The organism is Clostridium sp. UBA2485, assembly GCF_002341865.1.
Taxonomy (GTDB): Bacteria; Bacillota; Clostridia; order Clostridiales; family Clostridiaceae; genus Clostridium_J.
In genome coordinates this window covers 1-57,671 of record NZ_DDOV01000016.1, presented here as the reverse complement: position 1 = coordinate 57,671, position 57,671 = coordinate 1, and the positions used below count along the sequence as shown (strand labels likewise).

Genomic DNA, 57,671 nt, shown 5'->3' with positions numbered 1-57,671 from the left:
AATAATCTTCTGCTATGCTTTCACCATAAGATCCAATACTTTTATTTAAAGACTTCATTTAAACATCCTTTCTATAGTTTTAAGTATCTTAATAATTAGTATAATTATTTCCCTTTATAGTATTTCAATTCACAATTCACAATGGAAAATTTACAATTATGGTTAAAATTAATTCTTTATAAATAATTTTTTTATTAGTAATGTATTACTAGTTCTTTATAAGAAGTGATTATATTACTTTAAAAATAAATAATTTTAAATTTCTCAGCTTTTACTGAGAAATGCCTATAATTGTAAATTGCGAGCTGTACATGGTGAATTCAATAGTTCTAATTATAATACTAAAAAGCACCAATTATTTTTATGTATATTAATTTTAAAATTGGTATATCTATATAGTTAATATGTGTTAATTTATTGTCGAATTCAGAATATTACTGAATAATATGGTAATTTAATACAATTAGGATTTAAGCAAAATAATGAATTTAATGAAATAAAATTTATTTATAAATAAAATTTCTAAAGATAATGTTTATATGAATTTATATTGTCAATAATTACTATATAAAATTATAATAAAGGGTGATTATATGGCAACGCAAATATTATGTGCAACCTTTTTGGGAGTAGAAGGTGTACTTATATCTGTTGAGATTGATATATGTAATGGATTACCTTGCTTTAATATAGTTGGACTAGCAGACACTTCTGTTAAAGAAGCTAAAGATAGGGTAAGAGCAGCTATTGTAAACTCAGGTTATGAATTTCCTGTTAATAAAATTACTATAAATCTAGCTCCAGCAGATATTAAAAAAGAAGGAGCACTATTTGATTTACCTATAGCTATAGGTATATTAATAGGAAGTAATCAAATAAATATACAGGATATGCATAAGTATATTCTAATGGGTGAATTATCACTATCCGGAAATTTAAAAAGCGTAAAAGGGGCACTTCCTATAGTAATAGAAGGTGTGAATAGTGGTATTAAAAAATTTATTATGCCCTATAAAAATGCAAAGGAATGCAGCATGATAAAAGATGCAGAAGTTTATCCTATGGATAGCTTAAAACAGGTAGTAGATTTTTTAATATACAAAGATATGTGTCCTTATATTTATAAGAAAGAGGAAAAATCTATTAAAAATGATGTTTTAGATTTTGAAGATGTTATGGGGCAAGAAGCTGCTAAAAGAGCTATAGAAGTAGCTTCATCAGGTGGACATAATTTATTGATGCATGGAGCCCCAGGCTCAGGAAAAACTATGCTAGCTCAAAGGATAAGTTCTATCTTGCCTAAGTTAAATTATGAAGAAGCCTTAGAAGTAACGAAAATTTATAGTGTTTATGGAAGTACAGCATATAAAGGAGGATTAATAGAGGATAGACCCTTTAGAAATCCACATCATACTACTACAGAGGTTGCTCTTGTAGGTGGAGGAAAGTATTTAATGCCAGGTGAAATTTCATTAGCTCATAATGGCGTTTTATTTTTAGATGAAATACTAGAATTTAAAAAGAATTTACTACAGGTTTTAAGGCAACCTTTGGAAGATAGAAAAATTAAAATAACAAGGAATGCAGGAACTGTAATATATCCATCTAGTTTTATGCTTATAGCAGCTTTAAATCCATGTCCTTGTGGATTCTTTGGTACTAATATAAAACCCTGTAAATGCAGTGATTACGAGATTAAGAGGTATTTAGGAAAGCTTTCAGCACCATTATTAGATAGGATAGATATATTCACTTCAGTAAACCCTCTATCATATAAACAGATTAGAAGTACAACGAAAAATGAAAGTTCAGAGGAAATTAGAGAAAGAGTAGAAGCTTGTAGAGAAATTCAAAGAAAAAGGTTTAATAAAGATAATATAAATTGTAATTCAGAGATGAAAGAAAAACACATAAAAAAATACTGTAAAATTGATGAAAATTGTAGTGAAGTCTTAGAAATAGCTTTTAATAAATTTCACATAAGTACTAGGGTTTATAGTAGAATTTTAAAAGTTTCTAGAACTATTGCGGATTTAGATAATAGTGAAAATATAGAAGAAAAACATGTTATGGAAGCGCTTCAATACAGAAAATTTATAAATAATGAAATAATTTAAGGTATATATAGGTGTAAAAATGGATAAGTATAAGTTATGGTTTGCCTCAGTAGAATTGAGTGATCATATAAAAATAAAACTTTTAGAAGAATTAGAAAATGAAAAAAATATATATGATTATGCATTTTCTATGAAAGGGAGCAATAATAAAATTATAGATAGATTATTACATGGTTTTGATCAGAATAAAATAAATTCAATTTATAAAACAATGGAAAGAGATAAGATTAATGCTGTCACTTTTAATGAATCTAAATATCCCCAAAAGCTAATAAATATTGATAATCCACCTTATATACTATTTTATAAAGGAGATATTGAAAGGTTAGAAGATAATAGTAAGAAACTTTCTATAGTAGGATCAAGAAAAGCCACTCACTATGGGAAAAACATAGTTGATATTATTTGTAAAGAACTAAAAAAATATGATGTTCAAATAATAAGTGGCATGGCGAAAGGCATAGATGGTATAGCACATAGGTCATCTTTAGATAATGACATTTATACCTGTGCAATATTAGGAAGTGGCGTAAATGTAATATATCCTAAAGAAAATTTAAAACTATACGAGGACATATTAAATAGGGGAGGATGCATTGTATCAGAGTTTTTACCAGGCAAATCACCAGAAAAACATAATTTTCCTCAAAGAAATAGAATAATTAGTGGTATGAGTGATTTAGTTCTAGTAATAGAAGCTGGAGAAAAAAGTGGATCCCTTATTACTGCTTCTACGGCATTAGAACAGGGAAGAGATGTAATGGCAGTACCAGGTTCGATTTTTTCTATGGAAAGCAAAGGATGTAATAAATTAATTAAAGAAGGAGCATTTGTTTTTACATCTGCAGAAGATATAATAAATATACTAAAATTAAATATAATTCGACAAGAAAATGATAAAAAAATTCCTAAGAGTAGTGAAAAAAATGACAAAATATATAATTTATTAGGAGAAAATCCTATACATATTGATGATATTGTAAGAGCTACTAATATTGACATAAAACAATTATATGGGTTATTATTTGAAATGCAACTAAAAGATGAAATATACTGTTTACATGGTAATTATTATGCTAAAGTAAATAAAAGTATATAGATATCTTATATTAACTTGATTTTAAAATTTAATCTGTGTAGTTAACGTAATAATTAATGACAAGATTACTGGAGGGGATAAGATGGGTCAAAAACTAGTTATAGTTGAGTCACCTGCTAAAGCAAAGACAATAAGAAAATATTTAGGAAAAAATTATATAGTGGAAGCTTCAATGGGACATGTGAGAGATTTGCCAAAAAGCCAATTAGGCGTAGATATAGATAATAATTATGAACCGAAGTATATAACTATTAGGGGAAAAGGAGAGCTTTTAGAAAAACTTAAAAAAGAGGCAAAAAAAAGTGAGAAAGTTTATTTAGCAACGGACCCTGATAGAGAAGGCGAAGCTATATCATGGCATTTAGCTAAAGCACTTAAAATTTCTGAAGATGAGAAATGTAGAATTGAGTTTAATGAAGTTACAAAAACTGCAGTAAAAGCAGCAATTAAAAACCCAAGACAAATTAATGAAAATGTATTTGATGCTCAACAAGCAAGAAGAGTATTGGATAGACTAGTAGGATATGAAATAAGTCCTATACTATGGAGAAAAATTAAATGGGGATTAAGTGCTGGTAGAGTGCAATCTGTAGCTTTAAAAATAATATGTGATAGAGAAAAAGAAATATCTGAATTTATACCTAAGGAATATTGGACTGTTGAATGTGATGTCTTTAAAGATAGTCAAAAGGAAAGCTTTGTAATAAAATTGCATAGCAAGGATGGAGAGAAGATTGAAATATCTTCAAAAGAAGAAAGTGACAAAATAATTAGTGATTTGCAAAATGGAACTTTTATTGTTAAAAGCATAAAAAATAGTGAAAAAAATAAAAATCCGCTTCCGCCTTTTACTACAAGTACTCTTCAACAGGATGCTTATAGAAAATTAAATTTTCCGACTAAAAAAACTATGTCAATAGCACAACAGCTTTACGAAGGTATTGAAATTAAAGGACATGGATCTATAGGATTAATCACTTATATGAGAACAGATTCTGTTAGAATTTCAGATGAAGCTCAAGAAAATACAAAAAACTTTATCACAGGTAATTTTGGAGAGAAATATTTACCTCAAAGTAAGAGAGTATATAAAGGAAAGAAAAATACTCAGGATGCTCATGAGGCTATTAGACCTACTAATATTGATATAACTCCTGAAATAGCCAAAGAAAATTTAAAAGAACCTCAATATAAATTATATACATTAATTTGGAATAGATTTATGGCAAGTCAAATGGCTTCCTGTATATTAGATAGTACTTCTATAGAAATTAATAATAGAGACTATTCTTTAAAAGCAACTGGCTCTACTGTTAAATTTGATGGATTTACAAAAATTTATAGTAATGAAAACGAGGAAGAAGAAAAGGCTATAAAAATGCCTAAGCTAAATGAAGGTGATGAAATTACACCTAAGAATATAGAAGGTAAGCAGCACTTTACTCAACCTCATGCTAAATTTTCAGAAGCATCTTTAGTTAAGACTTTAGAAGAAAATGGAATAGGCAGACCAAGTACTTATGCACCTACTATATCTACACTTTTAGAAAGAAAGTATGTAGAGAGAAATAAAAAGGTTCTTGAGCCTACAGAGCTTGGTTATATTGTTAATAATTTAATTTGTGAATATTTTAAAGAAATAGTAGATGTAGAGTTTACAGCTGCCATGGAAAATAAGTTAGATAGCATAGAAGAAGGAAAAGAATCTTGGAAAAAAATAGTGGATGAGTTTTTTATACCAGTTAAAAAATCTATAGATATAGCTGAAAAGGAAATTGCTAAAATTACTATTGAAGATGAAGTTACTGATATTGAGTGTGACAAATGTGGAAGAAAGATGGTCATAAAGCATGGAAGATTTGGAGATTTTCTTGCTTGCCCTGGATATCCTGAGTGTAAAAACACTAAACCTTTAGCAGCAGAATTAGATGTACCTTGTCCGAAGTGTGGAAGTAAAATATTAGAAAAAAGAAGTAGAAAAGGAAATAAATTTTATGGATGTAGTTCTTATCCAGAATGTGATTTTGTAAGTTGGTTTGAACCTACAAGTGAAAAATGTCCACAGTGCAATGAAATAATGGTTAAAAGATATACAAAAACAAAAGGCGATTATTTAGAATGTATAAATAAAGATTGTAAGTATAAAAAAGAGCAAAATATGCAAAATAATAGTACAGAAGATTAAATTATAAACTCTATTATGTTAAAAAATGAAGAAATATCCTATGAGCTTCCAAGAATTTTGTCGAATGTGGTAAAAATTTATTGAAATACTAAAAGTTTTATGATATGATAGTCTAGGGAAGAAACAATTCTAAAAATTTAAAATTTTGATGATAATTTTTAGATAAGTTTTAAAGTGACAACTTTATATCTTTAAATGAGATTTCTTAGGTGTAGTTAGTAACAAGATATATACTCAATTTAATGTAATGAATTTAGTAAGGAGGAGTAGAAGTGTCGCTATTAGATAAAACAAGAAAACTAAATAGAATATTGCAAAAATCAGGTACTGAGCCAGTAGTATTTGATGATATCTGCAATTTATTAAGCGAAGTATTACAGTGTAATGTATATATAATTAGTAGAAAAGGAAAAATACTAGGCTTTAATTTTGCAGCTGGATTTGAGTGTGATACAGTCAAAGACCAAGTTGTTAAAAATATGAGGTTCCCAGAGGATTACAATGAAAGATTACTGAGCGTTGAAGAAACTAGAGCAAATCTTTCAAGCAAAGGGATATGTGTGTTTGAAGATCAGAAAGAATGTGGTATAGAAGGAAAACTTTCCACTATAGTTCCTATAAACGGAAATAGGGAAAGACTAGGAACATTACTTCTTGCAAGATTTAATAAAGAATTCACAGAGGAAGATTTAGTATTAGCTGAATATAGTGCAACCATAGTTGGTATGGAAATATTAAGAGCTAAAAATGAACAAATTGAAGAAGAAGCTAGAAAAAAAGCTATAGTTCAATTAGCAATAGGAACTTTATCTTACTCAGAGTTAGAAGCAGTTGAACATATATTCAATGAATTAGATGGTACTGAAGGATTGCTTGTAGCATCTAAAATAGCTGATAAAGTTGGTATTACAAGATCAGTTATAGTAAATGCATTAAGAAAGTTTGAAAGTGCTGGAGTTATTGAATCAAGATCATTAGGTATGAAAGGAACACATATAAAGATACTTAATGATAAGTTAATTGAAGAGTTAAATAAACTTAAATAGAGTAATAAAAATAGAGCATATACTTTTGCTCTATTTTTATGTTTTTAAAGAGATAAATGTTTTATAAGTTGTCAGTTAATAAGTATATAGAGTATATATCTTGAATAATGAATTCTATAATATGAATATTACTTATAAAAAATGGAAAACTTAATATTAAAATATAAATTTCCAATTTTTATATATTTTAATATTAAGTATATTGAAATGAGAAATATATTTTGAAAAGAATTATTAGAATTTTGAATAAAGTTAATATTAATTTATTTACATATAAGATTTATAAGCTGTAAATTTTATATTGAATAGTAATTATAATTATGTTATACTACACAAGTAAGAAAATACACACATTACTGTATTTGTGAAAAGGTGCCTAAATTTAGGTTTTTCATGGACATGAAGGTAATGGAGGTAAAACCAAGGAGGTATATTAAAATGGCAGTTATTTCAATGAAACAATTATTAGAAGCAGGTGTACATTTCGGACACCAAACAAGAAGATGGAACCCTAAAATGGCTCCATATATATTCACAGAAAGAAATGGAATATATATTATCGACTTACAAAAAACAGTTAAGAAAATCGACGAAGCATATGATTTCTTAAAATCTATTGCAGAAGAAGGAAAAGATGTTCTATTTGTAGGAACTAAAAAACAAGCTCAAGAAGCTATACAAGAAGAAGCGGTTAGATCTGGAATGCACTTTGTTAACAATAGATGGTTAGGTGGAATGTTAACTAACTTTACAACTATTAAAAGAAGAATAGGCAGATTAGAAGAATTAGATAAAATGGAAGAGGATGGAATATTTGACGTTCTTCCAAAGAAAGAAGTTATAAAGCTTAAGAATGAAAGAGAAAAACTAGAGAAAAACTTAGGTGGAATCAGAAATATGGATGCAAACAAAATTGGTGCACTATTTGTGGTTGACCCTAGAAAAGAAAGAAATGCTATATCAGAGGCAAAAATATTAGGAATACCAGTTATAGCTATAGTTGACACTAACTGTGACCCAGATGAGGTTGACTATGTAATACCAGGAAATGATGATGCTATAAGAGCTGTAAAATTAATAACTGAAAGATTATCAGATGCTATAATTGAAGCTAGACAAGGTGAGCAATTAGCTGAATAATTTCTATATTTACCTTGACTTTAACATCTGGAATTAAGATGTATGAGCATATAAATTTTTAAGGTAGATGAGAGAAGAAATTCTTTTCATTTACCTTTTAAATTAATTATGAGGAGGAGGAATAACAATGATAACTGCGAGCATGGTTAAAGAGCTTAGAGAAAGAACTGGTGCAGGAATGATGGACTGCAAAAAAGCTCTAAATGAAACAAATGGAGATATGGATAAAGCTATCGAAATATTAAGAGAGAAAGGATTAGCTGCTGCTGCTAAAAAAGCTGGAAGAATAGCTGCAGAAGGACTAGTTGTAACTTATATATCAGAAGATATGAAAAAAGGTGCAGCAGTTGAAGTTAACTGTGAAACAGATTTCGTTGCTGCTAATGAAGAGTTTAAATCATTAGCTAACAATATAGCTAAACAAGTAGTTGAATCAAATGTTAATACAGTAGAAGAACTATTAGAAGAAAAATACATAGCTGATAATGGAAAAACAATTAAAGAAGTATTAACTGCATTAATAGCAAAAATTGGTGAGAATATGTCTGTAAGAAGATTTGAAAAGTTTTCTATAGACAATGGACTAATTCAAAGTTATATCCATGGTGGTGGAAGAATAGGTGTTTTAGTTGAGTTAGCTTGTGAAAAACAAGATGCTGCTTTAGCTCAAATTGCTAAAGATGTTGCAATGCAAGTTGCTGCTGCTAATCCATTATTCTTAGATAAAACATCAGTAGATCAAGACACTTTAGAAAAAGAAAAAGAAATATATAGAGTTCAAGCTTTAAATGAAGGAAAGCCAGAAAATATAGTTGATAAAATGGTTATGGGAAGAGTAAGTAAATACTTAAAAGAAGTTTGTTTAGTAGACCAAATTTGGGTTAAAAACTCTGATTACACTATAACTAAATATCTTCAAGAAGAATCTAAGAAAATTGGAGCAGACATAAAAATTACAAGATTCACTAGATTCGAAAGAGGAGAAGGAATCGAGAAAAAAGAAGATAACTTTGCTGAAGAAGTTCAAAAAATGCAAGGTAAATAATTAAAATTAAAGAGAACCCTGTGTTCTCTTTTTTTCAAATATCTTGTAATTATACAAAATTATGATGTAAATATAATAAATTGGAGGTATAATATATATGGAGGCTGCGAGATACAAAAGAGTTATGCTTAAACTTTCAGGTGAGGCTTTAGCTGCAGATAAAGGATATGGAATAGATTTTGAGGTAGCTAATAAAATAGCATTACAGATTAAGAAATTAGTAGAGATGGGAATAGAAGTTGGTGCAGTTGTTGGTGGCGGAAATATTTGGCGCGGAAGAAGCGGCGAGAGTATGGATAGGACAACAGCGGACTATATGGGAATGCTAGCAACTTGTATAAATGCATTAGCACTTCAAGATTCCTTAGAAAGCGTAGGAGTACATACTAGAGTTCAAACTGCTATTGAGATGAGAGAGATTGCAGAACCTTTTATAAGAAGGAGAGCAATGAGACACCTAGAAAAAGGTAGAGTAGTAATATTTGCAGCAGGCACTGGAAATCCATATTTCTCCACAGATACTACAGCAGCGTTAAGAGCAGCTGAGATCGAAGCAGAGGTAATTTTGTTAGCAAAAAAAGTAGATGGTGTATATGATAAGGATCCACATAAGCATTCAGATGCTGTAAAATTTAATAATCTTAATTATATAGATGTACTAGAGAAGGGATTACAAGTTATGGATTCTACAGCTACATCGCTATGTATGGACAATAATATTCCAATATTAGTATTTGGGTTAGATGAACCAGAAAATATAATTAGAGCGATTAAAGGTGAAAAAATTGGTACTCTAGTATCTTCTGATACATGTAAAGGCCAAGTTTAAATGGAGGGAATTCTATGGTAAAAGAAATTGTTAAGACTATTGACGAAAAAATGAACAAGACTATATCAGTATTAAAGAATGAATTAAGTTCAATGAAAGCTGGTAGAGCAAACCCTAAAATGCTTGATAGAATTGAAATTGAATGCTATGGTAGCATGATGCCATTAAATCAAGTTGCTGGTGTATCTGCTCCAGAACCAAGGGTTCTTTTAATTCAACCATGGGATAAAGGTTCAATAAAGGAAATCGAAAAGGCAATCTTAAAGTCAGACTTAGGGTTAAATCCTTCAAGTGATGGGTCTATTATAAGATTAATAATTCCAGAACTTACTGAAGAAACGAGAAAAAATCTTGTTAAATCTATTAAAAAAGTTGGAGAAGAAGCTAAAGTTGCTGTAAGAGCTATTAGAAGAGATGCAAATGATAAGATAAAGGCTCTTAAAAAGGACAATGAGATTAGCGAAGATGAAGCTAAGAAAGCAGAAGAAAATATACAAAAAGAAACTGATAAGTTTGTTAAAGAAATAGATAAAATTCTTGAAGCTAAAGAAAATGAAGTTATGTCAGTTTAATTATATTATTAATAAAACCTGCATTTTTGCAGGTTTTATTAATAATATTAAAAACTTTAAATATATAACTTATTTTATTGTAATACATATGATTTTTACTAATAATAGAATTAGGCATCTTCAAAAAAATAAGTTAGTGTATTAGCCTATTTTGCATAACTAACTGGCTAGTTTCATATTAGATGCCTTAATTAGCTAAAGCGAATGGAATGGAGAGAGAAGATTGNNTGCTAGGATTTTTTAAGAAGAAAAGAAGTGAAAAAGAAAAAGTTAAATTAGATTTAGAGAGAATGCCTGTACATATTGCAATTATAATGGATGGTAATGGAAGATGGGCGAAGCAAAAAGGGCTTCCGAGAGTTATGGGACATAGAGAAGGAATGAAAAGTATAAGAAGAATTGTAGATGAATGTGATAGTTTAGGAGTGAAATTTTTAACACTTTATGCTTTCTCTACGGAAAATTGGAAAAGACCTGAAGAAGAAGTATCTGCACTTATGAATTTAATTGTAGAATTTTTAAATAAAGAATTAGAGGATTTACTTAAAAACAATGTAATTTTTAGGACTATTGGAGATGTGACAAAGTTACCAAAAGTTTGTCAAGATACTATAGATAATGCAAAGAAAAAAACCAAAAATAATACTGGATTAACTTTGAACATAGCATTGAATTATGGTGGGCGTGATGAAATAATATTGGCGGTTAAAAACATCTGTAGTAAAGTAAAAAATGAAAAATTAAGTATTTCATCTATAGATGAAGAACTATTTTCAAACTATTTATATACAAAAGGTATGCCAGATCCTGATTTAATAATAAGGCCAAGTGGAGAGCAGAGGCTGAGTAATTATCTTTTATGGCAAAGTGCTTATGCAGAATTTTGGTATTCTGATATAAAATGGCCTGATTTTAAAGAAGAAGATTTACATAAGGCTATATGGGATTTCCAAAATAGAAATAGAAGATTTGGTGGGGTAAAGTAACAAAGGAGGATTTAAAATGGATAAGCGATATATTGGTGCTGCAATAATTGCACCCTCATTATTAATATTCTTTATTGGTGGTATTTACCTTAAATACTTTGTAATGCTTTTAGCCTTACTTGGATTATATGAATTTTATAAGGCATCAAAAAATTGTGGTATAAAACCAATAGCTATAGTAGGTTATGCCCTTTGTTTAGTGCATTTTATTACCTTAAAATCTACATTAGATTTAGAATTATTTTTTTATGTATTAATAATTGCAGTATTTTTACTGCTTTGTGTTCCTGTTATCAAAACGGATTATAATTTTATTGATGTAGCAGTGACTGTATTTGGATATTTATATGTAGCTGTATTCTTTAGTTTTATAGTATTAATTGAAAATAAAATACATGGAAGCTACTTAATATGGTTAATATTTATATCATCTTGGGGATGTGATACCTTAGCATATTATAGTGGTAAATATTTAGGGAAACATAAGCTAATTCCTAAAGTTAGTCCTAAAAAGACCATAGAGGGATCTATAGGTGGACTTTTAGGAAGCATAATAGGATGTACCTTATATGGTTATGTGATCAGCAAATATGGGGTTAATATTTCAATATATAATTATGTAATCATAGGAACATTAGGAGGTATATTTGGCCAATTTGGAGATTTAGTGGCATCTTCTATAAAAAGATATGCAAAAGTTAAAGATTATAGTAATCTTATTCCTGGACATGGAGGGATATTAGATAGATTTGATAGCATACTTTTCGTATCAGTTGTAATATACTATTATATAACAATTTTTATGGGGATTTAGGAGTGAAATATAAGGGAATAATTTATTCAGCTATATTACTTATAGTATTTATACTTTTAAGTATACTAATGACTAGTTATATTCAGCCTATAGTAGTAACGGTAGGGCTATTAATACTGTCCTTACCTATACACAAATTAATAACAAAAAATAATATATTTAATTCAAAAACTAGTGCAGTAATTAGCTTGATATTTGTCAATGGATTTTTATTTATAATCATATTGTTTATAGGAAATTTTTTATTTACTCATATAAGAGGTTTTATTAGAAATCAATATGAGGGATTTATCGTGGATTTTGTTAATATGTATAATAGAATTATACCATTTAATAAAATTGATACTTTTACCATAAAAGAGGGATTAAAGGGAGTCTTTCACAATGTATTTAATAGTGGATTTTTAACTAAAGGAGCAGTATATACTACCGAACAGATATTAACATACTTTATAGGTAATATTACTGCTTACTTTATTTTATCTGATACTGTTTCCATTTGTGATTTTATAAAAAAAATAATTACAGAAGAAAATTATTATATACTATCTGAGAAGAGTGTTGAAGTAAAAAAATTATTTAAGATATTATTTTTATCTGTAGGAGTAAATACAATTATAACTATAGCAGGATTCTCAGCATTGTCAGTAGAAAATTCTATAGTTCTTGGAATAGTATGTGGATTATTAGATATAATTCCTTATGTAGGGATATTTATAATTTTTATACCATTGTTTGTATATTATATAACGATAAAGCAATATATTATTGCATTTGGTATAATATTATTATATATTTTGCTTATGGTTAATACTCAAATGATACAAACTAAATTTATGAGTAATAAGCTTCAAATTCATCCTCTTCCTATGGTTCTAGCTCTTTACATAGGAATGAAAAATTTTGGAGTGGTAGGAATGATTATGGGACCATTATATGTTATAACAGTAAATGAATTTATATTAAGGCATCTTCAACAAAATAATAAACCAGTATGTTAGCCTATTTTCTATCATACTGCGTTGTCAGAACCTGACTATAGCCCAACTATGATCAGAACCTGACGCCTTGTCTGATATAAAATATGCTAACATCTTTGGGTTATTATTTTATATCAGATGCCTTGAACCTAAATTTGATAAAATTTATGGTGTTAAATAGATTTATGAAGGAGAGATTATTTTGAAGAACATAAGTATATTAGGGGTTACAGGTTCTATAGGAACACAAACCCTAGAAGTAATTAGAAACAGTAATAATGAGTTTAAAGTAGTAGGCATATCTGCTAATACCAGCTGTGATAAAGTAATAGATATAATTAAAGAATTTAATCCTAAATATGTTGCTATGATGGATCATGATAGCTATATAAAAATAAAAGATTATTGTAAAGAAAATAGCTTAAAAGTTGAAGTTTACGAGGGGTTAGAGGGATTAAATAAAATTTCTACTTTAGATGATGTGGAAATGGTAGTTACTTCTGTAGTAGGAATGATAGGTCTCATACCTACAATAAATGCTATAAGAGCTAAGAAGGATATTGCACTTGCTAATAAAGAAACTCTTGTAGTAGCTGGAGAGATTGTAATGAGAGAAGCAAGAGAGAACGGGGTAAAGATATTACCTGTAGATTCTGAACATTGTGCTGTATTTCAATGTATTCAAGGAAATGACCATAAATCATTAAATAAAGTGATATTAACTGGTTCTGGTGGACCTTTTAGAGGAAAAAAAAGAGAGGAACTTAACAACATAAGTCCAGAACAAGCACTAAAACATCCTAAATGGAATATGGGTAGAAAGATATCTATAGATTCTTCTACATTAGTTAATAAAGGATTAGAAGTAATAGAGGCACATTATCTATTTGATATGCCTTATAAAAATATAGAAGTAGTTATACATCCTGAGACCATAATTCATTCAATGGTAGAATATGTAGATGGTAGTGTTATAGCTCAATTAGGTAATACAGATATGAAATTACCTATACAATATACATTAAATTATCCTGAGAGAAAAACTTCCTTAACAGAAAAGCTAGACTTTTATACTTTAGGAACATTAACTTTTGAAGAACCTGATATGGATACTTTTGGATGCTTGAAACTGGCATATGAAGCAGGAGAAAAAAGTGGTAATATGCCTGCAATCATGAATGCTTCTAATGAAATAGCTGTAGAGCTATTTTTAAAAGGGGATATAGAGTATCTTCAAATAGAAAAAATTATAAGAGAATGTATGAAAACTTTTGAATACATAGAAAAGCCTACTTTGGAAGAAATAATAGACATAGATAGTAAAGTAAGGCATTATGTAATAGAAAAATATAAGTTATAAGGGGTGACTTTTATGGGAGCAATGCTTCAAAATATTTCTTATGTAGTTATGGGGCTTTTAGCCTTTGGACTACTTATAGTAGGCCATGAATTTGGTCATTTTATACTTGCAAAATTAAATGATGTTAGAGTTGATGAATTTTCTATTGGTATGGGACCAAAGCTTTTTGGAATAAAAGGAAAAGAAACTGAGTATATGATAAAAGCTCTTCCGATAGGTGGATATGTAAAAATGTATGGAGAAGATGATGATGTTACCACTTCAGATTCTAGAGCTTATGCAAATAAAAGTTCCTGGCAGAAGCTTTCAATAGTATCTGCAGGGCCAATAATGAATATTATTATTGCCATAATATTATTCTCTTTAGTAGGAAAAGTTCAAGGATTTCAAATTCCTACAGTAGATAGAATAGAACAAAATACTCCAGCATATACTGCCGGAATAAGGTCAGGAGATATTATCAAGGAAGTTAATGGTAATAAAATTGTCACATGGGATGATTTTGTAACTAATATTATTACAGGAAAAGGTGAAGAAGTAACTATAACCATTGAGAGAGATGGTATAGTTGAAAATTATCAGGTTAAGCCAGAGTTTAATAAAGAAAAAAATCAGTATTTGGTGGGTATTGGAGGAGCTTTTAAAAAGCCAACTTTTACTGAATCAGTAAAATATGGTGTGGATCAAACTTTAAGTATGGCAAAACAGACTTTTAAATTCTTTGGTCAACTATTTCAAGGGAAAATATCTAAAGATGATGTAGGTGGTCCTATAACCATAATAAAAGTTACAGGAAAGGTTGCAAAAGCAGGTTTAACTACATTAATGTTCTTTATTGCATATTTAAGTGTGCAATTGGCTATATTTAATATAATTCCTTTCCCGGCATTAGATGGTGGATGGATTATGTTATTATTACTTCAAATAATCACTCGAAAGGAATTTAATAAAGAAAAGGTTGCAACAATAAACTATTATGGTTTTATGATATTAATGGCCCTTATGGTGATAGTACTTATAAAAGATATAGTTAGCCCTGTACAGTTTTAGGAGTGAAAGTTATGGATAGAAAAGTTACAAGAAAGATAAAAATAGGAAATACCTATATTGGTGGAGATGCAAAAATATCTGTACAGTCTATGACTAATACAGACACTAGAGATGTTAATTCCACTGTAGAGCAAATTTTAAGATTAGAAAAGGCTGGTTGTGATATTGTTAGATGTGCAGTACCAGATATGGAGGCAGCAGAAGCTATAAAGGAAATAGTAAAGAAAATTAACATACCATTAGTGGCAGATATACATTTCGATTATAGATTAGCTTTAAAATCCATTGAAAATGGAGTTTCTAAGCTTAGAATTAATCCGGGCAACATTGGTAGTGAAGAAAGAGTTAGAGAAGTAGTAAAGGCTTCTAAGGAAAGAGGTATTCCTATAAGGATTGGAGTGAATTCTGGCTCCCTTGAGAAATCTTTGCTTCAAAAATACGGTAAACCATGTCCAGAAGCATTAGTAGAAAGTGCTTTAGGGCATGTAAGAATCCTTGAAGATATGGACTTTCATGATATAGTAATTTCAATTAAGTCTTCTGATGTATTACAAATGATTGAAAGCTACAAAATGATTTCAAGTAAAGTTAACTACCCTCTTCACTTAGGAGTAACAGAGTCAGGAACTCCTTGGAGAGGAACTATAAAATCTAGTGTAGGTATAGGATCATTATTAACTGAAGGAATTGGAGATACTATAAGAGTATCTATAACTGGAGATGTTGAGGAAGAGGTTAAAGTAGGGAGAGAAATTTTAAAATCTTTAGGTTATATAAATGAAGGTGTAAAATTTGTATCTTGTCCTACTTGTGGGAGAACTGAGATTGATTTAATAGGTATTGCAAATGAGGTAGAAAAAAGATTAGCAAATTTAAATAAAAATATTAAGGTAGCAGTAATGGGCTGTGTAGTAAATGGCCCAGGAGAAGCTAGAGAGGCTGATATAGGCATTGCAGGTGGAAAAGGTCAAGGCCTTATATTTAAAAAAGGTGAAGTTATAAAAAAAGTTAAAGAGAGTGAGTTAGTTGAAGAACTCATGAAGGAAATAGAAAAACTTTAAGACTAGGAGGCGAATGAATATGAATTTAAGCCTAGTTGATATTTTAAAAAATCATTTAGATGAAGATGAAGAGATATGCCAATATGATATTAAGGTACTGAGAGTTCAGTACCTTAAAAAAAGCGGAAAATTGAGAATACACATTAAAGGCAATAGCAGCGTAAAAGAAGAAAATAAACCAAGAGTAGAAAAGCTTCTAAAAAACATTTTACCGTCTTTTAATGACTTAGAATTTATATGGTATATAGATATAAAGTCTGCTAATCTTGAAGAGATTTGTTCTATGTATTGGACTGATGTTGTTGCTACTGTAACCTCAAAAAGCCCCGCTCTAAAAACAGTACTTTTGAATTGTAAAAAAACAGTGGAAAATGATACTTTAAATATATTCATTTCAAATAAATTTATTTGCGATTTACTATGTAATAAAAATATGGAACATAATCTTAGGACTACTCTTAAAGAAGTATACGGAATAAATGCTAGTATTAAAGTTCAATATGATACTGATAAAAAATTTGACTATTTTAAAGAAAAAGAAAAAGAAAATATTAACATAATTCAAGAAGTTATGAAAGACAAACCGATGACAGTATCTAAGGAAATTTCAAAGCCTAAACCCTCATCTAACTCAAATCAAGGAGGATACAAAAAAACTAAATTTGAGAGTAGTAAAACAGATATTAAAGATGAAAATGTCATTGTCGGTAGACATGTAAGTGGAGAGATAACTCCTATCGAAGAACTAGATCAAACTTCAGGATTTGTTTCTGTCTGTGGAGATGTATTTAAGGTAGAAATTATTGAAACCAAAACTGGAAGGATAATTCCTACTTTTTATGTAACAGATTATACAAGTTCTATAACTATAAAATGCTTTTTGAAGAATCAAGAACTTGAAAGATTACAGGAAAATTTAAAGGTAGGACTTTATTGTAAGGTCAGTGGTGAAGTTATATATGATACCTATGCTAGAGAGATAGTGATAATGGGTAAGCATATAGTTAAGATGCATAAAATTGAAAGGAATGACACTAGCGAAGAAAAAAGAATAGAATTGCATGCTCATACTACTATGAGTGCCATGGATGGAATAACTTCTGCTTCAAAATTAATCGAAACTGCAGCTAAATGGGGCCATAGTGCTATCGCTATAACAGATCATGGAGTAGCACAAGCTTTTCCAGAAGCTATGGATGCTGCAAAAAAGAATAATATAAAAGTTATATATGGAATGGAAGGCTATTTAGTAGATGATGGAGTTCCAATTGTTTTGAATGGAGAAGGGAAAACGCTAGATGATAGTTTTGTGGTATTCGATATAGAAACTACAGGATTTTCTAGTGAAAATGATAGTATTATAGAAATTGGGGCCGTAAAGATAGAAAATGGGAAAATTATAGATAGATTTAATGAATTTGTAAATCCTAATAGAGCTATCCCCTATGAAATAACAGAACTCACAGGTATTAATAATGACATGGTCAAAGATGCTGAGGATATAGCCTCTATACTTCCTAAGTTTATGAATTTTATAGGTAATAGTATAGTAGCTGCACATAATGCTTCTTTTGATACATCATTTATAATGAAAAATTGTAAAAGATTGGGATTAGAATTTAAAAATCCAATAATGGACACAATACCATTAGCAAAGTTTTTGTTTCCGGATCTGAAAAGATATAAGCTAAACGTGATATGTAAGCATATAGGTATATCTTTAGAAAATCATCACAGGGCAGTAGACGATGCTAAGGCAACTGCGGAGATAGTTTTACATTGCTTTAATATGCTTAGAGAAAGAAATATATTAGATATTAATTCTTTAAATAGCGAATTTTTAGGAAGTTTTAATATAAAAAAAGCAATGACATACCATATAATTATATTGGCTAAAACTCAAGAAGGGCTTAAAAACTTATATAAGCTTATATCCTATTCTAATTTAGAACATTTTTATAGAAGACCAAGGGTACCTAAAAGCCTTATTGAAAAATATAGAGAAGGGCTTATTATAGGTTCTGCCTGTGAAGCTGGTCAAATATATAGAGAAGTACTTCAAGGAAAATCTATAGAGGAAATGGAGAATATAGTAAAGCTTTATGATTATTTAGAAATACAACCCATAGACAATAATAGATTTTTAATACAAAATGGAAATGTTAAAAATGAAGAAGAACTTAGAAATATAAATAAGAAAATTTGTGATTTAGGAGAAAAATATAATAAACCTGTAGTAGCCACAGGAGATGTTCATTTTTTAAATCCTACAGATGAGGTATTTAGAAGAATATTAATGGCAGGTCAAGGATTTTCCGATGCGGATAATCAAGCTCCACTGTATTTAAAAACTACTAATGAGATGATTAAGGAATTTTCCTATTTAGGAGAAGAAAAAGCACGAGAGGTTGTAATAGTAAATCCTAATAAAATATCCGATGAAGTTCAAGCTGTAAAACCTATACCAGATGAAACCTATCCTCCTAAAATAGAAGGTGCGGAAGATGATATAAGAAATATGACTATGAAAAAGGTTCATTCTATATATGGAGAAAATTTACCAGAAGTTATTCAAAAAAGGTTAGATAAAGAACTTAACTCTATAATAAATAATGGGTATGCAGTGCTTTATTTAATTGCCCATAAACTTGTTGCTAAGTCTATAGCTGATGGATATTTGGTTGGTTCTAGAGGATCTGTTGGTTCTTCATTTGTTGCAACTATGACAGATATAACAGAAGTAAATGGTCTTCCACCACATTATGTGTGTCCTAATTGTAAACATAGTGAATTTTTTATGGATGGATCTGTAGCTTCAGGAGTAGACCTTCCAGATAAAAACTGTGAAAAGTGTGGTACTGTCTATAATAAAGATGGCCATGATATACCATTTGAGACCTTCTTAGGATTTGAAGGTGATAAAGAACCAGATATAGACCTTAACTTTTCAGGGGATAACCAAGGTGATATTCATAGATATACAGAAGTTCTTTTTGGTGAAGGATATACCTTTAAAGCAGGTACTATAGGTACTATTGCAGAAAAAACTGCCTATGGATTTGTTAAGAAGTATTTAGACTCAAAAGGAAAGTATGTAACATCGGCTGAAATTGAAAGGTTGACATTAGGATGTACAGGAGTTAAGAGAACTACAGGACAACATCCAGGTGGTATAATGGTTGTACCTAATGATAATGAAATATTTAATTTCTGTCCAATTCAACGTCCAGCAGATGATTCTACATCAGATATAATAACTACTCACTTTGATTATCATTCTATAAGTGGTAGATTATTAAAATTAGATATACTTGGTCACGACGATCCTACAGTGCTTAGAATGCTACAGGATATAACTGGACTTGATCCTAAGACGATACCACTTTCAGATCCTAAAGTTATAAGTATATTTACTTCTACAGAAGCTTTAGGGTTAACTAAAGAAGAACTAGGGTGTGAGGTAGGTAGCTATGGGATACCGGAATTTGGTACAAAATTTGTTAGACAAATGCTTATAGATACGCAGCCTAAGACATTTTCTGATCTAGTGAGAATTTCAGGACTTTCTCACGGCACAGATGTATGGCTTAATAATGCTCAATACTATATCAAAGAAGGATATACAACACTTAAAGATTGTATATCTACAAGAGATGATATTATGGTGTATCTAATATACAAAGGTCTTCCTCCTAAAACTGCATTTACTATAATGGAAAAGGTTAGAAAGGGTAAGGGTCTTTCAGAGGAAAATGAGCAAATAATGAGAGAACATGATGTACCAGATTGGTATATAGGATCTTGTAAAAAAATTAAGTATATGTTTCCTAAAGGCCATGCTGCTGCTTATGTTATGATGGCAGTTAGAATAGCTTATTATAAAGTTTATTATCCTAGAGCTTACTATGCAACTTATTTCACTGTAAGAGCAGATGACTTTGATGGAGATATAGTAATTAAAGGAGAAGAAGCTATAAAAGCTAAAATGGATGAGATAAACGCTTTAGGAAACAATGTAGGACCTAAGGAAAAAGGGCTACTTACTATATTAGAATTATCTTACGAAATGTATAAAAGAGGTATAAAATTCTTACCAGTGGATATATATAAATCTGATGCTACTAAATTTACTATAGAAGGAGAGTCAATTAGAATTCCTATTAGTGGACTTCAAGGTGCTGGGCAGAATGCAGCTAAGAGTATTATGGAAGCTAGAGTTGATGGAGAGTTTATCTCCAAAGAAGATTTACGAATTAGAAGTAAAGTTTCTAAAACGGTAATTGAAGCTTTAGATAATCATGGTGCTTTGGAAGGCTTACCAGAAACTAATCAATTATGCTTATTTTAAGATGGCAATTTACTTGAAATTAAGCTAGAACTGTGATATAATTTTGGTTAGTTTAGTGAGTTATGACAAATTTAGTTGGAGAGAGTAGGTTTTGCCTACTCTCTATTTATTAAAAACGCAACATCTATTCGTTGCGTTTTATTATATATTTTTAGATTTAAACTAAACAAAAATTAAATAAGGAGGTAGTAGTTATGCAAAATGACCCATTAGTTGAAAGACTTATAGCTCTTGCAAAGCCCATAGTAGAAAAGAATAATTGTGAGCTTTATTATTTAGAGTATATAAGAGAAGCAGGGGAATATATTTTTAGAGTTTATATAGATAACGAAAAAGGAATTTCTCTTTCTGATTGCGAAAAAGTAAGCAGAGAGATTAGTGACATATTAGATATTGAAGATCCAATCTCCGATGAATATAATTTAGAAGTTTCTTCTCCAGGAGTATTTAGAACATTATTTACAGAAGCTCATCTTAAGAAATATTTAAATCAAGATGTAAAAGTTATTTTGAACAGTTTATTAAATGGAAAGAAAAAATATGAAGGAATTTTAAAAGACTTTGATACTTTAAATTTAGTGATTGAAATTGATAATGCTCCAGTAACGATTCCAAGAGACAAAGTATCAGTAGTGAATTTAAATCCGACGTTATAGGAGGATAATGAGATGAATGAAGAATTTATAGACGCACTTAAAGAAATAGTAAGAGAAAAAGGAATAAGTGAAGATGTATTATTTAGCACAATTGAAGATGCATTAGTTGCTGCATATAAAAAAAATTATGCTAATTCTCCGAATAGCGGTCAAAATGTAAAGGTTACAATGAATAGAGAAACTGGTGAAATCCATGTTTACGCACAAAAGGAAGTTGTAGATGAGGTTTATGATGAAAGTTGTGAAATTTTACCAGAAGAGGCTAAAGAAATAAACCCAAGATATACTATAGGAGATATAGCAGAAATAGAAGTTACTCCAAGACAATTTGGTAGAGTGGCAGCACAATCTGCAAAGCAAGTTGTTATACAGAGAATCAAGGAAGCTGAAAGAAATATCATATACAATGAATTTATAGCAAAGGAATATGATATAATTACAGGAACAGTAATAAGAAAAGATAGAGGCAATGTGTTTATCAATTTAGGCAAAATAGAAGCAGTGCTTGGACCTAATGAACAAATGCATGGAGAAGAGTATGTTTTTAATGAAAAGCTTAGCCTATATATAGTTGAAGTTAGGAATACTACAAAGGGCGCTCAGGTAGTAGTTTCAAGAACTCATCCAGGCTTAGTTAAGAGATTATTTGAAAGAGAAGTGCCAGAGATATATAGTGGTATTGTGGAGATTAAAAGTATATCAAGAGAAGCGGGTTCAAGGACAAAGATAGCTGTACATTCAAAAGACGAAAATGTTGATGCAATGGGTGCTTGTGTTGGTCCTAAGGGAATAAGAGTACAAAGTATTGTAAACGAACTTAAAAATGAAAAAATTGATATTATAAAATACAGCAAGATTCCAGAAGAGTATATTGCTAATTCATTAAGCCCAGCTAAAATTTTAGAAGTTAAAGTAGATGAAGAAAATAAAAGCGCTAAAGTTGTAGTTGATGATAACCAGTTATCACTTGCTATAGGTAAAGAAGGTCAAAACGTAAGGTTAGCTGCAAGATTAACTGGATGGAAAATTGATATAAAAAGCAAATCTCAAGCTTACACAGCTTTAGATGTTACTGACGTTAATAAAGAAACTGAGATAAATGAAATTCTAGAGTAGGTGATATCTATGAAGGTGAAAAAAATACCACAAAGAATGTGCACTGGCTGTATGGAGATGAAGCCTAAAAAAGAGCTTATAAGAGTAGTTAGAAATAAAGAAGGAGAAGTCTTTATTGATACTACTGGGAAAAAGCCAGGACGAGGAGCATATATTTGTAAAAGTATAGAATGCTTAGAAAAGTCTATAAAAGCAAAAAGATTAGAGAGAAATCTTGAGGGTAAAATCAGTGATGATATATTTGAAAGATTAAAGGAAGAGATGAGATATGACCAATAAGTTTTATCAATTTTTAGGACTTACTAAAAAGTCAGGAAATTTGATAGAGGGATATAATAAGTGTGAAGAAATAATAAAGAAAGAAAAGGTTTATCTTGCAATATTATCACTGGAGTGTTCGGAAAATACTAAAGATAAATTTAAAAGATACTGTAGTGATAGAGAAATTCCTTTATTAGAGGATGTACCAAAATTTCAATTAGGTATTTCCTTAGGGCGAGAAGAAATAAATGTATTATGTGTAAAAGATAAAAATATGAGTGAAAAGCTCATTGATTTATGGCAAGAGCATAATAACATATAAATTCGGAGGTGAAAGCTTTGGCGAAAGTAAGAATATACGAATTAGCTAAAGAGTTAGAAGTTTTAAGTAAAGATTTAATCACAGTGCTTTTCGAAGAGTTTGGTATAGAAGCTAAAAATCATATGAGTATGATAGATGAGGAAGATGCTGAGCTTATTAAAGAATTATTTGCAGATCAAAAAGCAAATACAAATGAAACAATAGAGCATTATGAGAATGTTGAAAATGAGAATGTAAATAAGTTAAATAAGAAAAAAAATAGAAACAAGATAAGAAATAGGGATTCTGATGAAGAAGATTTAGAACTGACACAAGATGAAGTTATAGAGATGGAGAAAACTATAATTGTTAAAGATTTAGCAGAAAAGCTTAAAAAACCACCTGTAGAAGTTATTAAACAATTAATTTTCTTAGGCGTTATGGCTAATATGAATCAAGAAATAGATTTTAATATCGCTGAACAAGTTGTTGAAAAGTTCGGTTCAATGGCGGTATTAAAAGAAGAAGAAGCTGGAAAACTTGGTGAAGAAGAGGATATAGAAGACAACTTTGAAGAAGAAAACGATACTGAAAAAAGACCACCTGTAGTTACTGTTATGGGACACGTTGACCATGGTAAGACGTCACTATTAGATGCTATTAAGAAATCTAAAGTTACGGCTACAGAAGCAGGTGGAATTACACAACATATAGGAGCTTATACTGTTGATGTAAATGATGAAAAGATTACTTTTCTTGATACACCAGGACACGAAGCTTTTACTGCAATGAGAGCTAGAGGAGCTCAAATTACGGATGTTGTTATATTAGTTGTTGCAGCTGATGATGGAATAATGCCACAAACTGCTGAAGCTATTAACCACTGTAAAGCAGCTAATGTTCCAATGATAGTTGCTATAAATAAAATGGATAAACCATCAGCAAACCCAGATAAAGTTAAACAAGAGTTAACTGAACATGGATTAATTGTTGAAGATTGGGGTGGAGACACAATATGTGTTCCAGTATCAGCCCATACAAGAGAAGGTATTGATACATTACTAGAAATGGTAGTAATAACTTCAGAAATGTTAGAGCTAACTGCCAATAAAGAAAGAAGAGCTAAAGGAACGGTTATAGAAGCTAAACTTGATAAAGGTAGAGGACCAGTAGCTTCACTACTTGTTCAAAACGGAACATTAAATGTTGGAGATTCAATAATCGTAGGAACTACTTATGGAAGAATAAGAGCTATGATAGATGATAAAGGTAATAAAATAAAATCTGCTGGACCATCAATACCAGTAGAAGTTTTAGGATTATCTGAAGTTCCAGCAGCTGGAGATAGATTTAATGTTGTTAAAGATGAGAAAACAGCTAGAAACATGGCAGATAAGAGAAAAGAAAAAATAAGACAAGAAAACTTTACTGCATCTAATAAAGTTTCTATGGAAAACTTATATAGTCAAATTCAAGAAGGAAAAGTTAAAGAACTTAGTGTTATAGTAAAAGCAGACGTACAAGGTTCTGTGGAAGCTATAAGACAATCATTAGAAAAACTTTCAACAGATAATGTTAAAGTTAGAGTAATTCATGGTGGTGTTGGAGCTATAACTGAAACAGATGTTACGCTGGCATCAGCTTCCAATGCAATTATAATAGGATTTAATGTAAGACCAGATGGAAATGCTATAGCTGCTGGAGAAAAAGAAAGCGTTGAGATTAAAACTTATAGAATAATATATGACGCTATTGAGGATATTAAATCTGCAATGGTGGGAATGCTTGATCCAGAGTATAAAGAAGTTATACAAGGAAGAGTAGAAGTAAGAGCGGTTTATAAAATTTCCAATGTAGGTACAATTGCAGGATGTTATGTTCTAAATGGAAAGATTACTAGGCACTCAAGTGTAAGAATTTTAAGAGAAGGTATAGTTATATTTGAATCAACATTAGCATCATTAAAGAGATTTAAAGATGATGTTAAAGAGGCTGCAGCTGGTTTTGAATGTGGTTTAAGTATAGAGAAATTCAATGACATAAAAGAAGGAGATATCCTTGAAGCTTATACTATGGAGGAAATTAAACCTAAACAAATATAAACATAAGGAGTGAGTTACGTGACAAAGTATAGAAGCGGTAGAATTAACGAGGAAATAAAAAGAGACGTAAGTAACACAATACAAAATAAAATAAAAGACCCTAGATTAACTGCAATGATAAGCGTAACTGATGTAGATGTAAGCAAAGATTTAAGCTATGCAAAGATATATGTAAGTATTTTTGGTAGTGAAAAGGAAAAAGAAGATAGTTATTCAGCTCTTAAAAGTTCTGTAGGATTTATAAGAAAAGAAATAGCTAAAAATGTTAAAGTAAGACATATACCTGAAGTTATTATAGAGTTAGATAATACCCTTGATAGAGCACAACACCTAAATTCATTACTTAAACAAATAGAGGAGCAAAATAGTAATGGCAATAAATAATGTTATTGAGAAAATTAAAGAAAGTAAAAAAATTGCTATTACCTTTCACACTTCTCCAGATGGTGATTCTCTAGGAAGTAGTACAGCACTTACTTTAGCACTTAGGAGTATAGGAAAAGACTGTACTATTCTTTGTAAAGAGGCTATTCCTCAAACATTTACTTATTTACCTTGTTCAGAAGAGATAACTGGTGAAAATTATAATGTAGAACAAGATACAGAATTAGTCATTGTATTAGATTGTGGAGATTTTAAAAGAATTAATGCAGAAATTCTATTAAAAGATAGGGATTATACGTTAGTTAATGTGGATCATCATATGTCAAATGAATTATATGGAGATGTAAACTATGTAAATACCAATGCGGCAGCAGTAGGAGAAATTATATACCAAATATTAAAGCTACTAGATATAAGCCTAACTAAGGAAATAGGAGTAGCATTATATACTTCACTATTAACCGATACTGGCTCATTTAGACATTCTAATACTACTAGTGACACTCATAACATTGCAGGGGATATAATAAATACAGGCATTGATTTTAGTGAGATTCATAGAATTATTTTTGATAATAAAAGCTTTAATAAAGTTAAGCTTTATGGAAAAGTTATAGAAACTATGACTTTAGAATGTAATAAAAAAGTTGTATTTATGGAACTTACTAATAAAATATTAGAGGAACTGAATCTAGATGGCTCTGATACATCTGACTTAATAGCCTTTGGAAGTAAAGTTGAAAGTGCAGAAGTAACAGTGCTGATTAAGGAATCAGAAGATGGTGTTAAAGTTAGCTTACGTTCAAAAAATAAGGTTGATGTAAGAAAAGTTGCAGAGGGCTTTAATGGTGGTGGACATATTAGAGCAGCAGGTTTTGTGGCAGAAAGTAATATACAAACTATAAAAGATAAGTTAATAACTATATTAGAAAAAGAGTTGATATAATGAACTTAAATAGAGAAATTAAAGATATTTCTAATAAAAAAAATATTTTTGGTATATTAAATATTTATAAGCCAACAAAAATCACTTCTTTTGATGTAGTTAGAATTATAAGAAAGCTTACCAATGAAAAAAAAGTTGGTCATTGTGGAACTTTAGATCCTGAAGCTTGCGGGGTTTTACCTATTTGTATAGGTAAAGCCACTAAAGCTATTGATTACATTATGGAAAATAATAAGGTTTATGTTGCAGAGTTAAAGCTAGGAGAAGTAACAGATACTTATGATATTGAGGGAAAAGTAATAAGACAGTGTGATGTGAATGTTACAGCAGAAGAAGTAATGGAAGCTGTCTATTCTTTTAAAGGAAACATAAAACAGGTTCCACCAATGTATTCAGCACTTAAAGTAAATGGTAAAAAGCTTTATGAACTTGCAAGAGAAGGTATAGAAATTGAAAGAGAAGCTAGAAGTATAACTATACATGATATAAAAGTTTTAGAAATTAATCTTCCTTATGTAAAGATGGAAGTAAACTGCTCTAAAGGTACTTATATTAGGAGCCTATGCTATGACATAGGAGAGAAATTAGGCTGTGGTGCTATGATGAGCGCGTTAGAGCGAACAGCTACAGGCAAATTTACGAAAGAAAATAGTATAAGTATTGAGTCTTTAAATGAGGAAAATATATATGATTATATTATCCCTATAGAAAATGCTTTTTTAAACTATCCTAAGATAGTAGCTGATATTAAATTTAAAACCCTTCTTCTTAATGGAGTCATATTAAAGGATAAAAGCTTTACATCAAACATATTAAAAGATGAAATTTACAGAGTTTACGATGAAGAAAACAACTTAGTTGGAATAGGCAGAAAAAACGATGTAGGTTTTAAATTGATAAAGATTTTAATCTAGAGGATATAGATATGAAGATAATAAAGGATAATTTTAATGAGAAGTTAAATTTTCCTACCTTTATAGTTTTAGGTAGTTTTGATGGAATTCATCTTGGTCATAAGTCTCTTATAAAAAAATCAATAGAGATGGCCAAGAAGTATAATAAAAATAAAGAAGAAAATTTAAATTTTATTAATGCTAGAACTATGGTATGTACCTTTGAAAATCATCCTTTAACAGTTATAAATGAGGATGTTGCACCAAAACTTATAATGGATAATGCTCATAAAATCGAGATATTAGAAAAATTAGGAGTCGATGTAGTAAATTTTATTACCTTTGATGAAAATTTTATGAGAATAACTCCAGAAGATTTTATCAAAAATTTAGTAAATTCCTACAATGCGGTAGGTGTAATTGTAGGTTTTAACTATAGATTTGGATATAAGAATTTAGGGGACGTTGAACTTTTAAGGAAGTATAGTGAAATTTTAGGGTTTAAGCTTTATGTAGCTAAGCCTATTAAATTAAAAGATGAAATAATAAGCAGTTCTAAAATAAGAAACTACATACAAGAGGGAGAAATTGAAAAGGCAAATGTAATGCTAGGAAGACCTTTTATGTTAAGTGGGCAGATTATTAAGGGTAAGCAGATAGGACGAACTATAGGATTTCCCACTATAAACTTAGATTATGATAAAAAATTTGTACTTCCTCAAGGTGGAGTTTATTATAGTTTGGTAAAATATAAAGATAAGCTTTACAAAGCTATGACTAATGTAGGATATAATCCTACAGTAAAAGGAAAAAAACTTTGTGTTGAAACAAATATATTAGATTTTCATGAAGATATATATGGAGAATGTGTAGAAATATTCTTTTTACATAAAATTAGAGAAGAAAAAAGTTTTGATTCTCTAGAAGAATTAATAGCTCAACTGAATAAAGATAAAAAATTTGTTAAAAATCAAAATATGATAGATGTATAAGCTATTTCATTTCAAAAAAGAAAGTTATAATAAATAATTTACAAAAAGAAAATTATTTGCTATAATTGGTCTGAACCTTATGCTAAGTTTACTGAATTGCCAACGGTATACTTGGGACAAGGGGATATTACAATCGGAGGTGTTTTTAACATGGATAAGGCTAAAAAACAAGAAATAATGGTAAAATTCGCTAGAACTGAAGGAGATACAGGATCACCAGAGGTTCAAGTTGCTTTATTAACAGAAAGAATAAAAGAGTTAACTGAGCACTTAAAAGTTCACAAGAAAGATCACCATTCAAGAAGAGGTCTTTTAATGATGGTTGGACAAAGAAAAGGACTTTTAAATTACTTAAAGAAGCAAGATATCGAAAGATACCGTGCTTTAATAGCTGAGTTAGGAATAAGAAAATAGTTAGAGCGGCTAAGCCGCTCTATTATTTTAACTTATATTTTTTAGGTAAATATAACTAATTATATTTGACAATACTATTAATAATTATCGAAAGGAGGCAAAACTATGATTAATACATTAGAAACTACTGTAGCAGGAAGAACCATGAAAGTTGAATATGGTAAAGTTGGAATGCTTTCAAACTGTGCAATATTTATGAACTATGGAGATACAGTAGTACTTGTTAATGTAAACGCTTCAGAAACACCAAGAGATGGAATTGATTTTTTCCCTCTAAGTGTTGAATATGAAGAAAGATTATATGCAGTAGGAAAGATTCCAGGAGGGTTTATCAAAAGAGAAGGTAAGCCATCTGAGAAAGCAGTATTAAACGGAAGAGCTATAGATAGACCTATAAGACCTCTATTTCCAAAAGGATATAGAAATGATGTTCAAGTAGTTTGTACAGTAGTGTCTGTTGAGCAAGATAACCTTCCAGAAATATTAGCTATGAATGCTGCATCAATGGCATTATGTTTATCTAGCATACCATTTACTGATGCTGTAGGAACAGTATCTGTTGGTCTTGTAGATGGACAATTTATTATAAACCCAACAGTAGCTCAAAGAGAAAAAAGTACATTATCATTAACTATCTGTGCAACTAAAGAAAGAATTATGATGATAGAAGCTGGTGGAGATGAAATTCCAGAAGAAACAATGATAGAAGCTATAAACTTTGGATTTGAAGAGTGTAAAAAAATAGTTGCATTCCAAGAAGAGGCTGTGGCGAAGTTTGGAAAGGAAAAAATAACTCCAGAGATACACAAAGTTGATGAAAATGTAGAAGAAGACATAAGAAATTTTGCATATGATATGTTAAAAGATGCAATGTATACTACTGACAAAGATGAAAGAAATAACAAAGTTTCAGAAATTAAAGAGAAAATCAGTGAAGCCTTTGGCGAAAAATATGAGGATAGGATGTCTGATGTATCAGAAACAATTTATAGTCTTCAAAAAGAAATAGTTAGACATATGCTTCTTCATGACAGGAGAAGACCAGATGGCAGAGGTTTTGATGAAATAAGAAAAATTAGCTGTGAAACAGGATTACTTCCAAGAACACATGGTACAGGATTATTTACAAGAGGACTAACTCAGGTAATGACTGTTGCTACTCTAGGTGCACTTGGAGATGTTCAAATAATTGATGGTCTTGGCGAAGAAGAATTTAAAAGATATATGCATCATTATAATTTCCCAGCTTATAGTGTAGGAGAAGTTAAACCACTTCGTGGACCAGGAAGAAGAGAAATAGGACATGGTGCTTTGGCAGAAAGAGCATTAGAACCATTAATTCCTTCAATTGAAGAGTTCCCATATACTATAAGATTAGTATCTGAAGTATTAAGTTCAAATGGATCTACATCTCAAGCAAGTGTGTGTGGTAGTACATTAGCATTATTAGATGCAGGAGTTCCTATAAAAAGACCAGCAGCAGGTATAGCTATGGGATTAATAACTAGTGAAGATTTATCAGAAGAAGAGGTATTAACAGATATTCAAGGTATTGAAGATTTCTTTGGAGATATGGACTTTAAGGTTGCAGGAACTGAAAAAGGTATAACTTCTATACAAGTAGATACAAAAATAAAAGGATTATCTGGCTATTGTATAAGAACTTCTATAGAAAATGCTAGAAAAGCTAGATTGCACATTTTAGACAAAATAAAAGAATGTATACCAGAAGTAAGACAAGAATTATCACCATATGCACCAAGATTATATGCAATAAACGTTAATCCAGATAAAATTAGAGACATCATAGGACCAGGTGGAAAAACTATAAAGAAAATTATAGCTGAAACTGGTGTTAAGATAGACACTAATGATGATGGTAAGGTTGTTATTATGTCTAACGACAGTGTTGGAGCAAATATGGCTTTAAAAATGATAAAAGAACTTACTAAAGAAGTTGAAGTAGGAGAAATTTATCTTGGTAAAGTAACTAAAATTGCTAATTTTGGAGCCTTTGTAGAGTTATTACCTGGAAAAGAAGGTTTAGTTCATATATCTAAACTAGATACTGCAAGAGTAAATAAGGTGGAAGATATTGTTTCTGTAGGAGATGAGATATTAGTTAAGGTAACAGAGATAGATAATCAAGGAAGAGTTAATCTTTCAAGAAAAGATGCTATTAAAGAAACAGAAGAAGATAAAATTGATAATTAATAACAAATAGAAGGGCATAATGCCTTTTTATTTTTTTAATTTGCATATGTATAAAGTTAAAAATAAATAATTAAGGGTTATGATAAAAGCTCTTTTCTAACAATCTACATTCAAAAGCTTCTATTTCAAGCATTTATATATAAATACTATACTTCTAAAGTACTTTATATATTGGGTATTTTTTACTGTACTTTTTAATAAATAATTGATATCATACTAATATTTATATGAAAAATTGAAAAAGATATATAAATAAGTATTATTATCTTAGAAATTTAACCTAAAAAGTAAAATAAATTTTACTTTTTAGATTTAAATTTAAAACATACTCAATTTGCAATGAATAGTTCATAATACATAATTAAAGAAATAATTAATTCTATAATAGATTTTAAAAAAATATAGCCATTATGGTAGATTATTTTATAATAGGTGATATAATTACTGAAAAATAAATTTTAAATGTTAAATCTATAATCAAGAATATTTTTAATTGTGAATTTTACATTGTGAATTGAAATATTAAAAGAAATATCTTCAATAAGGAGAGAGAAAATGTATAATTTGTTTACTTTAAATAATGGATTAAAAGTAGTAGTAGAAAATATAGAGCATTTTAACTCTGTATCAGTGGGATTATGGGTGGAAAATGGTTCTAGAAACGAAAATAGTATTAATAATGGAGTATCTCATTTTATAGAGCATATGCTTTTTAAAGGTACGGCTAATAGAAACTCCAAACAAATAGCAGAGGATATTGAAAATGTAGGTGGTCAAATCAATGCATTTACAGGTAAAGAGGCTACTTGCTATTATATTAAAACTTTAGATACTCACTTAGAATTAGGACTTGAATTATTGTCTGATATGCTTTTTAATAGTCTATTTAATGAAGAAGATATTGAAAAGGAAAAAGGTGTTATAATTGAAGAAATAAATATGAGTGAGGATAGTGCAGAAGATGTATTGATGGACTTACATGCTGAAGCTGTTTGGGGAAAGGATGGGCTTTCACTTCCTATACTGGGAACTGAGAATACAGTAAAATCCTTTAATAAGGAGATGATAGTTTCATATTTAAAATCTTATTACATACCAGAAAACTGTGTCATATCTATATGTGGAAAAATAGATATGAAGAATATAGAAAAAATTGTAGAGAAATATTTTGGAAATTGGCAATATGATAATAAAAATATAACTATGTATTCTACGCCAGAGATATTAAATAATAATTATTTCAGACGTAAAGACATAGAGCAACTTCACATAAATTTAGGAATGCCGGGACTAAAAATAGGTGATGATGATTTATATACATTAATATTATTATCTAATATGTTAGGTGGAGGAGCTGCCTCTATTCTCTTTCAGAAGATAAGAGAAGAATTAGGAATTTGTTATTCTATATATTTATATATGTCTTCTCATATAAACAATGGACTTGTAAATGTATATGCAGGATTAAATCCTAAGTATATTAAAGAGGCAATTGATGTTATACTTAATGAAGTTAATAAATTTTCAAAAGAGAATATCACCAATGAAAAACTTCAAAAAAGTAAAGAGCAGTTAAAAGGAAATTATATTTTAGGACTTGAAAGTACTAGCAGTAGAATGTTTAGTAATGGAAAATCCGTATTATTTTTAAATAAGATAAATACTCCAAGTGATGTAATTAAGAAAATAGATAAAATTGACATGGAGAGTGTGGAAAGAGTTAAGGAGCTTACTTTTAGAAAAGGCATACAAAGCAGTGCTTTTGTAGGTAAGGATACAAGACTTTTAAAAGAAATTTACAAAGATAATCTAACTGAGATAAAAAAATAATAACTTTAGTTTTATGTAAATGCTTTTTTCTTGCATAACTTCAGCTTAATTCTCATAATTATTTCTATGGGAATTATAATAAGAGGTGATATTATGGAAGATAATATTAAGTATTTAAGCGAAATGGAAAGATACGAGATTATAAATATTAATGACGGCGATAAATACAATTTTTTAGGCAATAATGATATTGTAATAGATGAACGTGGTGTATTAAAATTATTAATATTAAACGATAGTAAAGCTACTTTTAGTTTTTTTAAAAATAGTGAGCTCATCGAAGTGCCTTGGGAGTATGTGAAGAAAATTGGCTCTCGAACTATTATAATAGATGTAGACAATGAGGTACTAAAAAAATCTCGTATTTAAGTGGGGGAGAAGTAATGAAGATACTCATACAAAAATTTGGAGGAACTTCTGTTTCAAGTGAAAGAAATAGAAAGTTAGTAGCAAAGAAAATAATTAGTGCCATAGAACAAGGATATAAGACGGTTGTTGTAGTATCTGCCATGGGAAGAAAAGGAGAACCTTATGCTACAGACACATTATTAGATTTATTGAGTGAGAATTTTAAAAGAAATAACCTATTAGCTACGGATTTAATGGTAGGGTGTGGAGAAATTATAAGCACTGCTGTAATATCTAATGAGTTATACAATAATAATCTTAATGCCATACCACTAACAGGAGGACTTGCAGGAATTAAAACAGATAATAATTATGGAAATGCTACAATAATGGATGTAGATACTGAGAGATTACTAAAACTTCTAAATGAAGATAAGATACCAGTAGTAGCAGGATTTCAAGGGACTTGTGAAGAAGGGTATTTAACTACTCTTGGAAGAGGGGGAAGTGATGTTACTGCTGCTATATTAGGAGCTGCACTAAAGGCGGAAGAAATCCATATTTATACAGATGTAGATGGTATAATGACTGCTGATCCTAGAATAGTATCTCATGCCACTTTGATTAAAGCTATAAGCTATGATGAGGTATGTCAATTTGCATATCAGGGGGCTAAAGTTATTCATCCTAGGGCTGTTGAGATATCTAAAAAGTACAATATACCATTAGTTATTAAAAACACTCTTAGTGACTGTGATGGAACCTTCATTACTAATCATATAGAAGATGATTCACAAAGTATTATTACTGGAATTACTCATGTAAAAGATAGAGTGCAAATTACTGTTGCGGATAATAATAGTGATAGTTATGTTGAATTGTTTGACATAATAGCAGAAAAAGGTATAAGTATTGATCTTATTAATGTCTTTCCTAAACAAAAAATATTTACTATAGCGTTAAGTGATTTAGATAAGTTTAAGGAAATTACAAATGAGATAAATTTACAATGCTCATATATTGAAAATTGTAGTAAGATTGCTATAATAGGTTCTAAGATGAGGGGAATGCCGGGAGTTATGGCTAGAATTTTAAAAACATTAACGAAAGAAAAAATAGAAGTACTACAAACAGCAGACTCTCATATGACCATATGGTGCTTAGTAGAAGCTCCATATACAGAATTGGCTATTAATGTACTTCATAAAGAATTTAATTTATGATAATTAAGTATATGATTTCCTCTAAATGTACAAAATAGAAATGTATATTTAGGAGGAATGATTATGGCAGATAAAAATACTGAAAAGAAAATAAAAAGTGAAGAGATAACTAAAAATGAAGAAGAATCAAAGCCCAATGAAGGAGTTCAAAATATTAAGGAGTTAGGAGTACTTAATGTGGCTAGTGGCGATGACAGTATACAAATACTACCTATAATAGGACAAATAGAAGGTCATAGTATGGGATCACCTCAAACAAAAGTAACTAAATATGAACATGTTATACCTCAATTAGTAGCAATGGAAAGAGATGAAAAAGTTAAGGGTATACTTGTAATATTAAACACTGTTGGGGGAGATGTAGAGGCAGGGCTGGCAATTGCGGAAATGATAAATAGTCTGTCAAAACCAACAGTGTCTTTGGTAATTGGGGGAGGTCATTCCATAGGAGTTCCGCTAGCAACTTCATCGAGCTATTCATTTATTTCGCCTAGTGCTACTATGATCGTTCATCCCATAAGAATGAATGGTTTAGTAATAGGTGTACCTCAAACTTTTGACTATTTTAGAAAAATGCAAGAACGAATTATTGAATTTATAACAAGAACTTCTAAAATAAGCGCAGAGGAATTAAGAGGTATGATGGCTGAAACTGACGAATTATTAAACGATATGGGAACTATATTAATAGGGAAACAAGCAGTTGAATGCGGAATTATTGATGAAGTTGGAGGAATATCTCAAGCGTTGCACAAATTAAATGAACTTATTGATGAGAAATAGGTCGATTTTGACCTATTTTTTATTGAATTTATTTAAAAGGAAATATTATCATATTTGTAGAAATAATTAATTTGGAGGTGATACGGTGGCTAAAAATAACATTGATAAAGAAAAGAGCAAGAAATCTCAAAAAAGAAGTAAATCTAAAGATAATGGAAAGGCTGATAAGAGATACACTAATGAAAAAGGCCACTCAGAGGTTTCGGGAATTATACTTATAACTATAGGTATATTAATGTTACTTAGTTTAGGTTCTACTATATTTTCCAATCAATCATCATTATCTGGTATGATAGGATTATTTATTTATAAACTATTTGTAGGATTAATAGGTTTAGGTGCATATGTAATGCCTGCCTTTTGTATATTTATAGGAGCTAGTTATATAATTAAAAGTGGTAATATTGCTTTTACTAAGAGGTTTTATGGAATAGTTTTATTTATTATTAATAGCTTATTGTTTATACAAATGACTGTTTTATCTAATTATTATGTAAAAGATAATATTATGGTAGGAGTAGAAAAAATTTATAATTCTAGTAGTATATTTCATGGCGGAATTATAGGGTATTTTTTATCAGTTCCATTATATAAGCTTTTTGGAAAATTAGGAAGTTACATAATTTTTATCGCAATATATATAATCTCTATAACTTTAATTAAAGACATAACTATTAAAGATATGATTTCAGAGATTGTGAATAAAAAAGATAGCCCAAGAGAAAATAAATTAAAAGCTGATGGAAAGATACTTGTGAATGAAGAGCTAAAAGAAAACATCATTGAAGAAAATTCTATATCAAAAGTTGATACAAACCATAAAATAAAAATTATAGATTTCTTAAAATCTACAGAGATCGATGATAATAGTAAAAGTGAAAAGGATTCTATACAAAATAACGTTAGAGAAGAAAAAAAAGAAAAGTCTCCTGTTACTGATAAAGCTTTTACTAGTGAATTAGAGGAAGAAATTCATATTAGTAATTTAAATAGTAATAAAAACTTTGAATATAAATCTCCTGATGTGGATTTACTTTATAGAAATGAACATAATCAACTTAAAAAAGGAGATAAAAAGGATTTATTAAATAGCGCAAGTAAGTTACAAGAAACTCTTTTAAGTTTTGGAGTAGAGGCAAAGGTTATACAAGTTACAAAAGGTCCATCTGTAACTAGATTTGAGCTTCAACCTAGTGCTGGAGTGAAAGTAAGTAAAATTGTTAACTTATCTGATGATATAGCTTTAAACTTAGCATCCTCAGGAGTTAGAATAGAAGCACCTATTCCAGGTAAAGCAGCAGTAGGAATAGAGGTACCTAATAGAGAATTAGCACCAGTATATTTAAGAGAAGTTATTGAATCTGAAGAATTTATAAGTTCTAATAAGAATTTAGCCTTTTGTCTAGGTAAGGATATAGGTGGACATTCTATTGTTTCTGACTTAACAAAAATGCCTCATATGCTAGTAGCTGGGGCAACAGGATCAGGTAAAAGTGTGTGTATAAATACCTTACTTATGAGCTTACTATATAAGTATTCTCCGGATGAAGTTAAATTATTACTTATAGATCCTAAAGTTGTTGAACTTAATATTTACAATGGAATACCACATTTATTAATTCCTGTAGTTACAGATCCTAAAAAAGCAGCTAGTGCATTAAGTTGGGCAGTAAATGAAATGACCAGAAGATATAAGGTATTTGCAGATAATAACGTAAGAAACATTGAAGGGTATAATGAAATGGCAAATAAAGGCATTGTTGAAGAAAAGCTACCTTGGATAGTAATTATAATTGATGAGCTTGCAGATCTTATGATGGTTTGCCCAAATGATGTTGAGGACTATATAGGTAGATTAGCACAGATGGCTAGAGCAGCAGGTATGCATTTAGTTATAGCTACCCAAAGACCATCTGTAGACGTAATTACTGGAGTTATTAAAGCAAATATACCTTCGAGAATTTCTTTTGCTGTATCAAGCCAAATAGACTCAAGAACTATACTTGATTCATCAGGAGCAGAAAAACTACTTGGTAAAGGAGACATGCTATTTTATCCTGTAGGAGAAGCAAAGCCTGTTAGAATACAGGGAGCATTTGTATCTGAGGAGGAAGTAGAGAGAGTAGTAACATTTATTAAAAATCAAGTAGAAGAACATCAATATGAAGATCACATTATTGAAGAAATAGAAGAAGGGGCTAGGCCTAAAAGTGATGATTGTGATGAGCTTTTAAATGAGGCTATAAAAATAGTTATAGATACGGAACAGGCATCGACGTCTCTATTGCAGAGAAGATTAAAAATAGGATATAATAGAGCAGCGAGAATAATAGAGCAGATGGAGGAAAGAGGTATTATTTCTGGAAAGAATGGAAGTAAGCCAAGACAGGTTCTTTTAAGTAAAGAGGAATATGAAGAGTGATAACCTTATACTATAAAGAAAAATATAGGAGGAAAACTAGTGGATAAATTGAAAGTTGGAGTAGTAAACTTAGGTTGTGATAAAAATAGAATTGACTCGGAAATTATTATAGGAAATATAAAAGAAAAATTTGAAGTTATAAATGAACCTAATAATGCAGATATTATAATAATAAACACTTGTGGATTCATTGAGAGCTCTAAGCAGGAATCTATAGATACTATACTTGAAATGGCAAAATATAAAGAAAATCATAATTGCAAAGTACTTATAGCTACAGGATGTTTAACTCAGAGATATGGGAGTGAACTTTTAAAGCTTATACCTGAGCTTGATATAATATTAGGGGTAAATGATTATGATAAATTAAATGACAGTATAGAAGATGTATTAAAAAATAATAAAAAAGTAGCCTATACAAGCTATAGTGATTCTAATATTAACATTGGAAAAAGAGTAGTTACAACGGGAGGAACTACAGCTTATATAAGGATATCCGAAGGCTGCAATAACCAATGTGCTTATTGTGCTATACCTAATATAAGAGGTAAGTATAGGAGTAGGACTATAGAAGATATTTTAAAGGAAGCATCAGTACTTGCTATAAATGGTTATAAAGAATTAATTTTAGTTGCACAAGATACTACAAGTTATGGCATAGATATATATGGTGAAAAGAAACTACACACATTATTAAATCAGTTATCTCAGATAAAAAGCATCAAATGGATTCGTATATTATATTGTTATGCTGAAGAGTTAACAGATGAAATAATAGATGAAATAGCAAGCAATGATAAAGTTTGTAAATATATTGATATACCTATACAACATATAAGTGATAAGATACTAAAAAGTATGAGAAGAAAAGGAAGAAATAAAACTATAACTGATAATATAAACAAATTAAGAGCTAAGGTTCCTAACGTAGTTTTAAGAACATCGCTTATAGTAGGATTTCCGGGAGAAAGAGAAGAAGACTTTGAAGAGCTTAAAGGTTTTATTAAAGAAATCAAATTTGATAAGCTAGGCGTATTTACTTATTCACAGGAAGAGGGAACTGCTGCGGCTGATATGGATGAACAAATTGATGATGAAATAAAGGAAATGAGATATCATGAGCTTATGGCTCTTCAACAACTGATTTCTAAGGAGTTAAATAAAAATAGGGTAGGTAAAATATACACTGTATTGATAGAAAATAAAGAAGATAAAATGTATATTGGAAGAAGTTATGAAATGGCTCCTGAAATAGATGGTGAAGTTTTTATTGAAAATGATAATAATATAAAGATAGGTCAATTTATTGACGTGGAGATTATAAGGGCATTAGAATATGATTTAATAGGAGTTGTTCTACAGTAAAGATATTCATATTTATTCTATAAAATTTTGTTTAAATAGGAGTTGTGTCATATGAATCTTGCAAATAAACTTACAGTGATAAGAATATTATTGGTTCCTATATTCTTAGTGTTTATAGCATTAAATACTTCTTTAGGAACAATTTTGGCTACCATAGTCTTTGTAGTAGCATCATTAACAGATAAGCTTGATGGATACATAGCTAGAAGCAGAAATCAAGTAACTACCTTTGGAAAGTTTATGGATCCTTTAGCAGACAAGTTACTAGTAACTTCTGCACTGGTTTCTTTAGTTGAGTTACAAGTAATACCAGGATGGGTAGCTATGATAATAATTGCAAGAGAATTTGCTGTATCTGGCCTTAGAACATTAGCTGCATCAGAAGGTATAGTAATTGCAGCTAGCAACTGGGGAAAGGCTAAAACTGTAATACAAATAGTAGCAATAATAGCAGGATTAGTAACATTAAGCTATAATAGCTGGATTATTAAAATAATAACAGTGATATCAATGGCGTTAGCGGTTATAATAACGATAATATCTGGTTTAGATTATTTCTATAAAAATGTAGATGTGATTAAAATGGATAAGTGATTAAAAATATTTAAAATGGCAATTATAAAAAAGGAGTTCCTGCCTGTAGAGTAGGAACTTCTTACTATATTCTTTTAGTTGACCTATCAAATAATATATTGTATAATATAGATAGAACAAATGTTCGGTAAGTGAAAGGATGGTGGACCCTTAAGGGGAGATGTATGAATAGTGAAAAGTTAAAAGCTTTAGAAGCAGCTATGGGACAGATAGAAAAACAATTTGGTAAAGGTTCAGTAATGAAGCTTGGAGAAAACAGTGTACTTAATTTAGATTCAATATCTACAGGATGTCTAGGATTAGATATAGGATTAGGAATAGGCGGAGTACCTAGAGGAAGAATTGTAGAGATATTCGGACCAGAGTCTTCAGGTAAAACAACAGTAGCGCTACATATTGTTGCAGAGGCTCAAAAAGCTGGAGGTGTGGCAGCTTTTATAGATGCAGAGCACGCATTAGATCCAGTATATGCCAAAGCTTTAGGCGTTGATATAGATAATTTAATAGTTTCTCAACCTGACACTGGAGAACAAGGACTTGAAATAACTGAGGCATTGGTTCGTTCAGGTGCAGTAGATGTTGTAGTTGTAGACTCCGTTGCAGCTCTTGTACCAAAAGCAGAAATTGAAGGAGAAATGGGAGATTCTCATGTTGGACTTCAAGCTAGACTTATGTCACAAGCACTTAGAAAATTAGCAGGATCTATAAATAAATCAAAATGTGTCACTATATTTATAAATCAACTTAGAGAAAAAGTTGGAGTAATGTTTGGAAATCCTGAAACTACTCCAGGTGGAAGAGCACTTAAATTCTATGCATCAGTTAGAATGGATGTAAGAAAAATTGATACTATTAAACAAGGTGATGAATTTTTAGGAAATAGAACTAGGGTTAAAATAACTAAAAATAAAGTTGCGCCTCCATTTAAACAAGCAGAATTCGATATCATGTATGGTGAGGGAATCTCAAGAGAAGGAGACGTTCTAGATATAGCAGTTAAAGAGGAAATAGTTCAGAAAAGTGGTGCATGGTTCTCTTATGGTGATACAAGATTAGGTCAAGGTAGAGAAAATGCTAAGAACTATTTTAAAGAAAATCCTGAATTAAGATTAGAGATAGAAAATAGAATAAGAGAAAAGTATACCTTACCTTTATATAAAGAAGAAATTTTAGTAGAAGAAAAAGATGGTAAAAAGTAGCAAGTGTTTCTTGCTACTTTTGTTTTTTAAAAAAATTTTATAATAATATCAGCTTAAAAATTAATGTATGTCAAAATAATTATAATTATTTAATAGAATATATAATTTTTTAAAAGATAATATTTTCTATGCATTAAAATGTTGTATAATTAGGTTAAAAGATAGCAAAAATAGCTGGTCAATAACAAAGAAGAAATACCCATAAATGTACAGTAAAAAATATGTAATTATTTGGTCGTTTTTCTTTTATCTTTCAATAGTTTTGAATATATATATGAATAATTGGATATAATTTTAATATTATAAAAAAGTATATATTTTACCTGTTTGTAGCATACCAAGCAACTTGACATTATATAGAAAGTAATATAAAATAAATACAAATACTGGTTTAGCATAAATGTAATTGCTACCAATTGAATAAAATATGACACCTTTTCTAGCTTTCATTTTCAATCCAAATAGATATTAAAATGAGCAAAGGAGGTGTTAACATACAATGGATACAAACATAAACATGTTATTAGGGATAGGTATTGTATTAATTGTTATTTTCATTGGAATTTTTGTTGTTGTTTATACTAGAAAAAATATATCACAAGCTAATATTGCAAAGTCAGAAGAAGAAGCTAGAAAAATTATAGAAGAAGCTAAAAAAGATGCCGAATCTAAAAAGAAAGAAGCTATACTTGAGGCTAAAGAGGAAGTTCACAGATTGAGAACTGATCTTGAAAAAGAATCTAGAGAGAGAAGAAATGAAGTTCAGAGACTTGAAAGAAGAACTATTCAAAGAGAAGAATCTTTAGATAAAAAGAATGCAGTATTAGAGAAAAAAGAGGAAAATCTAAATAAAAAACAACAAGAAGTTGAAATATTAGAGTCAAGTATACAAGATTTGTATACTAAGCAGAGAGAGGAATTAGAGAGATTATCAGGTCTTACATCTGATGAGGCAAAGCAGATTTTACTAGACGAAGTAAGAAAAGAAGTTAAGCATGAAGCAGCAGTTATGATTAAAGAAGTTGAACAAAAAGCTAAAGAAGAGGCTGATAAAAAAGCTAGAGAAATCATAACATATGCTATTCAAAGATGTGCTGCAGATCATGTTGCAGAGTCTACTGTGCACGTGGTTTCTCTTCCAAATGATGAGATGAAAGGAAGAATAATAGGTAGAGAGGGTAGAAATATTAGAGCTCTTGAAACCCTTACAGGAGTAGATTTAATTATTGATGATACTCCAGAAGCGGTAATTCTTTCAGGATTTGATCCAATAAGAAGAGAAGTTGCAAGAATAGCTTTAGAGAAGCTTATAGTAGATGGAAGGATACATCCAGCAAGAATTGAAGAAATGGTAGAAAAAGCTAAGAAAGATGTTGATAATGATATTAAGGAAGAAGGAGAACAAGCTACCTTTGAAACAGGTGTACACGGTCTACATATTGAAATATTAAAATTATTAGGAAGACTGAAGTACAGAACAAGTTATGGTCAAAATGTATTAAAGCATTCCGTTGAGGTTGCTTATTTAGCAGGACTTATGGCATCAGAACTTGGCATGGATCCGACATTGGCAAAAAGATGCGGATTGTTACATGACATTGGTAAAGCTGTAGACCATGAAGTTGAAGGACCACATGCATTAATAGGTGCAGAACTTGCTAAGAAATATCATGAATCACCAATAGTTGTAAATGCTATAGCAGCTCATCATGGTGATGTAGAATCTCAATCTTTAGAAGCAGTATTAGTTCAAGCAGCTGATGCTATTTCTGCTGCAAGGCCAGGTGCGAGAAGAGAAACATTGGAAGCTTATATTAAGAGATTAGAAAAACTTGAAGAAATTGCAAATTCTTATGAAGGCGTTGAAAAGTCATATGCCATTCAGGCTGGAAGAGAAATTAGAATTATGATTAAACCAGAAGAAATTGATGATGCAGGAGCTATTGAAGTGGCTAGGGATATTGTTAAGAAAATAGAGAGTGAACTTGAATATCCAGGTCAAATTAAAGTTAATGTAATCAGAGAAACCCGTGCTATTGAGTATGCAAAATAGTAAAAAGTAGAAATTTAAAATAAAAATGAAAAAAATAATCTTCTTAAATTTTGGAAATTTTAATTTTATTCAAAATTTAAGAGGATTTTTTTGATTATTGTAGAATTATATATTATCACAATAGAATGTTTACTTATAGGAGGTTAATCATGGAGGTATTAAAAGTTTCAGCAAAATCAAGTCCAAATTCAGTAGCAGGAGCATTAGCAGGTGTTTTAAGAGAAAAAGGTGTGGCTGAAATTCAAGCTATCGGTGCAGGAGCTCTTAACCAAGCTATAAAATCAGTAGCAATAGCTAGAGGGTTTGTAGCACCAAGTGGAGTAGATTTAGTTTGTATTCCAGCATTTACAGATATAGAGATTGAAGGAGAAGAAAGAACAGCAATAAGATTAATTGTTCAGCCTAGATAAAACTAATTAATTTACATAAAAGAAAGACATGAATTATAAAGCCATGTCTTTTTTGTTTGAACCATATTATATATACTATTTCTAAGATTAACATATATGTGAAAATAATTGGTGATTTTTAGTGTTATAATTAAAACTATTAAATTCACAATTATCGATATTTCTCAGCAGAAGCCGAGAAATTTAGAATTGATTTGTTTTTGAAGTGATGTGGTCACTTCTTATAAAGAACATCAAGTGTATTACTAGTAAAAAATCCATTAAAGAAATTAGTTTGATTAAAACTAATTTCAACGTGAATTGTGAATTGTTTTAAGTTGTGAATTGAAATATTTAAGGGCGTAACTAAATTTGAATATACATTAGCTTTTCAAGTAGTACATCCCTATATAATAACTTTAGATTAAAAACTAATTTACATAATATTTTAAATTTCATGTTAAAATTCTTTTATTATTTTTGTAAAATATATTTATATATAAATTTAATTTTAAAATATAATCTTTATTTTGATAAATAGTCAAAATATGCCTTATAAAATTATTTACACTGAGTATAATAAATGATATATTATAGATGATATGACGTATATCCTTCATTTTATTGAAATATGAAGGGGAGTATGCAAATAATTTATAAAATTATGAAAATTTTGGGGGTAGTAACTATGAAATTATCAAATAAAGCTATGCAAATTTCTCCATCATTAACTTTAGCAATAACAGCTAAAGCTAAAAAAATGAAAGCAGATGGCATAGATGTAATAGGCTTTGGTGCAGGAGAGCCAGATTTTAATACTCCAAAAAACATTCAAGAGGCTGGCATAAAAGCTATGCAAGAGGGATTAACAAGATATACAGCTGCTTCAGGAATAACAGAGCTTAAAGATGCTATAGTAAACAAATTTAAAGTAGATAATAATTTAATTTACAAACCTTCTCAAATAGTAATTTCAACTGGAGCTAAACAATGTTTAGCGAACGCATTACAAGCAATACTAAATCCTGGAGATGAAGTATTAGTAGGAGCACCGTACTGGGTAAGTTATCCCGAACTTATTCAATTAGCTGACGGTAAAGCTGTATTCGTAGACACTAAAGAAGAAAACGCTTTCAAATTAACAGTTGAAGCATTAGAAAAAGCTACAACAAATAGAACAAAAGCGTTTATATTAAATAGTCCTAATAATCCAACAGGAACTGTTTATACTAAAGAAGAATTAGTAAAACTTGCTGAGTTTGCCAAGGAAAAAGATATATTAATAATATCAGATGAAATATATGAAAAATTATTATATGGAGTAGAAGGACATATTTCAATTGCAAGTATCTCAGAAGACGCGTATAATAGAACAATAGTTATTAACGGAGTTTCTAAAGCATATGCTATGACGNNGGTTGGAGAATAGGATACGCTGCAACTAGCGAAGAGATAACTAAGCTTATGTCTAATATTCAAAGTCATACAACTTCAAATCCTTGTTCAATATCTCAATATGCTTCAGTAGAAGCTTTAAATGGAGATCAAAGTGAAGTTGAAAACATGAAAAAACAATTTAAAGCAAGAAGAGATTTTATGGTTGATAGAATTAACTCAATAAACAACTTATCTTGTGTTAAACCAGAAGGAGCTTTCTATGTTATGGTTAACATAAGCAAAATTTTAGGTAAGGAATTTGATGGAAAAATAATTAAAGATTCCTTAACTTTCTCCGATTTATTATTAGAGAAAGAAAAAGTTGCAGTTGTACCAGGAATAGCTTTTGGAGTTGATAACTTTATAAGATTATCTTATGCAACATCTATGGATAACATTAAAAATGGATTAGATAGAATTGAAAAATTTGTAAATAGCATAGGGTAGTTTTAAATAAACTATAGAGGTGATGCTAGTGATATCAAAGGATGTTATTGTAAAAAACCCACAAGGGTTACATGCAAGACCAGCTACACTGTTAGTTAGAGTAGCTTCATCTTTCAAATCAAATATAAATATTGAGCACAATGGAAAAAGCGCTAACGCCAAAAGCTTGATAGGAATACTATCTTTAGGTATAAATAAAGATTATAAGATTACTGTTTCGGCTAAAGGTAGTGATAAAGAAAAGGCGCTAGGAAGCATTTGTGACTTAATAGAAAGCTTCGAATAATTAACATAATAAAAGCTGCTGACGTTTGTTAGCAGTTTTTATTAAGTTATAGACATTAGGTGATAGATATGAATAACGATATTATTATTAAAAATGAGCAGAGAATAACTAATTTATTTAATGATAAAAATTTTATAAGATATTTTTTAGATTTAAAAGCCAATAAAAGCAAATATACTGCTAAAAGTTACGAGAGAGATATTAAAGATTTTTTTAAAGTAGAATATGTTGAAGATATAACAATTAATCACATTAGAGCAGTGACTATATTTGATGCTCAAAATTATATTTTAGAATTAAGTTCTAAGAAATTTTCTTCTGCTACTATAAATAGAAAAATTTCATCATTAAGTGCACTTTATAAATGGTTATTAAAATTTCAAGATAATAGTACAAGAAGTGAACTTATAAAATATAATCCTTTTGGCAATTTAAAAGAAGAAAAGCCAGTCATAAACAATAAGGACACAGAATTTTTAACAAAGGAAGAATGTAAAATTTTGCTTCAAAGTATAGATACTACTAATATAATAGGAATTAGGAATAAAGCTATAATGTCATTAGCATTGACTACAGCCTTAAGAAAATCAGAAATTATAAACATAAAACTAAAAGATGTAACTACCTATGGAGGTTATGATGTTATTAACATAACTAGAAAAGGTAATATTAAAGATATAATAAAAATTCAAAAAGGGGTATTAAATCTAATAAGACAATATGTTGAAGAGAGTAATAGAGATTTTAAAAAAAATTGGAATGAATATCTGTTCTTAGGTCATTCTAAAAATAGTTTAAAAAAGGAAAAATTAGATCCTAGCAGCTTAAATTATATAATTAAGCAAATTTGTAAAAATGCAAATATAAATAAAGATTTAAAAGTTCACTCTACGAGACATACTGCTATAACACTAGCTATAACAGAAGGTGCAACTATAGAAAAAGTAAGGGAATTTGCAGGACATAAAAATTTAGCAACTACAAATAGATATATTCACTCCATAGATAAATTAAAAAATAATGCAGGGGATATTATAGATATTCTTTAAAGCTAATATACAATTAAAGTATATTAGCTTTAATTATATATAAAAATAATATAATAACTTCTTTCTCTTCACTAATAAAAAACTTCAAAATTACAACATAATCCTAATAGAAGTAAATTTCATGTATTTTAAAGGAACAAATTAAATATAATGTATTAAAGCGTCTAAAATAGAGTGATTAGTCATATGCAAAATTAAATAATATTAATTAATGATTGATTGTTTATTTGTTGATGCATAAAGTAATAATTTAGGAGAGTGTATAATGGAGGAGAAATTAAGTCCTAAAACTTTTAATTTTAAAAGTATTAAAGGAATAAGCCTAAATCAATTAGAACAACATTATAAATTGTACGAAGGATATGTAACGAATGTTAACAAAATATGGAGTGGTATAAGAGAGCAAAGGGATTTTGAAGGAACAAATGCTACTTTCAGCCCCTATAGAAGTCTTTTAGTAGCTCAGAGTTTTGCATTAGATGGAGTTAAGCTTCATGAGCTTTATTTTGAAAACATGAATGGAGAAGTAAAGGGTATATCATCATGTGTTTATGAGGCAATAATCGAAAGTTTTGGTAGTTATGATTTTTTTGAAAAATTGTTTAAAAACGCAGGTTTAGCAGTTAGGGGTTGGGTAGTGCTTGCATATGAGCCTATAGATAAAAAACTTCATGTATATGGACTGGACAGTCATGATTGTGGACCTATATGGAATGCTTATCCATTACTTGTTTTAGATGTTTACGAGCATGCATATATGATTGATTTTGGAATTGATAGAAAGAAATATATTGAAGTTTTTATGAATAACATTGATTGGAGAGTTGTGAATAATAGGATGGTTGCATTAAGAAAAATGTTGAATTAATTTATAGGATTGCACATAGATTTTAATGTAAGGAGTCTGAAATGTAATAACTAGTGAAGGAACATAGAATGAATGTTTTATATCAAATATGTGGGGAAGCGTCCTTAATAGTCTTGACATCAGGAAATTTTGTTGAGGTACCATTCACAAAATAGAGTGATCTATTTACTAGTTATTTATTTTTTGATCTCTAATATAAATATGGGGGTATCATAATGTATTCAAATAATGAAAGAAATCTTGATGGGGATGGAGTTCAGGAATATGAGTTTGTTCCTATAGAGCCTATGAATAATACGAGCATGTCTAAAGAGATGGAAGAATTTGCTGCTATGTATTGTATGATGGGAATTATGCCAATGCAAAGAAGTAATCCTATAGGATTTATAACACCTATGCCATGGATTATGGATGAAGAAGATAACGAATTTAAAGTTTTTGATGAAGAAGAAGATTTAAGAGGAAATGTAAATGAAAATTTAGATTTTTTAGATAATAATCTAAAAACAGCACAAGGATATCCTGGATATAATTATTTGAAAATTGATAGAATAGTTAATAGAATAGAAAGAAATAATCCAGGTATATTTAGATTCTTAGAGTCTAAAGGAGTTCCATATATGAGAGCAAGAAATTTTGTGAGAAGAATAGTAAGATTAACTCTCATGTATAGTTAAAATAATGAGTAGCATTATGCTACTCATTATTTTTTTACATATTTAAAAGTGTAACTGCATCCTTGAGTATTTCAATTTACAACTTTAATCAATTGAGAATTGAAAATAGACAATTATGATGGAAATTAATTTTATAAATTAGTTTCTTCAAATAGATTTTTTAATAAAAGTGACCCTGTCACTTTAAAAAGAAATAAACTTAAAACTTCTCTTATAAAAGAGAAGTATCAATAATTCTCCATTGTCAATAGCCAATTCGTGCTATATAAGGTGGAAATTCAAATAATCAATAACATAATTATATAGATATATAGATATATAGATTAAATTTGAAAGGAGTAAATCTATAAATATATGCTTTTATAGATTAAAATATAACAACATTATTTTGAAATATATACTTATTTAGGAATATTTGTCTTAATAAAAAAGTTGACTAGATATAGTTTGATAATTTATAATGTCTTTAAGTTAAAATTTACTAAATATAATATATATTATACAGTAATTAACCTTAGAACATTATATGATAACGTTATATATTGATTTAGAGGCATTTATTTTAAGGTTATTAATGTATATAGCTATTAGTCTTTAGGGGGAAAGTTTATGTTAAATATGAAGAAAGCCTGTGGGTTGTTATTGAATTTAATGTTGTTTATATTTGCAATTACTTTAATAAATTGCAAAAGTGTACAAGCTACTGAAACACCTAAAAAGAAAAATGAAATAATATTACGTTCAGCTAATTTATCAACAGATAAAACAATAAAAGTTCCAAATAGAACATTAGAAAGCAAGAGGCTATCCAGAGGCGGGAGTGAATCTACACCAGAGGTTGCTTATGATATAGTAGATTTAGCTTCTACTAAGCTTGGAAGTCCATATGTTTGGGCAGCAACTGGACCAGAAGTTTTTGATTGTTCAGGATTTACAAAGTATGTTTTTAGTAATTATGGTATAGACTTACCACATTATACTGGTTCACAGATAAGATATGGTAAGGGCGTTTCAAGGTCAGTTTTAGAACCAGGAGATTTAGTATTTTTTAATACTGATGGATACTCTGTATCTCATGTAGGAATATATATGGGTAATGGCCAATTTATACATGCAGCTTCAGGAACTGGAAGAGTAATAATAAGCGATTTAGGAGAAGAGTATTATTCCACTAGATATGTAGGTGCAAGAAGAATCTTTTAGAATTTAAACCGACAGTGATGTCGGTTTTTTATCATAATCCCCATAAACTATGAATATAAATTAAGGACAAGTATTTATAGGTTATAGGAGGGTAATAAAATGAAATACACAAGATATAATATAAAACCTAAGAAAAAAAATAATAATTTACTTTATCTTTTAATTATAATGTTAATCGCATTGTTATTAACTATTATGCTCTTTAATAAGTTCTCTTCTAAGGATGATTTAAAAAAAGGTAATAAAGAGATTACAGAAACAAAAAAAGAAAAGAAAAATGAAGAAACTAAAGGTGCAGAGAAAAATATTAAAAGTAGTGACTTTATACTAGTTCAATGTGGTGTATTTAAAGTAAAAGAAAATGCTGATAAATTAAAAAGTCAGTTAAACTCTTTTGGTAGCCCTTTCGTTGTAGAACAAGATAATACTTATAAAGTGTATCAAGGTATATATACTGGAAATGATTGTGATAAAGTTATAGAAAAATTAAATGGAAATAAGATTCCAAATGCTAAAATAGTAATAACTTTGCCTTATGAGGATTTATCTATAGTTGAACTAAGTAAAATTGTAGAGGCTGAATTAAAGGTAATAAATAAAACATCAGATGCACAAGTTAAATCTATAAAAACTACTGAATTAAAAAAGTGGGTGTCTTCTTTAGAAAATTTAAAGGAGGATACTCGTTCATATAATGATGTTAAAGAAATAAAAAGTTATATAGCTTCTCTTCCAGAGGAAGTGGACAAGAAAAAATCAGAAGAGATGAATATATATATATATAATAAACTAATAAAATTTAAAAATAACTAGTTAAATGGTAGAACAGGTATAGCCTGTTCTATTTTTATATTTGTAAATGTAAAAATAGAAAAACTAATATATAGTTTAATATAGCTATTTTTTTGAGTATTTTAATTTACAACTTAAATAATAGAGAATTGCAATTATGGTTAAAATTAATTTTTTTAATATATTTTTTACTAGGAACTTCATTGTCAGTCTTTTATAAGAAATGACCCTATGGATTCAAAAAACAAATTAATTTTAAACTTCTCTTATATAGGGAGAAGTTTCCATAACTGCGAACTGCCCATTGTGAATTATGAATTGACAAAACATGACTTTTAGTCATTTTTAATCCGTCCTATTTGATACCTTAAAATCCAAATTAAGGAACAGAAAATTTTTCTAAAAACTATATTATAGACTTGTTAATCATTTTATTAAATGATACACTATATAAGATAAAGAAATAAATGGGGGATATAAATTGAAAAATTCAGAAAGGAAAACCAGAGAATACATTTTTGTTATACTACTGGCAGCCATTTCTGGTAGTTTTATTGGGGAAGTGTTATCTAAAAGCGTTAGGTTTTTAGATATATTAGGAAGATCTTATTCCATTGGACTAAGTGATCCTTTTTTGTTAGACTTAAAGGTAATAGGGATAACTTTTGGTATCTATTTTAATATTAATTTAATGTCTATTATTTGTGTAATATTGGCAATAATATTATTTAGAAAATATTAGGAGTGAACAATTATGAAGATTATACTGGCATCAGCTTCAGAAAGAAGAAAAGAACTTTTAACTAGAATTATAGAGAATTTTGAAGTGATTGTTAGTGACTTTGATGAAAGCACTATAAGCTTTGATAATAATTGCGAAGAGTATGTTATTAACTTAGCAAAAGGAAAGGCTTTTAATATACTTAAAAAGCTAAATGAACATTCTCTTGTAATTGCTTGTGACACTATAGTGTATAGTGATGGCAAGGTATTGGGAAAACCAAAAAATGAAGAGGATGCTATTATCATGCTTAAAATGCTTAGTAACAAAACTCATAAAGTATACTCCGGTATAATAGTTTTAGATACAAAAACTAATAATATGAAATTTGATGCTGTTTGTACAGAAGTTAAATTTTCAAAACTAAGTAATGAAGCTATAGAGAAATATGTAAAAACTGGAGACTCTCTAGACAAAGCAGGGGCTTATGGTATACAAGGTAGAGCAGCAACATTTGTAGAAGGCATTAATGGCTGTTATTATAATGTGGTAGGCTTACCTTTAAATAGGTTAAATACTTTACTTATGGAGATGGGGGTAAATCTTTAAAAGGAAGTGTTATATTTGAACAACTTTAAACTTACAGATTTACCTAAAAATGAAAGACCTCGTGAGAGACTTTTTAGATACGGTGCATATGCACTATCTAATGCAGAACTTTTAGCAATTATTTTGCGCACAGGAAGTCAGAAAGAAGATGTTTTAAGTTTATGCAATAGAATAATATCAGACTGTAATGGATTAAATGGACTCCTTAGTTGTGATACTCAAGACTTTTTAAGTTTGTGTGGTATAGGGGAAGCTAAGGCAGCACAACTTATAGCGCTATCAGAAATTTCAAAGCGTTTTAAAACCTTTAAGTCTGGTGATGAATATAGAATAACCAGTGCTAAATCAGCAGCAGAATATGTCATGGAAGATATGAGATATTTAAAAAAAGAATATCTCAAGTTAATAATGCTTAATAGCAAAAATGTAGTTATATCTGTAAAACATATATCTGTTGGTAGCTTAAATAGTTCTATTGTTCATCCTAGGGAAGTATTTTTAGAAGCTATAAAAAATAGTAGCGCTTCAATAATTATTTGTCACAATCATCCATCAGGAGATCCTACTCCAAGTAAAGAAGATATCAGTATTACAAATAGACTTAAAGAATGTGGAAAGATACTAGGCATAGAGGTTTTAGACCATATTATAATTGGGAATGGTATTTATGTTAGCTTAAAAGAAAGAGCATTTTTATAGAAACGAAAGGAGAAAAAAGTATATGGGATTTTTTGCTAAATCAAGAGATATGGGAATAGATTTAGGGACTGCTAATACATTAGTTTATGTAAAAGGAAAAGGAATAGTGTTAAGAGAGCCATCAGTTGTGGCTATAAATAAAAAGACGAACAGGGTTTTAGCTGTAGGAAATGAAGCTAAACAAATGATCGGAAGAACTCCAGGTAACATTGTGGCTATAAGACCAATGCGAGATGGAGTTATTGCTGACTTTGACGTTACTGAAAAAATGCTAAGAAGCTTTATTGAAAAAGCGGGGGCAAAAAATGGATTTAAAAGCCCGAGAATAGTAGTTTCTTTTCCTTCAGGAGTAACTGAAGTAGAAAAAAGAGCTATAGAAGAAGCAACAAAAAGTGCAGGTGCTAGATTTGCTTGTCTTTTAGAAGAACCAATGGCGGCAGCTATAGGTGCTGGACTTCCAGTTGATGAACCAACAGGTAGTATGATTGTAGATATTGGTGGAGGAACTACAGAAGTAGCTATTATTTCTCTTGGCGGAATAGTAACTAGTAAATCTCTAAGAGTTGCTGGTGATGAGTTAGATAAGGCAATAATAGCTTACATAAAAAAACAGTATAGTTTAATGATAGGTGAACGTACAGCTGAAGCAATAAAAATAGAATTAGGTTCTGCCTTCGATTTAGGTGAAGAAGAAAGAACTATGGAGATTAAAGGAAGAGATTTAATTTCTGGATTGCCAAAAGTGACAGAAATCAATGAAAGTGAAGTTAGAGAAGCATTAAAAGAACCTGTATACTCTATAATTGACTCAATAAAAACTACACTTGAAAAAACACCACCGGAGCTTGCAGCAGATATTATGGACAAAGGCATAATGTTAACTGGTGGAGGCGCATTGTTAAGAGGAATAGACGCATTAATTTACCACGAAACTCATATGCCAGTAAATGTAGCTGACATTCCATTAGATTGTGTGGCTATAGGAGCTGGAAAAGCGCTAGATAATATAGATATAATGGAAAAAAGAGGATAATTTTGAAAAAGTTCAAGAATAAACTGGCAGTAATAGTTATACTACTGTCAGTATGCTTTTTGTTTCTTATTGGATATAGTGTTCAAAGAGAAAAAATGTCTTTCGTGGAAAATGGTGTTGGATACACCTTAAATAGTATCCAAAGTGTAGTTTATAATATAGGAAATAAAATAAAAAACTCCTTTAGTTTTATTACTAATATAAATAATATAAAAGAAGAAAATGAGAAGTTAAAAGAGGAAAATATTAAACTATCTCAAATGTCAACGGAAAATGAAATTCTCACTAGTGAAAATGAAAGATTAAGAAATATGTTGAATTTCACTAATTCTAAAAATGAGTATAAATATATAGGTGCTGATATTAAAGGATTAAGTGGAGAAAACTTTTTAGATGGATTTACTATAAATAGAGGTAGCAAAGATGGAATTAAAAAAGGCATGGTAGCAATTACAGCAGAAGGGTTAGTAGGACAAGTCACTTCTGTAGGAAGCAATTGGTCGATAGTACAGTCTTTATGTAATGAAAATATAGCTGTTGCAGCACATGTATTATCAACTAAAGAAAGTGATGGGATTGTAAAAGGATACAGAGGAAATGACGAAAAATTTCTTGCAGAAATTACAGGGCTTTCAATTAGCTCTAAGATAAAAGAAGGAGATACTATTTTAACTTCAGGATTAGGATTAGTTTATCCTAAAGGAATAAAAATAGGCACTGTGTTAGAGGTAAAGGAAGATAAAGCTGCTGTAATGAAAAGTGCAATAATAAAGCCAACTGTAGATTTTAATACTTTGGAACAAGTATTAATAGTAGTACCAGATGATATTATAGAAGTTAAATATAACTATTAGGTGATTAAAATGAAGAAAGTAATAACACTATTTTTTATATGTATTGGACTTACTATGTTGGATAATACATTAAGTACATTTATTGCTATTAAATCTATTTATCCTAGCATTTTATTTGTTTTTATAATTTCCTACTCAATAATAAATGGTCCAGTAGAGGCAATTATTTTAGGTATATTTGCTGGTGCACTACAAGATATTTATTTATTTAATGGATTAGGAATTAATATGCTTACTAATATGCTTACTTGCTATATTGCAGCACAAATTGGTAAAAGCATATTTAAAGAAAAATCCTTTGTTCCAATAATTTCAACTTTTTTTCTTAGTATTTTAAAAGGAGTTATGATGTTTAGCTTGTTTTATTTATTAAAGATAAAAGTTAATATACAAACAGCACTATATGTAAGCATATATAATATGATTTTATCTATAATTTTATATAGATATGTTTACAAACTTTCTGAAACAAAATTTATGAAGAAAGATTGGAGATTTTAGGATAGTGATATTATGGTAAAAAACAATAAAAAAGAAAAAAAATTTTCAAGATATACGGTGTTTTTTATTACTATGGCTGTGATATTTACAATTTTAATAGTAAGACTCCTATTTCTTCAAGTAGTTATGGTAGAAGAATATAGGGAAGAAGCAAGTAAAAAGCACTATAAAAATGTTTCTAAGGTAGCACCAAGAGGTGATATCATTGATAGAAAGGGAGAAGTATTAGCAACAAGCAAACAAAGTTACGCATTGATGTTTACAGAAACTCCTGAGAGTAAAGAAGTTTTTTTTGATACTATGGAAAAGGTGTTTAAAATTTTAGATGAAAATAAGATTTCTATAGTAGATGAATTTCCCATAACTGTTGAGCCGAAATTTGAATTTAAATTTAATGCTGTTGATGAAGCAAGTAAACAATGGATGGAGCTTAGATTTAAAAAAGATAGAGGATTTCAAGAGGATATAATCAATAAACTTTATAAGGGAAAAAGCGAAAGTGATCTTTCTAAGGCGGAATTACAGAAAGTAGATGAAGAATTATTAAAGATTACTGCAGAAGAAGCTTTCAATAAGCTCTTTAATGAATATAAAGAACAATTTAAGAAAAATTATGAGATTGATATTGACAAGAAAAATTATAGCTTAACTGATAAGAGAAGATACATTATTGTGTTAGATAGCATTAAGATACAAAGTTATTCAGGATATAAACCTGTGATTATATCTAACAGTTTAGATAAAGAAGCTGCGTTTATCTTTGAACAACTTCAGCCAGACTTGCCAGGTATAATGGTAGAAACTCAACCTATTAGAAATTATCCTAATGGTGAACTAGGTTCAGCTTTTTTAGGATATACTGCAAAAATAGACTCTTGGGAAAAAGAAAAATTTGAAGAAAAGGGATATGATGTAAGTGCCGATAAAGTAGGAAAAGTAGGTTTAGAGTTTAGCTTTGAAAGTATCCTAAAAGGAACTAAAGGTCAAGAGAGTATAGAAGTAAATAAGCAGGGAAGAAAAGTCAAAACTCTTGGAGAAGTTGAAGCTTATCCAGGAAAGACTTTACAGCTTAATATTGATAAAAATATACAAAAAGTTGCGGAAAGAGCATTGGATGATACTATGGCTGACCTTCAAAAACAAGGTAGGAGAAATGATGTTGATTCTACTAATGCTACAAGAGGAGCAGCCATAGTTATGGAAGCTAAGACTGGTAAAATACTTGCATTAGCAAGTAGGCCAGGATATGACCCTAATATATTTACACTTACGCCAGAACTTTCATCAAAATATTTTAATTCTGATTTAGAAAAGATGGGAAAAGAATATATTGAAAAAAGAGGACTTACCTCTATATCAGGGATATTAGATGAGAATGAATTGTCTAGTCTTTCTTACGAACAAAAGGTAGATAAATTACTTAATAGAATGTTTCCGTTAGATACTACAACAGAAAATAATACAAAGTCTAGACAAGACAGCTATGATATATTTCCTAAACCATTATATAACTATGCTACATTATCTTTAATTCCACCAGGGTCTGTATTTAAACCATTAACAGGATTAGCTGGACTTGAAGAAGGCGTTATAGATTTATCTACTACAATTAATGATGCTGGAGAATACAACAAAAGATACTCAGATTATAAGGGAGCATGTTGGATATCTAACCAAAATGGAGGTTCTCATGGTAGTATAGATATTAGAGAGGCTCTTAAAGTATCTTGTAACTATTTCTTCTATGATGTAGCAGATAGATTGTTTGCAAAAGGCGGAGAGAAATCAAGTGGACTTGATTATATAGCGAAATATGCATGGAAATTTGGACTAGGGGTAGAGCCTAATTCTAATAAAGAGCCTAAAACTGGTATAGAAATACCAGAAAATTTTGGTCAAGTTTATAACTATGAATCAAGCAAAAATAAGTTTGCTAACGAATATGTAGAGCAAATAGCTGATTATTTAAATAAAGGTATAGATTCTATAAACACTACAGCACATTATAAACCTATTGATATAAGAAGAAAAAATGAAGTTGGTAGTGATAAAGAAAAAAGTGAAATAGCTAAAATCAATGAGAAGAAAACTATATTGATTGATGCTATTAAAGAAGAGATGAAAAAAGATGTTAAAGGAAAAGAAGAAGAAATAGTTCCTAAAATGGAAAAACTTCTTAAAGATTTAATTGAGTCTGTTCCAGAATTTAAAGAAAAGAAATATACCGATAAAGATATTAAGAATATGGCAATAGCAATTAATTATGCCATAGCAGATGCTATATCTAATAAAAAATCTGCTGCTAATGCTTATGATGCTTCCATAGGACAGGGAATGAACCAATTTACTCCTCTACAATTAACAAACTATATGGCTACTTTAGTTAATGGTGGATATAGATATGAAATGCAGCTTGTGGATAAAATTATTGATCCAGTAACAGGAGAAGAGACTGTAATTAAACCTCAACTGTTAGATAAATTTGACATTAATCCAGAGTATTTAGAAGCTATAAAGCAAGGGATGGGGGATGTTGTTAGCGCAACAGAAGGTACAGGTGCTACTGCATTTACAAATTATCCATTAAAACACGGTGGTAAAACAGGTTCTTCTACTTTTAATCAAAATCAAGAGGAGGCATTAGGAAGAACTTCTTATGCCGTATTTTTAGGTTTTGCACCTTTCGATGATCCAGAAATAGTAACCTGTGTTATTATATTTGATGGAGGGCATGGAGGATATGCAGGACCAGTAGTAAGAGCCATATATGAAGAGTACTTTAAAGAAGAATTATTGAAAGTAGAACCAGGTTATGGATTTATGTATCCTGAAACACAAAATAATTCAAATCAAGATAATACCACAAATAATGAAGCTACAAATAATAACAATAATGAAAATACAGAGAATAATAATCAAGAAGATACTTTAGATCAAAATAATGATAATCAATAATAATGAAAATAGCCTTTATGCTAAATTAGCATAAAGGCTATTTTAGAAAGTTAAAGTCTTTTATAAAAATATATTTAAGAAATTAATTTCAATTATAATTGTTAATTCTCCATTATTTTAAGCTTTGTTTTCATAAATCAAATAAATCCTATACATTATTTCAAAATTCTAGATTATATGAGGAAAATAGAGTAAAATAAACTTATAACCATTAGGGGTTACTTATGGTATTCAATATAAAAACTTAAAATATACCTGAAAATAAGTTTTCTACAAAATAGTTTAAACTCTTGAAAATTAAGGATTAACTGTTAAGAATGAAGAGTTTACAGAGAAATTCACTTTTAGTGAGTTTCTTAAAATAAAATCTATTCTAAAAAAACTCTAAAGGCGTTGACGTGGAGTTTTAACTATAATTCTTTA

Annotated in this window: 50 protein-coding genes and 1 pseudogene (1 of these 51 running past the window's edge); 50 read left to right on the top strand and 1 reads right to left on the bottom strand. The window is 29.5% G+C overall.

Annotation, left to right across the window (positions count from 1 at the left end; translation table 11 throughout):
- On the bottom strand, positions 1-58 hold the beginning of the coding sequence (locus B3603_RS02360) for a YraN family protein (RefSeq protein WP_291560248.1). It extends 308 nt beyond the left edge of the window; the window shows 58 of its 366 coding nt (coding positions 1-58); it begins with the start codon at positions 56-58; its stop codon lies beyond the left edge, outside the window.
- Between the two features lie 535 nt (positions 59-593).
- On the opposite strand from B3603_RS02360, the gene B3603_RS02355 reads away from it, so the two are divergent.
- The 50 genes and pseudogenes from B3603_RS02355 to B3603_RS02110 all read left to right on the top strand — a co-directional run bounded on the left by B3603_RS02355 (position 594) and on the right by B3603_RS02110 (position 57,248).
- Positions 594-2,117, top strand: a complete 1,524-nt coding sequence (locus tag B3603_RS02355; RefSeq protein WP_291560245.1) for a YifB family Mg chelatase-like AAA ATPase — start codon at positions 594-596, stop codon at positions 2,115-2,117.
- 19 nt (positions 2,118-2,136) lie between these two features.
- Entirely contained in the window at positions 2,137-3,216 is a 1,080-nt protein-coding gene (dprA, locus tag B3603_RS02350) for a DNA-processing protein DprA (RefSeq protein ID WP_291560243.1), read from the top strand.
- 82 nt (positions 3,217-3,298) lie between these two features.
- Positions 3,299-5,401: a type I DNA topoisomerase gene (gene topA, locus B3603_RS02345; RefSeq protein WP_291560241.1), complete on the top strand. Its 2,103-nt coding sequence runs from the start codon at positions 3,299-3,301 to the stop codon at positions 5,399-5,401.
- 272 nt (positions 5,402-5,673) lie between these two features.
- Complete coding sequence (gene codY, locus B3603_RS02340; RefSeq protein WP_291560239.1) at positions 5,674-6,447, top strand: GTP-sensing pleiotropic transcriptional regulator CodY; 774 nt, start codon at positions 5,674-5,676, stop codon at positions 6,445-6,447.
- A gap of 438 nt (positions 6,448-6,885) precedes the next feature.
- Positions 6,886-7,587, top strand: a complete 702-nt coding sequence (rpsB, locus tag B3603_RS02335) for a 30S ribosomal protein S2 (protein WP_039631947.1) — start codon at positions 6,886-6,888, stop codon at positions 7,585-7,587.
- A 127-nt stretch (positions 7,588-7,714) separates the two neighbouring features.
- Positions 7,715-8,632: a translation elongation factor Ts gene (gene tsf, locus B3603_RS02330; RefSeq protein WP_291560237.1), complete on the top strand. Its 918-nt coding sequence runs from the start codon at positions 7,715-7,717 to the stop codon at positions 8,630-8,632.
- Between the two features lie 97 nt (positions 8,633-8,729).
- Positions 8,730-9,461 carry a UMP kinase gene (pyrH, locus tag B3603_RS02325; RefSeq protein ID WP_291560234.1) on the top strand — a complete coding sequence of 244 codons (732 nt, stop codon included), beginning with the start codon at positions 8,730-8,732 and terminating at the stop codon, positions 9,459-9,461.
- Positions 9,462-9,475: 14 nt separating this feature from the next.
- On the top strand, positions 9,476-10,033 hold the full coding sequence (gene frr / locus B3603_RS02320) for a ribosome recycling factor (protein WP_291560232.1): 558 nt from the start codon (positions 9,476-9,478) through the stop codon (positions 10,031-10,033).
- A gap of 227 nt (positions 10,034-10,260) precedes the next feature.
- Entirely contained in the window at positions 10,261-11,019 is a 759-nt protein-coding gene (locus B3603_RS02315; protein WP_312576637.1) for an isoprenyl transferase, read from the top strand.
- Between the two features lie 16 nt (positions 11,020-11,035).
- Positions 11,036-11,833: a phosphatidate cytidylyltransferase gene (locus B3603_RS02310; RefSeq protein ID WP_291560228.1), complete on the top strand. Its 798-nt coding sequence runs from the start codon at positions 11,036-11,038 to the stop codon at positions 11,831-11,833.
- A 2-nt stretch (positions 11,834-11,835) separates the two neighbouring features.
- Positions 11,836-12,834 (top strand): AI-2E family transporter, encoded by a 999-nt coding sequence (locus tag B3603_RS02305; protein WP_291560226.1) that lies wholly within the window; start codon positions 11,836-11,838, stop codon positions 12,832-12,834.
- Positions 12,835-13,015: 181 nt separating this feature from the next.
- A complete protein-coding gene (locus tag B3603_RS02300) occupies positions 13,016-14,173 on the top strand; it encodes a 1-deoxy-D-xylulose-5-phosphate reductoisomerase (protein ID WP_291560223.1) in 1,158 nt (385 codons plus the stop codon).
- A gap of 12 nt (positions 14,174-14,185) precedes the next feature.
- The gene (rseP, locus tag B3603_RS02295; RefSeq protein WP_291560221.1) at positions 14,186-15,223 is read left to right on the top strand and encodes an RIP metalloprotease RseP; all 1,038 of its coding nucleotides are present in this window, start codon (positions 14,186-14,188) and stop codon (positions 15,221-15,223) included.
- Positions 15,224-15,234: 11 nt separating this feature from the next.
- Entirely contained in the window at positions 15,235-16,284 is a 1,050-nt protein-coding gene (gene ispG / locus B3603_RS02290; RefSeq protein ID WP_291560218.1) for a flavodoxin-dependent (E)-4-hydroxy-3-methylbut-2-enyl-diphosphate synthase, read from the top strand.
- 19 nt (positions 16,285-16,303) lie between these two features.
- Positions 16,304-20,632: a PolC-type DNA polymerase III gene (locus B3603_RS02285; protein WP_291560216.1), complete on the top strand. Its 4,329-nt coding sequence runs from the start codon at positions 16,304-16,306 to the stop codon at positions 20,630-20,632.
- Positions 20,633-20,826: 194 nt separating this feature from the next.
- Positions 20,827-21,288 (top strand): ribosome maturation factor RimP, encoded by a 462-nt coding sequence (gene rimP / locus B3603_RS02280; RefSeq protein ID WP_291560214.1) that lies wholly within the window; start codon positions 20,827-20,829, stop codon positions 21,286-21,288.
- A 12-nt stretch (positions 21,289-21,300) separates the two neighbouring features.
- Positions 21,301-22,404: a transcription termination factor NusA gene (gene nusA / locus B3603_RS02275; protein ID WP_291560212.1), complete on the top strand. Its 1,104-nt coding sequence runs from the start codon at positions 21,301-21,303 to the stop codon at positions 22,402-22,404.
- A 9-nt stretch (positions 22,405-22,413) separates the two neighbouring features.
- Positions 22,414-22,683, top strand: a complete 270-nt coding sequence (rnpM, locus tag B3603_RS02270) for an RNase P modulator RnpM (protein ID WP_291560209.1) — start codon at positions 22,414-22,416, stop codon at positions 22,681-22,683.
- Positions 22,673-22,987 carry a ribosomal L7Ae/L30e/S12e/Gadd45 family protein gene (locus B3603_RS02265; RefSeq protein WP_291560207.1) on the top strand — a complete coding sequence of 105 codons (315 nt, stop codon included), beginning with the start codon at positions 22,673-22,675 and terminating at the stop codon, positions 22,985-22,987. The genes rnpM and B3603_RS02265 overlap by 11 nt, the downstream gene beginning before the upstream one ends.
- Positions 22,988-23,004: 17 nt before the next feature.
- Positions 23,005-25,068, top strand: a complete 2,064-nt coding sequence (infB, locus tag B3603_RS02260) for a translation initiation factor IF-2 (RefSeq protein WP_291560205.1) — start codon at positions 23,005-23,007, stop codon at positions 25,066-25,068.
- Between the two features lie 18 nt (positions 25,069-25,086).
- Positions 25,087-25,452 carry a 30S ribosome-binding factor RbfA gene (rbfA, locus tag B3603_RS02255; protein ID WP_291560203.1) on the top strand — a complete coding sequence of 122 codons (366 nt, stop codon included), beginning with the start codon at positions 25,087-25,089 and terminating at the stop codon, positions 25,450-25,452.
- Positions 25,439-26,398 (top strand): DHH family phosphoesterase, encoded by a 960-nt coding sequence (locus tag B3603_RS02250; protein WP_291560201.1) that lies wholly within the window; start codon positions 25,439-25,441, stop codon positions 26,396-26,398. Before rbfA ends, B3603_RS02250 begins: the two co-directional genes overlap by 14 nt.
- Before the next feature lie 44 nt (positions 26,399-26,442).
- The gene (gene truB / locus B3603_RS02245; protein ID WP_291560265.1) at positions 26,443-27,312 is read left to right on the top strand and encodes a tRNA pseudouridine(55) synthase TruB; all 870 of its coding nucleotides are present in this window, start codon (positions 26,443-26,445) and stop codon (positions 27,310-27,312) included.
- Positions 27,313-27,323: 11 nt separating this feature from the next.
- Positions 27,324-28,283, top strand: coding sequence for a bifunctional riboflavin kinase/FAD synthetase (locus B3603_RS02240; RefSeq protein WP_291560199.1), 960 nt, complete (start codon positions 27,324-27,326; stop codon positions 28,281-28,283).
- Between the two features lie 150 nt (positions 28,284-28,433).
- A complete protein-coding gene (gene rpsO / locus B3603_RS02235) occupies positions 28,434-28,697 on the top strand; it encodes a 30S ribosomal protein S15 (protein ID WP_039631981.1) in 264 nt (87 codons plus the stop codon).
- Positions 28,698-28,802: 105 nt separating this feature from the next.
- The gene (locus tag B3603_RS02230; protein WP_291560196.1) at positions 28,803-30,911 is read left to right on the top strand and encodes a polyribonucleotide nucleotidyltransferase; all 2,109 of its coding nucleotides are present in this window, start codon (positions 28,803-28,805) and stop codon (positions 30,909-30,911) included.
- A 555-nt stretch (positions 30,912-31,466) separates the two neighbouring features.
- Positions 31,467-32,741, top strand: coding sequence for a M16 family metallopeptidase (locus tag B3603_RS02225; protein WP_291560193.1), 1,275 nt, complete (start codon positions 31,467-31,469; stop codon positions 32,739-32,741).
- A 93-nt stretch (positions 32,742-32,834) separates the two neighbouring features.
- Complete coding sequence (locus B3603_RS02220; RefSeq protein ID WP_039631987.1) at positions 32,835-33,110, top strand: YlmC/YmxH family sporulation protein; 276 nt, start codon at positions 32,835-32,837, stop codon at positions 33,108-33,110.
- Positions 33,111-33,124: 14 nt separating this feature from the next.
- Positions 33,125-34,312, top strand: coding sequence for an aspartate kinase (dapG, locus tag B3603_RS02215; RefSeq protein ID WP_291560192.1), 1,188 nt, complete (start codon positions 33,125-33,127; stop codon positions 34,310-34,312).
- A 57-nt stretch (positions 34,313-34,369) separates the two neighbouring features.
- On the top strand, positions 34,370-35,095 hold the full coding sequence (locus B3603_RS02210) for a ClpP family protease (RefSeq protein WP_396152799.1): 726 nt from the start codon (positions 34,370-34,372) through the stop codon (positions 35,093-35,095).
- 85 nt (positions 35,096-35,180) lie between these two features.
- A complete protein-coding gene (locus B3603_RS02205; protein WP_312577116.1) occupies positions 35,181-37,517 on the top strand; it encodes an FtsK/SpoIIIE family DNA translocase in 2,337 nt (778 codons plus the stop codon).
- 39 nt (positions 37,518-37,556) lie between these two features.
- A complete protein-coding gene (gene rimO / locus B3603_RS02200; protein WP_291560188.1) occupies positions 37,557-38,882 on the top strand; it encodes a 30S ribosomal protein S12 methylthiotransferase RimO in 1,326 nt (441 codons plus the stop codon).
- A gap of 51 nt (positions 38,883-38,933) precedes the next feature.
- On the top strand, positions 38,934-39,476 hold the full coding sequence (pgsA, locus tag B3603_RS02195) for a CDP-diacylglycerol--glycerol-3-phosphate 3-phosphatidyltransferase (protein ID WP_291560184.1): 543 nt from the start codon (positions 38,934-38,936) through the stop codon (positions 39,474-39,476).
- A 164-nt stretch (positions 39,477-39,640) separates the two neighbouring features.
- Positions 39,641-40,675, top strand: coding sequence for a recombinase RecA (recA, locus tag B3603_RS02190; RefSeq protein ID WP_291560182.1), 1,035 nt, complete (start codon positions 39,641-39,643; stop codon positions 40,673-40,675).
- 499 nt (positions 40,676-41,174) lie between these two features.
- The gene (gene rny, locus B3603_RS02185; RefSeq protein ID WP_291560178.1) at positions 41,175-42,728 is read left to right on the top strand and encodes a ribonuclease Y; all 1,554 of its coding nucleotides are present in this window, start codon (positions 41,175-41,177) and stop codon (positions 42,726-42,728) included.
- A gap of 149 nt (positions 42,729-42,877) precedes the next feature.
- A complete protein-coding gene (locus B3603_RS02180; RefSeq protein WP_291560176.1) occupies positions 42,878-43,138 on the top strand; it encodes a stage V sporulation protein S in 261 nt (86 codons plus the stop codon).
- A 667-nt stretch (positions 43,139-43,805) separates the two neighbouring features.
- Positions 43,806-45,001: pseudogene (locus B3603_RS02175) on the top strand (pyridoxal phosphate-dependent aminotransferase).
- A gap of 28 nt (positions 45,002-45,029) precedes the next feature.
- Positions 45,030-45,287 carry an HPr family phosphocarrier protein gene (locus tag B3603_RS02170; protein ID WP_291560173.1) on the top strand — a complete coding sequence of 86 codons (258 nt, stop codon included), beginning with the start codon at positions 45,030-45,032 and terminating at the stop codon, positions 45,285-45,287.
- A 68-nt stretch (positions 45,288-45,355) separates the two neighbouring features.
- Positions 45,356-46,336 (top strand): tyrosine-type recombinase/integrase, encoded by a 981-nt coding sequence (locus tag B3603_RS02165; protein WP_291560171.1) that lies wholly within the window; start codon positions 45,356-45,358, stop codon positions 46,334-46,336.
- Between the two features lie 265 nt (positions 46,337-46,601).
- Positions 46,602-47,204: a superoxide dismutase gene (locus B3603_RS02160; RefSeq protein ID WP_291560168.1), complete on the top strand. Its 603-nt coding sequence runs from the start codon at positions 46,602-46,604 to the stop codon at positions 47,202-47,204.
- Between the two features lie 215 nt (positions 47,205-47,419).
- Positions 47,420-47,881 (top strand): hypothetical protein, encoded by a 462-nt coding sequence (locus B3603_RS02155; protein WP_291560166.1) that lies wholly within the window; start codon positions 47,420-47,422, stop codon positions 47,879-47,881.
- A gap of 609 nt (positions 47,882-48,490) precedes the next feature.
- Entirely contained in the window at positions 48,491-49,084 is a 594-nt protein-coding gene (locus B3603_RS02150; RefSeq protein WP_291560164.1) for a C40 family peptidase, read from the top strand.
- A gap of 99 nt (positions 49,085-49,183) precedes the next feature.
- Positions 49,184-49,897: an SPOR domain-containing protein gene (locus B3603_RS02145; protein ID WP_291560162.1), complete on the top strand. Its 714-nt coding sequence runs from the start codon at positions 49,184-49,186 to the stop codon at positions 49,895-49,897.
- A 460-nt stretch (positions 49,898-50,357) separates the two neighbouring features.
- Positions 50,358-50,618: a DUF4321 domain-containing protein gene (locus tag B3603_RS02140; protein ID WP_291560160.1), complete on the top strand. Its 261-nt coding sequence runs from the start codon at positions 50,358-50,360 to the stop codon at positions 50,616-50,618.
- A gap of 12 nt (positions 50,619-50,630) precedes the next feature.
- The gene (locus B3603_RS02135) at positions 50,631-51,206 is read left to right on the top strand and encodes a Maf-like protein (RefSeq protein ID WP_396152343.1); all 576 of its coding nucleotides are present in this window, start codon (positions 50,631-50,633) and stop codon (positions 51,204-51,206) included.
- A gap of 15 nt (positions 51,207-51,221) precedes the next feature.
- Positions 51,222-51,905, top strand: a complete 684-nt coding sequence (gene radC, locus B3603_RS02130; RefSeq protein ID WP_291560156.1) for a RadC family protein — start codon at positions 51,222-51,224, stop codon at positions 51,903-51,905.
- Positions 51,906-51,927: 22 nt separating this feature from the next.
- On the top strand, positions 51,928-52,938 hold the full coding sequence (locus B3603_RS02125) for a rod shape-determining protein (RefSeq protein WP_039632012.1): 1,011 nt from the start codon (positions 51,928-51,930) through the stop codon (positions 52,936-52,938).
- A 2-nt stretch (positions 52,939-52,940) separates the two neighbouring features.
- Positions 52,941-53,792 (top strand): rod shape-determining protein MreC, encoded by an 852-nt coding sequence (gene mreC, locus B3603_RS02120; RefSeq protein WP_291560152.1) that lies wholly within the window; start codon positions 52,941-52,943, stop codon positions 53,790-53,792.
- Between the two features lie 9 nt (positions 53,793-53,801).
- Positions 53,802-54,293, top strand: coding sequence for a rod shape-determining protein MreD (gene mreD, locus B3603_RS02115; protein WP_039632016.1), 492 nt, complete (start codon positions 53,802-53,804; stop codon positions 54,291-54,293).
- Between the two features lie 12 nt (positions 54,294-54,305).
- Positions 54,306-57,248: a penicillin-binding transpeptidase domain-containing protein gene (locus B3603_RS02110; protein ID WP_291560147.1), complete on the top strand. Its 2,943-nt coding sequence runs from the start codon at positions 54,306-54,308 to the stop codon at positions 57,246-57,248.
- Positions 57,249-57,671: the final 423 nt, after the last annotated feature.

Coding starts and splice junctions, on each gene's coding strand:
- rpsO (WP_039631981.1), top strand. CDS start 28,434: ATGGATAAGGCTAAAAAACAAGAAATAATGGTAAAATTCGCTAGAACT.
- B3603_RS02210 (WP_396152799.1), top strand. CDS start 34,370: ATGATTATGGCAGATAAAAATACTGAAAAGAAAATAAAAAGTGAAGAG.
- dprA (WP_291560243.1), top strand. CDS start 2,137: ATGGATAAGTATAAGTTATGGTTTGCCTCAGTAGAATTGAGTGATCAT.
- B3603_RS02160 (WP_291560168.1), top strand. CDS start 46,602: ATGGAGGAGAAATTAAGTCCTAAAACTTTTAATTTTAAAAGTATTAAA.
- rpsB (WP_039631947.1), top strand. CDS start 6,886: ATGGCAGTTATTTCAATGAAACAATTATTAGAAGCAGGTGTACATTTC.
- pgsA (WP_291560184.1), top strand. CDS start 38,934: ATGAATCTTGCAAATAAACTTACAGTGATAAGAATATTATTGGTTCCT.
- B3603_RS02125 (WP_039632012.1), top strand. CDS start 51,928: ATGGGATTTTTTGCTAAATCAAGAGATATGGGAATAGATTTAGGGACT.
- topA (WP_291560241.1), top strand. CDS start 3,299: ATGGGTCAAAAACTAGTTATAGTTGAGTCACCTGCTAAAGCAAAGACA.
- B3603_RS02135 (WP_396152343.1), top strand. CDS start 50,631: ATGAAGATTATACTGGCATCAGCTTCAGAAAGAAGAAAAGAACTTTTA.
- rseP (WP_291560221.1), top strand. CDS start 14,186: ATGGGAGCAATGCTTCAAAATATTTCTTATGTAGTTATGGGGCTTTTA.
- B3603_RS02230 (WP_291560196.1), top strand. CDS start 28,803: ATGATTAATACATTAGAAACTACTGTAGCAGGAAGAACCATGAAAGTT.
- nusA (WP_291560212.1), top strand. CDS start 21,301: ATGAATGAAGAATTTATAGACGCACTTAAAGAAATAGTAAGAGAAAAA.
- B3603_RS02265 (WP_291560207.1), top strand. CDS start 22,673: ATGACCAATAAGTTTTATCAATTTTTAGGACTTACTAAAAAGTCAGGA.
- B3603_RS02165 (WP_291560171.1), top strand. CDS start 45,356: ATGAATAACGATATTATTATTAAAAATGAGCAGAGAATAACTAATTTA.
- B3603_RS02150 (WP_291560164.1), top strand. CDS start 48,491: ATGTTAAATATGAAGAAAGCCTGTGGGTTGTTATTGAATTTAATGTTG.
- B3603_RS02220 (WP_039631987.1), top strand. CDS start 32,835: ATGGAAGATAATATTAAGTATTTAAGCGAAATGGAAAGATACGAGATT.
- B3603_RS02180 (WP_291560176.1), top strand. CDS start 42,878: ATGGAGGTATTAAAAGTTTCAGCAAAATCAAGTCCAAATTCAGTAGCA.
- pyrH (WP_291560234.1), top strand. CDS start 8,730: ATGGAGGCTGCGAGATACAAAAGAGTTATGCTTAAACTTTCAGGTGAG.
- B3603_RS02110 (WP_291560147.1), top strand. CDS start 54,306: ATGGTAAAAAACAATAAAAAAGAAAAAAAATTTTCAAGATATACGGTG.
- B3603_RS02310 (WP_291560228.1), top strand. CDS start 11,036: ATGGATAAGCGATATATTGGTGCTGCAATAATTGCACCCTCATTATTA.
- frr (WP_291560232.1), top strand. CDS start 9,476: ATGGTAAAAGAAATTGTTAAGACTATTGACGAAAAAATGAACAAGACT.
- B3603_RS02155 (WP_291560166.1), top strand. CDS start 47,420: ATGTATTCAAATAATGAAAGAAATCTTGATGGGGATGGAGTTCAGGAA.
- recA (WP_291560182.1), top strand. CDS start 39,641: ATGAATAGTGAAAAGTTAAAAGCTTTAGAAGCAGCTATGGGACAGATA.
- B3603_RS02250 (WP_291560201.1), top strand. CDS start 25,439: ATGGCAATAAATAATGTTATTGAGAAAATTAAAGAAAGTAAAAAAATT.
- rny (WP_291560178.1), top strand. CDS start 41,175: ATGGATACAAACATAAACATGTTATTAGGGATAGGTATTGTATTAATT.
- B3603_RS02225 (WP_291560193.1), top strand. CDS start 31,467: ATGTATAATTTGTTTACTTTAAATAATGGATTAAAAGTAGTAGTAGAA.
- dapG (WP_291560192.1), top strand. CDS start 33,125: ATGAAGATACTCATACAAAAATTTGGAGGAACTTCTGTTTCAAGTGAA.
- tsf (WP_291560237.1), top strand. CDS start 7,715: ATGATAACTGCGAGCATGGTTAAAGAGCTTAGAGAAAGAACTGGTGCA.
- ispG (WP_291560218.1), top strand. CDS start 15,235: ATGGATAGAAAAGTTACAAGAAAGATAAAAATAGGAAATACCTATATT.
- B3603_RS02285 (WP_291560216.1), top strand. CDS start 16,304: ATGAATTTAAGCCTAGTTGATATTTTAAAAAATCATTTAGATGAAGAT.
- rimP (WP_291560214.1), top strand. CDS start 20,827: ATGCAAAATGACCCATTAGTTGAAAGACTTATAGCTCTTGCAAAGCCC.
- B3603_RS02240 (WP_291560199.1), top strand. CDS start 27,324: ATGAAGATAATAAAGGATAATTTTAATGAGAAGTTAAATTTTCCTACC.
- B3603_RS02355 (WP_291560245.1), top strand. CDS start 594: ATGGCAACGCAAATATTATGTGCAACCTTTTTGGGAGTAGAAGGTGTA.
- mreD (WP_039632016.1), top strand. CDS start 53,802: ATGAAGAAAGTAATAACACTATTTTTTATATGTATTGGACTTACTATG.
- rnpM (WP_291560209.1), top strand. CDS start 22,414: ATGAAGGTGAAAAAAATACCACAAAGAATGTGCACTGGCTGTATGGAG.
- B3603_RS02145 (WP_291560162.1), top strand. CDS start 49,184: ATGAAATACACAAGATATAATATAAAACCTAAGAAAAAAAATAATAAT.